This window comes from Catellatospora bangladeshensis, assembly GCF_016862575.1.
GTDB lineage: Bacteria > Actinomycetota > Actinomycetes > Mycobacteriales > Micromonosporaceae > Catellatospora > Catellatospora bangladeshensis.
In genome coordinates, this window is record NZ_BONF01000004.1 from 1 (window position 1) to 57,671 (window position 57,671).

At 72.2% G+C, this 57,671-nt stretch carries 41 protein-coding genes and 3 pseudogenes (1 of these 44 running past the window's edge); 36 read left to right on the plus strand and 8 right to left on the minus strand.

Going from position 1 to position 57,671, the window contains the following annotated elements; all coding sequences use genetic code 11:
* Window positions 1-52 precede the first annotated feature (52 nt).
* From Cba03nite_RS01835 to Cba03nite_RS01845, 3 genes are read right to left on the minus strand one after another with little or no spacing between them, the layout of a single operon-like run.
* A complete protein-coding gene (locus Cba03nite_RS01835) occupies window positions 53-2,512 on the minus strand; it encodes a transglutaminase TgpA family protein (RefSeq protein WP_203740973.1) in 2,460 nt (819 codons plus the stop codon).
* Window positions 2,509-3,810, minus strand: a complete 1,302-nt coding sequence (locus tag Cba03nite_RS01840) for a DUF58 domain-containing protein (RefSeq protein WP_203740975.1) — start codon at window positions 3,808-3,810, stop codon at window positions 2,509-2,511. The genes Cba03nite_RS01835 and Cba03nite_RS01840 overlap by 4 nt, the downstream gene beginning before the upstream one ends.
* Before the next feature lie 3 nt (window positions 3,811-3,813).
* Window positions 3,814-4,824, minus strand: coding sequence for an AAA family ATPase (locus tag Cba03nite_RS01845; protein ID WP_203741360.1), 1,011 nt, complete (start codon window positions 4,822-4,824; stop codon window positions 3,814-3,816).
* A 452-nt stretch (window positions 4,825-5,276) separates the two neighbouring features.
* Here Cba03nite_RS01845 and leuS point away from each other — a divergent pair, with 452 nt between their 5' ends.
* From leuS to Cba03nite_RS01860, 3 genes are all read left to right on the plus strand, one after another.
* Window positions 5,277-8,096: a leucine--tRNA ligase gene (leuS, locus tag Cba03nite_RS01850; RefSeq protein ID WP_203740977.1), complete on the plus strand. Its 2,820-nt coding sequence runs from the start codon at window positions 5,277-5,279 to the stop codon at window positions 8,094-8,096.
* 154 nt (window positions 8,097-8,250) lie between these two features.
* Entirely contained in the window at window positions 8,251-8,457 is a 207-nt protein-coding gene (locus Cba03nite_RS01855) for a hypothetical protein (RefSeq protein WP_203740979.1), read from the plus strand.
* Entirely contained in the window at window positions 8,454-8,867 is a 414-nt protein-coding gene (locus Cba03nite_RS01860; protein ID WP_239125391.1) for a PIN domain nuclease, read from the plus strand. Before Cba03nite_RS01855 ends, Cba03nite_RS01860 begins: the two co-directional genes overlap by 4 nt.
* Here the strand turns inward: Cba03nite_RS01860 and Cba03nite_RS01865 are convergent, their stop codons facing one another.
* Genes Cba03nite_RS01865 through Cba03nite_RS01875 form a run of 3 tightly spaced genes read right to left on the minus strand, consistent with a single transcriptional unit; the run spans window position 8,868 to window position 11,711 of the window.
* Window positions 8,868-9,767 (minus strand): TVP38/TMEM64 family protein, encoded by a 900-nt coding sequence (locus Cba03nite_RS01865; protein WP_239125392.1) that lies wholly within the window; start codon window positions 9,765-9,767, stop codon window positions 8,868-8,870.
* Window positions 9,764-10,471, minus strand: coding sequence for a type 1 glutamine amidotransferase (locus tag Cba03nite_RS01870; protein WP_346110770.1), 708 nt, complete (start codon window positions 10,469-10,471; stop codon window positions 9,764-9,766). The genes Cba03nite_RS01865 and Cba03nite_RS01870 overlap by 4 nt, the downstream gene beginning before the upstream one ends.
* The gene (locus tag Cba03nite_RS01875; protein ID WP_203741364.1) at window positions 10,464-11,711 is read right to left on the minus strand and encodes a Mur ligase family protein; all 1,248 of its coding nucleotides are present in this window, start codon (window positions 11,709-11,711) and stop codon (window positions 10,464-10,466) included. Before Cba03nite_RS01875 ends, Cba03nite_RS01870 begins: the two co-directional genes overlap by 8 nt.
* A 197-nt stretch (window positions 11,712-11,908) precedes the next feature.
* Here Cba03nite_RS01875 and Cba03nite_RS01880 point away from each other — a divergent pair, with 197 nt between their 5' ends.
* The 27 genes and pseudogenes from Cba03nite_RS01880 to dnaE all read left to right on the plus strand — a co-directional run bounded on the left by Cba03nite_RS01880 (window position 11,909) and on the right by dnaE (window position 43,900).
* The gene (locus Cba03nite_RS01880) at window positions 11,909-12,181 is read left to right on the plus strand and encodes a hypothetical protein (protein WP_203740983.1); all 273 of its coding nucleotides are present in this window, start codon (window positions 11,909-11,911) and stop codon (window positions 12,179-12,181) included.
* A gap of 462 nt (window positions 12,182-12,643) precedes the next feature.
* A complete protein-coding gene (gene mraZ, locus Cba03nite_RS01885) occupies window positions 12,644-13,075 on the plus strand; it encodes a division/cell wall cluster transcriptional repressor MraZ (RefSeq protein ID WP_203740985.1) in 432 nt (143 codons plus the stop codon).
* A 202-nt stretch (window positions 13,076-13,277) separates the two neighbouring features.
* The gene (gene rsmH / locus Cba03nite_RS01890) at window positions 13,278-14,264 is read left to right on the plus strand and encodes a 16S rRNA (cytosine(1402)-N(4))-methyltransferase RsmH (RefSeq protein WP_203740987.1); all 987 of its coding nucleotides are present in this window, start codon (window positions 13,278-13,280) and stop codon (window positions 14,262-14,264) included.
* Window positions 14,265-14,302: 38 nt separating this feature from the next.
* Window positions 14,303-14,851, plus strand: a complete 549-nt coding sequence (gene ftsL / locus Cba03nite_RS01895; RefSeq protein WP_203740989.1) for a cell division protein FtsL — start codon at window positions 14,303-14,305, stop codon at window positions 14,849-14,851.
* Window positions 14,852-14,957: 106 nt separating this feature from the next.
* Complete coding sequence (locus Cba03nite_RS01900) at window positions 14,958-17,216, plus strand: peptidoglycan D,D-transpeptidase FtsI family protein (protein ID WP_275411527.1); 2,259 nt, start codon at window positions 14,958-14,960, stop codon at window positions 17,214-17,216.
* 49 nt (window positions 17,217-17,265) lie between these two features.
* A pseudogene (locus tag Cba03nite_RS01905) lies at window positions 17,266-18,834 on the plus strand (UDP-N-acetylmuramoyl-L-alanyl-D-glutamate--2,6-diaminopimelate ligase); the annotation flags it as partial.
* 86 nt (window positions 18,835-18,920) lie between these two features.
* Window positions 18,921-20,348: a UDP-N-acetylmuramoyl-tripeptide--D-alanyl-D-alanine ligase gene (locus tag Cba03nite_RS01910; protein ID WP_203740993.1), complete on the plus strand. Its 1,428-nt coding sequence runs from the start codon at window positions 18,921-18,923 to the stop codon at window positions 20,346-20,348.
* Window positions 20,345-21,454, plus strand: coding sequence for a phospho-N-acetylmuramoyl-pentapeptide-transferase (mraY, locus tag Cba03nite_RS01915; protein WP_203740995.1), 1,110 nt, complete (start codon window positions 20,345-20,347; stop codon window positions 21,452-21,454). Before Cba03nite_RS01910 ends, mraY begins: the two co-directional genes overlap by 4 nt.
* Window positions 21,455-21,459: 5 nt before the next feature.
* Window positions 21,460-22,860 (plus strand): UDP-N-acetylmuramoyl-L-alanine--D-glutamate ligase, encoded by a 1,401-nt coding sequence (gene murD / locus Cba03nite_RS01920; protein ID WP_203740998.1) that lies wholly within the window; start codon window positions 21,460-21,462, stop codon window positions 22,858-22,860.
* Window positions 22,861-22,934: 74 nt separating this feature from the next.
* Entirely contained in the window at window positions 22,935-24,389 is a 1,455-nt protein-coding gene (locus tag Cba03nite_RS01925) for an FtsW/RodA/SpoVE family cell cycle protein (protein ID WP_203741000.1), read from the plus strand.
* Window positions 24,389-25,519, plus strand: coding sequence for an undecaprenyldiphospho-muramoylpentapeptide beta-N-acetylglucosaminyltransferase (gene murG, locus Cba03nite_RS01930; protein ID WP_203741002.1), 1,131 nt, complete (start codon window positions 24,389-24,391; stop codon window positions 25,517-25,519). The genes Cba03nite_RS01925 and murG overlap by 1 nt, the downstream gene beginning before the upstream one ends.
* Window positions 25,520-25,545: 26 nt before the next feature.
* On the plus strand, window positions 25,546-27,015 hold the full coding sequence (gene murC, locus Cba03nite_RS01935; RefSeq protein WP_203741370.1) for a UDP-N-acetylmuramate--L-alanine ligase: 1,470 nt from the start codon (window positions 25,546-25,548) through the stop codon (window positions 27,013-27,015).
* On the plus strand, window positions 27,015-27,845 hold the full coding sequence (locus Cba03nite_RS01940; protein ID WP_203741005.1) for a cell division protein FtsQ/DivIB: 831 nt from the start codon (window positions 27,015-27,017) through the stop codon (window positions 27,843-27,845). Before murC ends, Cba03nite_RS01940 begins: the two co-directional genes overlap by 1 nt.
* A gap of 268 nt (window positions 27,846-28,113) precedes the next feature.
* Window positions 28,114-29,223, plus strand: coding sequence for a cell division protein FtsZ (gene ftsZ, locus Cba03nite_RS01945; protein ID WP_144121468.1), 1,110 nt, complete (start codon window positions 28,114-28,116; stop codon window positions 29,221-29,223).
* 123 nt (window positions 29,224-29,346) lie between these two features.
* Entirely contained in the window at window positions 29,347-30,084 is a 738-nt protein-coding gene (locus tag Cba03nite_RS01950; RefSeq protein WP_203741007.1) for a YggS family pyridoxal phosphate-dependent enzyme, read from the plus strand.
* Window positions 30,085-30,252: 168 nt separating this feature from the next.
* Window positions 30,253-31,011: a cell division protein SepF gene (locus Cba03nite_RS01955; RefSeq protein ID WP_203741009.1), complete on the plus strand. Its 759-nt coding sequence runs from the start codon at window positions 30,253-30,255 to the stop codon at window positions 31,009-31,011.
* 29 nt (window positions 31,012-31,040) lie between these two features.
* Window positions 31,041-31,337: a YggT family protein gene (locus Cba03nite_RS01960; protein ID WP_203741011.1), complete on the plus strand. Its 297-nt coding sequence runs from the start codon at window positions 31,041-31,043 to the stop codon at window positions 31,335-31,337.
* 54 nt (window positions 31,338-31,391) lie between these two features.
* On the plus strand, window positions 31,392-32,171 hold the full coding sequence (locus Cba03nite_RS01965; RefSeq protein WP_203741013.1) for a DivIVA domain-containing protein: 780 nt from the start codon (window positions 31,392-31,394) through the stop codon (window positions 32,169-32,171).
* A 378-nt stretch (window positions 32,172-32,549) separates the two neighbouring features.
* Window positions 32,550-33,212, plus strand: coding sequence for a hypothetical protein (locus tag Cba03nite_RS01970; RefSeq protein WP_203741015.1), 663 nt, complete (start codon window positions 32,550-32,552; stop codon window positions 33,210-33,212).
* A 158-nt stretch (window positions 33,213-33,370) separates the two neighbouring features.
* A complete protein-coding gene (locus tag Cba03nite_RS01975; RefSeq protein ID WP_203741017.1) occupies window positions 33,371-33,691 on the plus strand; it encodes a DUF167 domain-containing protein in 321 nt (106 codons plus the stop codon).
* Window positions 33,688-35,184 carry a potassium/proton antiporter gene (locus Cba03nite_RS01980; RefSeq protein WP_203741019.1) on the plus strand — a complete coding sequence of 499 codons (1,497 nt, stop codon included), beginning with the start codon at window positions 33,688-33,690 and terminating at the stop codon, window positions 35,182-35,184. Before Cba03nite_RS01975 ends, Cba03nite_RS01980 begins: the two co-directional genes overlap by 4 nt.
* A 583-nt stretch (window positions 35,185-35,767) precedes the next feature.
* Window positions 35,768-36,202, plus strand: coding sequence for a TraR/DksA family transcriptional regulator (locus tag Cba03nite_RS01985; protein ID WP_203741372.1), 435 nt, complete (start codon window positions 35,768-35,770; stop codon window positions 36,200-36,202).
* A 146-nt stretch (window positions 36,203-36,348) separates the two neighbouring features.
* Window positions 36,349-36,807 (plus strand): annotated as a pseudogene (locus Cba03nite_RS01990) (signal peptidase II); the annotation flags it as partial.
* 149 nt (window positions 36,808-36,956) lie between these two features.
* A complete protein-coding gene (locus Cba03nite_RS01995; RefSeq protein ID WP_203741023.1) occupies window positions 36,957-37,895 on the plus strand; it encodes an RluA family pseudouridine synthase in 939 nt (312 codons plus the stop codon).
* A gap of 79 nt (window positions 37,896-37,974) precedes the next feature.
* A complete protein-coding gene (locus tag Cba03nite_RS02000; RefSeq protein ID WP_203741025.1) occupies window positions 37,975-39,000 on the plus strand; it encodes a hypothetical protein in 1,026 nt (341 codons plus the stop codon).
* A 271-nt stretch (window positions 39,001-39,271) separates the two neighbouring features.
* Window positions 39,272-40,267, plus strand: a pseudogene (locus tag Cba03nite_RS02005) (MinD/ParA family ATP-binding protein); the annotation flags it as partial.
* 90 nt (window positions 40,268-40,357) lie between these two features.
* Window positions 40,358-43,900 (plus strand): DNA polymerase III subunit alpha, encoded by a 3,543-nt coding sequence (gene dnaE / locus Cba03nite_RS02010; RefSeq protein WP_203741027.1) that lies wholly within the window; start codon window positions 40,358-40,360, stop codon window positions 43,898-43,900.
* Between the two features lie 109 nt (window positions 43,901-44,009).
* Here dnaE and Cba03nite_RS02015 read toward each other — a convergent pair whose 3' ends face one another.
* Both Cba03nite_RS02015 and Cba03nite_RS02020 read right to left on the minus strand, forming a co-directional pair.
* Window positions 44,010-44,396, minus strand: coding sequence for a hypothetical protein (locus Cba03nite_RS02015; protein ID WP_203741029.1), 387 nt, complete (start codon window positions 44,394-44,396; stop codon window positions 44,010-44,012).
* A complete protein-coding gene (locus tag Cba03nite_RS02020) occupies window positions 44,386-44,817 on the minus strand; it encodes a YbaB/EbfC family nucleoid-associated protein (RefSeq protein WP_203741031.1) in 432 nt (143 codons plus the stop codon). The genes Cba03nite_RS02015 and Cba03nite_RS02020 overlap by 11 nt, the downstream gene beginning before the upstream one ends.
* Window positions 44,818-45,014: 197 nt before the next feature.
* On the opposite strand from Cba03nite_RS02020, the gene Cba03nite_RS02025 reads away from it, so the two are divergent.
* The 6 genes from Cba03nite_RS02025 to Cba03nite_RS02050 form a co-directional block, all read left to right on the plus strand.
* On the plus strand, window positions 45,015-54,818 hold the full coding sequence (locus tag Cba03nite_RS02025; protein WP_444542256.1) for a toxin glutamine deamidase domain-containing protein: 9,804 nt from the start codon (window positions 45,015-45,017) through the stop codon (window positions 54,816-54,818).
* Window positions 54,815-55,369, plus strand: coding sequence for a hypothetical protein (locus tag Cba03nite_RS02030; RefSeq protein WP_203741035.1), 555 nt, complete (start codon window positions 54,815-54,817; stop codon window positions 55,367-55,369). Before Cba03nite_RS02025 ends, Cba03nite_RS02030 begins: the two co-directional genes overlap by 4 nt.
* A 6-nt stretch (window positions 55,370-55,375) precedes the next feature.
* Window positions 55,376-55,765: a hypothetical protein gene (locus Cba03nite_RS02035; RefSeq protein WP_203741037.1), complete on the plus strand. Its 390-nt coding sequence runs from the start codon at window positions 55,376-55,378 to the stop codon at window positions 55,763-55,765.
* A complete protein-coding gene (locus Cba03nite_RS02040; protein ID WP_203741039.1) occupies window positions 55,762-56,352 on the plus strand; it encodes a hypothetical protein in 591 nt (196 codons plus the stop codon). The genes Cba03nite_RS02035 and Cba03nite_RS02040 overlap by 4 nt, the downstream gene beginning before the upstream one ends.
* Window positions 56,353-56,365: 13 nt before the next feature.
* Entirely contained in the window at window positions 56,366-56,977 is a 612-nt protein-coding gene (locus Cba03nite_RS02045) for a hypothetical protein (RefSeq protein WP_203741041.1), read from the plus strand.
* A 103-nt stretch (window positions 56,978-57,080) separates the two neighbouring features.
* Window positions 57,081-57,671, plus strand: partial view of an SUKH-3 domain-containing protein gene (locus Cba03nite_RS02050; RefSeq protein WP_203741043.1) — the start only. Its footprint extends 663 nt past the window's final position; only the first 591 of its 1,254 coding nucleotides appear in the window; the start codon lies at window positions 57,081-57,083; the stop codon falls past the right edge of the window.

The following is a 57,671-nucleotide window of genomic DNA, read 5'->3' on the forward strand; positions in this document are numbered from 1 at the left end:
CCGCTCCGAGTGATCTCGGAGCGGCCCGCCTCATGCCGTACGCGGTGGCCGGTCAGCGCAGCAGCCGCCGGGGCCGCAGCGGCCGCAGCACCCGCTTCGCCGTGCCACTGGCCGCCGCCGTCCAGGCCGACAGCGTGGTGAGCGTGGTGTATCCGGCGTTGCGCCAGCGCAGCAGCACCGACGCCGGCATCAGCACGGCGCTGAGCCGGGCGCGCCGCCCGGCCTGGCCGGAGATCGCCCGGCGCACCTCGCGCACCGCGGCGGTCAGCCGGTCCCCGGCCAGCGGCACCGGCGCGTAGCGGGCCCGCTCCTCGGCGGTGCCGAGCAGCCGTGCCTGCTCGGCGGCGGCCGAACCGGGCAGCGTGGTGCTGATCAGCCGCTCCACGGTGGCCCGCGGCGTCTCCGCCGGGTCCACCGCCAGCCGGTAGTCGACCATCGTGTCGATGAGTTCGTCCCACGCGGCGTGGGCCTGCTCCCGGGCACCGGCGGCGTCGCCGGTGACGGTCATGACCGGGCCGGGCGCGGCGGGCCGCACCTGGGCCAGGTCGCCGTCGGTACGGGCCTGCGCGGCGCGGGCCCCGCGGCGGCGGCGCAGCGAGATCCGCCGCAGCGCCGGTGCCACCAGCAGCACCACCAGCACCAGCCCGCCGCCGAGCGCCCACCAGACCCAGACCGGCAGCTGCTCGGTGATGGCCGGCAGGCCGGCGGCGCCGCCGTCCGGGTCGATCGGATCGCGGGTCGGGCCGCCCTCACCGTTCGGGCCGGTGGTGGCGCCGGGGCTCAGCGACGGCTGCGGGCCGCCCGGGGTCTCCTCCGGGGCGTCCACGTTCGGCGCCCACGCGGTGGGCACCGAGCCGAGCACGTACGTCGACGGGGTGGCGTCGAACGGCACCCAGCCGAAACCGGCGAAGTACACCTCGGTCCAGGCGTGCAGGTTGCGGTTGGTCAGCACCCGCCGGCCGTCGACCGGGGCGCCGCCCAGCGTGAAGCCGAACGCCACCCGGGCCGGGATGTCGGCCGTGCGCACCATCCAGGCCAGCGCCGCCGCGTACTGCTCGCAGAAGCCCTTCTTGCCCTGCAGGAAGTCGACGATGGCCTGGCCGCTGGTGCCGGCCGGGGCGCTGACGTCGTAGGCGAAGTCGTTCTTGATGGAGAAGTAGTCGTAGAGCGCACGGACCCGGTCGTAGTCGTTGTCCTTGCCCGCGATCAGCCGGTCCACCAGCGTCTTGACCTCCGACACCGCGGGGACCTCGCTGTAGATGCGGTGCGTGGGGTCGGCGTCGGTGAGCGTGGTGGCCGAGCGCAGCTGGTCCGGGGTGAACTCGGCCCGGACGTAGTCGAACTCGTAGGTGCGCCCGGCCGAGTTGGACCGCTGCGAGAAGACGACCTGCCGGTCCGGGTCGTAGCTCCAGTTCGCGTCGAGGCCGCGCATCGACACCGGCGCGGCGTACACCGGCAGCAGCGGCATGTTGTACGCGTCGGTGATCTCCACCGCCGCCGTCGCCCGGACGTTCTTCACCGCGTCGACGTTGAGCCCGGACGGGCCCGGCAGCTGGTCGCCGACCGGCTGGCCCGTCGGGTGCCCGGCGGTGAAGCCGTTGCCGCCGGCCAGGTCGGCCACGCCGAAACGCATGTAGAACGGGTTCGGGTCGTTGGTGACGACCTTCACCATGTCCTGCGTGTCCGCCTGCTTGAGCTTGCCGCTCAGCTCGGCGAACAGGTCGACCTGGCCGTTGCCGCGGGTGCCCTTGCCGGCCTGGCCGAGGCCCTGGCCGGAGCCGAGCTCGCCCAGGAAGCCCGCGCTCATGGCGGGCACGGCCAGCGGCAGCGCCACCGCGATCAGCACGCCGATCACCGACAGCCGCCGCCCGGCCGCTGCCAGCGGCGACGGCTCCCAGACGTCGACGCCGCGGCCCTCCCCGGTGAACCGGCGGCCGAAGCGGCGTACCCGGTCGACGTTGTCGCTGACCAGCAGCCACAGGAAGCCGACCGCGCCGATCACGAACGGGATCGGCGAGATCGAGTCGATGTAGACCGCGACCGGCACCGAGTAGATGGCGAGCATGGGCAGCCCGGCCAGGGCCGGCCGGCGCAGGCCGACCGCGCAGAAGTCGACCAGGATCGCCACCGAGCCCATGCCCAGCGCGCTGATGAACAGCAGGCCCTCCAGGTCGGACACGGGCACGAAGCTCTTCTGCACCTCCTCGCCGGCCTGCGCGAACAGCTGCCCGAAGTGCGCGAACGTGTCCGGGGTCGGGATCAGCCCGACGATGCCGGTGCCCTCGCCGTAGAGCCAGGTCAGCCCGACGAGCAGCGCGGCGAGCATGGCCAGCAGCTGCGCCCACAGCCGCCCGCGCAGCGAGCGGGCGCCCAGCGCCGCCCCGCATACCAGGGCGATCATCAGCCCGCCCTCGAACAGCCAGGTCCAGCCGGAGAAGATGGCCGAGATCGGCGCGGAGGCCAGCAGCGTGGCACCCGCCGCGACCAGACCCAGATGGCGTCGTGCGTTCACCGGCCGCCTCCCATCGTGACCGTCTCGGCCATCGCCGCGCGCACGGCGAAGCCCTGCTGGCCGCGGGCCGCCTGCGGCCACAGCGACGGGAGCAGGTCGCCGTGCTTGATCTTGACTACGCGCCAGCCGCCGTGCAGCAGCGCCAGCGCCGCCGCCGCGTGCTCCTGCTCGGCCGCGGCACGGGCCGGGGCCGGCAGGTTCAGCCAGGTGCTGGTGTCCATGAAGAACGCGATGCAGGTGGTGCCGCTGCTGCGCAGGGCGGACAGCAGCCGGGCCTCCTCCGGCGTGAGCAGGCCCAGCACCGCGATGACCAGACCGCCGTCGGCGCGGCGGCGTACGTGCTCGACCAGGCTGCCGACGTCGCCGCGCGGGGTGGCCTTCACCTCGGCCAGGTGGTCGAGCAGCATGCCGTCGCCGGTGCCCTCGGTGGCGTCGATGTCGGCGCCCGCGTCGGTGACCAGGCGCAGCCGGTAGCCGGCCTGGCGCAGGTGCACCGCGATGCTGGCGGAGGCGGAGACGGCCCACTCGAAGCTGGCCGTCGGGCCCTCGCCGCGGTGCGCGCCCAGGCGGGTGTCGAGCAGGACCGTGGCCCGGCTCTCCCAGGGCTGCTCCTCGCGGCGCACCATCAGCTCGCCGACCCGGGCCGTCGAGCGCCAGTGCACCCGCCGCAGGTCGTCGCCACGCCGGTACTCCCGGGTGGCGGCGTCGTCCTCGCCGTGCACGGCGACCGAGCGGGCCCGGCTGTCACCGGTGCCGGAGTACTCCCCGGCGAGCCGGACCAGCTGCAGCGCCGCCACGTTCGGGATCACGGTGAGCTTGTCCGAGCTGGGGAACGAGCGGGTCAGCTCGCACAGGCCGAACGGGTCGGTCATGCGCAGCGTCAGCGGGCCCACCTCGTAGCGGCCGCGCAGCTCGGCGCGCACCGTGTACGCCACCGAGCTGGCCTGCTGCGCGCCGAGCTTCTCCAGCACCAGCCGCGGGCGGCTGCCCAGCGCGTACGGCAGCCGGTCCTCCAGCAGCAGCGTGCCGGTGGGCAGGCGGGACATGTTCTGCAGCCGGAGCAGCACCCGCGCGCTGCCCCCGGCCTGCACCCGGTACGGGTCGAGGCTGCGCGAGCAGGCGAGCTTGTAACGCGCCCGGCCGACGTACAGCGCCGCCATCAGCGGCAGCGCGACCAGCAGCACTGCCACCCGCATCAGGTCCGTCTCGCCGAGGGCGAGCGCGCACAGCAGCGCGGCCGCCCCGGCGGCGAGGAAGGAGCGGCCCCGGGTGGTGAGCCCGCGCAGCGCCTCACGCATCGGTCAGCCCCGCCGGTCGTAGAAGGAGTTGGGCGGGGTGGCCGGGCGGGTGTCGTACGGCGAGCGGCTGCGGTCGTGCGGCACGGGCAGGCGGTGCACCAGCTCGGACAGGATCGCGTCGGTGGTGCGCCGGGCCAGCTGGGCGTCGGCGGTGGGGATGACGCGGTGCGCGAGCACCGGCACGGCCAGCGTCTGCAGGTCGTCCGGCACGACGTAGTCGCGGCCGTCGAGCGCGGCGACCGCCTTGGCGGTGCGCAGCAGCTGCAGGGTGGACCGGGGGGACGCGCCCAGGCGCAGCTCGGGGGCCTCGCGGGTGGCGGTGACCAGCTCCACGGCGTAGCGCTTCACCGCGTCGGCGACGTGCACGTTGCGCACGGTGGCGATGAGCCGCCGCACGGTGCCGCCGTCGACGACCGCGTTCAGGTCCTCCAGCGGGTCGTGCGCCTGGTAGCCGTCGAGCATGGCGAACTCGGCCGCCGCGTCGGGGTAGCCCATCGCGATCCGGGCGGTGAACCGGTCGCGCTGCGCCTCGGGCAGCGGGTAGGTGCCCTCCATCTCGATGGGGTTCTGCGTGGCGACCACCATGAAGGGCACCTCCATGGCGTACGTGACGCCGTCGACGGTGACCTGGTGCTCCTCCATGCACTCCAGCAGCGCGGACTGGGTCTTCGGCGAGGCCCGGTTGATCTCGTCGCCGACCACCAGGTTCGCGAACACCGCGCCCGGCTTGAACTCGAAGTCGCGGGTCTCCTGGTTGTAGACGCTCACCCCGGTGACGTCGCTGGGCAGCAGGTCGGGGGTGAACTGGATACGCCGCACGGAGCAGTCGATCGACCGCGCCAGCGCCTTGGCGAGCTTCGTCTTGCCGACGCCGGGGACGTCCTCGATCAGCAGGTGGCCCTCGGCCAGCAGCACCGCCAGGGCCAGCCGCACGGTCGCGGTCTTGCCCTCGATGACCTGCTCGATGTTGGCCACGATGGCGTTGGTCGTGGCCCGGAACTCGTCGACCGTCATGGGGTCGGTGAGCTCGCCCCCACTGCGTTGCGTGGTCACATGTCCTCCTGAGAATCGCAACTGCGGAGCCTGCCCTGGCCCCCGTGGGACGTACTTCTGATCACCCCGCGCCCCGACAGAACGCGGTGTGCCGTCGGCGAGGTTGCCTCGCTGAGCAACTACCTGGTTCCAGCGCCGAAAGGGCACGCCTTGTCCGCAGTGTTCCGCACGTCCGGCGCGTCGGCAACGGGAGGTATGCGAGATGCAGGCCGATGCGGTCCGGGGGTATCATGCGGGCATGGCTTGGGCCCTGGCGCTCCTTAGTGAGCCGTGCTGACGCGACAGAGCGCGCGTGAGCACGGCGACCCCTCCTGCGTGAGGGGCTTTTTTGTGCCCGAGGAGACGCCCGCGGCGCGCGCGGCGCGTCATACCGCCCGATGACTTGATCTTGATTGACCCGTGAGGACTCCGACATGAGCGAGCACGCCGAGACCCCGGCCGACATTCCCCCGTACCGCTACACCGCGGCCATGGCCAACGCCGTCGAGGCGCAGTGGCAGGACTACTGGCAGGAGCACGGCACCTTCCACGCGCCCAACCCGGTCGGCCCGCTGGCCGACCCGTCGCACCCGCGCTCGGGCGCGCCGAAGCAGTTCGTGCTGGACATGTTCCCGTACCCGTCCGGCGCCGGCCTGCACGTCGGGCACCCGCTGGGCTTCATCGGCACCGACGTGTTCGCCCGCTTCCAGCGCATGGCGGGCTTCAACGTGCTGCACACGATGGGCTTCGACTCGTTCGGCCTGCCCGCCGAGCAGTACGCGGTGCAGACCGGCACCCACCCGCGGGTGACCACCGAGCGCAACGTCGAGCGCTACCGCGCCCAGCTGCGCATGCTGGGCCTGGGTCACGACGACCGGCGCTCGGTCGCCACCACCGACGTCGAGTTCTACCGCTGGACCCAGTGGATCTTCCTGCAGGTCTTCAACTCCTGGTTCGACGCCGAGCAGGGCAGGGCCCGCCCGATCGCCGAGCTGGTGGAGAAGCTGGCCGCCGAGGACCCGACCTGGGCGGGCAAGAGCGAGACCGAGCGCCGCGCGATCATCAACGACCACCGCCTGGCGTACGTCTCCGAGGCGCCGGTCAACTGGTGCCCTGGCCTGGGCACCGTGCTGGCCAACGAGGAGGTCACCTCCGACGGGCGCAGCGAGCGCGGCAACTTCCCGGTCTTCAAGCGCAACCTGAAGCAGTGGATGATGCGGATCACCGCGTACGGCGACCGCCTGATCGACGACCTGGACACGCTGGACTGGCCCGAGGCCATCAAGCTGATGCAGAAGAACTGGATCGGCCGCTCCACGGGCGCGCACATCGCGTTCCCGGTGGCCGACCACGCATCCGCGGAGCCGATCCGGGTCTTCACCACCCGGCCGGACACCGTCTACGGCGCGACCTACATGGTCGTCGCGCCCGAGCACGAGCTGGTCGACGGCATCGTGCCGGCCTCCTGGCCCGAGGGCACCCACGCGGTGTGGACCGGCGGGCACGACACCCCGGCGCAGGCCGTGGCGGCGTACCGCGCCCAGGCGGCGGCGAAGACCGACGTCGAGCGGCAGGCCGACGCCAAGGTCAAGACCGGTGTCTTCACCGGCGCGTACGCGGTCAACCCGGTCAACGGCGCGCGCATCCCCGTGTTCATCGCCGACTACGTGCTGGCCGGCTACGGCACCGGCGCGATCATGGCGGTCCCCGGCCAGGATGAGCGCGACTGGGAGTTCGCCGAGGTCTTCGAGCTGCCCATCATCCGCACGGTGCAGCCTTCGGCGGGCTTCGACGGCAAGGCGTACACCGGCGAGGGCCCGGCGATCAACTCCGGCATGCTGGACGGCCTGGGCATCGCCGAGGCCAAGGAGAAGATCATCGCCTGGCTGGAGGCCGAGGGCCACGGCCAGGGCGCCACCACGTACCGGCTGCGCGACTGGCTGTTCAGCCGCCAGCGCTACTGGGGCGAGCCCTTCCCGATCGTGTACGGCACCGACGGCCAGGCCATCGCGCTGCCCGAGAGCATGCTGCCGCTGGAGCTGCCCGAGGTCGCCGACTTCTCGCCGAAGACGTTCGACCCCGACGACGCCTCGTCCTCGCCCGAGACGCCGCTGTCGCGCGCCAAGGAGTGGGTCGAGGTCGAGCTGGACCTGGGCGACGGACCGAAGACCTACATCCGCGAGACCAACACCATGCCGCAGTGGGCCGGCTCCTGCTGGTATCAGCTGCGCTACCTGGACCCGGCCAACGAGCAGGCCTTCGTCGACCCCGCCAACGAGGCGTACTGGGTCGGCCCGCAGGCTCCCGGCGACTCCGGCGGCGTCGACCTGTACGTCGGCGGCGTCGAGCACGCCGTGCTGCACCTGCTGTACGCGCGCTTCTGGCACAAGGTGCTGTTCGACCTGGGCCACGTCAGCAGCTTCGAGCCGTACCACCGCCTGTTCAACCAGGGCTACATCCAGGCGTACGCGTACACCGACGAGCGCGGCGCGTACGTGCCCGCCGAGGAGGTCGCCGAGGAGCAGCCCAGCGTCTTCACCTGGCACGGCGAGAAGGTCAACCGCGAGTACGGCAAGATGGGCAAGTCGCTGAAGAACGTCGTCACGCCCGACGAGATGGTCGAGCGCTACGGAGCCGACACCTTCCGCGTCTACGAGATGTCCATGGGCCCGCTGGAGGTGTCCCGCCCCTGGGACACCCGCGCCGTCGTCGGCTCGTACCGCTTCCTGCAGCGGGTCTGGCGCACCATGATCGACGAGGAGACCGGTGCGGTCACCGTCGTCGACACCGCCGCCTCCGACGACCTGCGGCGCCTGCTGCACCGCACCATCGCCGGGGTCCGCGAGGACATGGCCGCGCTGCGCTTCAACACCGCCGTCGCGAAGCTGATCGAGCTGACCAACGCGGTCACCAAGGCCGGCGCGACCCCGCGCGAGATCGCCGAGCCGCTGGTGCTGATGCTGGCCCCGGTCGCCCCGCACATCGCCGAGGAGCTGTGGCGCAAGCTGGGCCACGACGCCTCGCTGACCTTCGCCGACTTCCCCGTCGCCGACCCCGCCCTGCTGACCGCCGACCTGGTCACGTACCCGGTCCAGGTCAACGGCAAGGTGCGCGGCCGGATCGAGGTCGCCGCCGACGCCGCCGAGGACGAGGTCCGCGCCGCCGCCCTGGCAGCGGTCACCGACTCCCTGTCCGGCAAGGACCCGAAGAAGGTCATCGTCATCCCCGGCCGGCTGGTCTCGGTCGTAGCCTGACCCGCTTGAAAGGAAGGGCACCTTCTTAACGCTCCGCGTATAAGAAGGTGCCCTTCTCAACGTCGGCGGCCGCGCTCCCAGCAGCGGCTATTACGATCTTGCGCTACCTTCATTAAACTTCTTGGTGGAGATTCTTTAAAGATCGGAGCCTGCGGTGACCCAGGTGCTCGTCGACATCGACCAGGAAGAGCTCGCCCAGGCCAAGGACATCCTGGGCACGAGCAAGAACACCGAAGCGGTCCGGCTCGCCATCCGCGAGGTGATCGCCGCAAAGGCCCGGCGCGACGTCATCGAGATGTTCGCCGGTGGAGCCTTCGCCGACCTCGGCGACGACGACGTCCGCGCCGCGGCGTGGTCGTGACCTACCTGATCGACACCAGCGCCCTGCACCGGCTTCGACACCCCGCAGTGCTGGCGGTGCTGGGCCCGCTCATCGAGGCTGGGCGGGTCGCGATGTGCCCCGTCTCCGAGTTGGAGACGCTCTACTCGGCCCGCAACCTCGCCGAGTACGAGGCCGGCGCCCAGCGCTTCCGCCTGGCGTTCACCTGGATCCCGGTGGCGGAACGGGCCTGGGATCGAGCGGCCGAGGTGCAGCACGAACTCGCGCGGCGCGGGCAGCACCGGGCCGCGTCCATCCCCGACCTGCTGCTGGCGGCGACGGCCGAACTGCAGCGGCTCACCGTGCTGCACTACGACCGCGACTTCGACACGATCGCGACCGTCACCGGCCAGCCCACCAAGTGGGTCGTCCCGGCCGGCACCGCCGACTGATCAGGCCGTGGCCGGGCGGGCGGTGGCGGTGCGGGACTGGTGGCGCCAGTGCAGGGCGGCCGCGGCACTGATCAGGATGCCGGTCGCGGCCGGGATGAAGGTCAGCCAGCTCAGCGAGTGCGGCGCGATCGCCGCCGCGCCGATGGTGGCGTAGCTGAACGAGCTGGGCAGCCCGCCCAGCGCGGTGCCCAGGAAGTAGTGCCGGAACCGCACCGTCGAGGTGCCGTATGCGTACCCCACCAGCCCGAACGGCGCGATCGGCTGCAGCCGGACCACGATCACGGCGAGCAGCCCGCGCCGGGTCAGCCAGCGGTCGACCCGGGAGAGCCGGTCCCCGGCGTGCGCCGAGACGAAGTCCCGCCCCGCCCAGCGTCCCGCCGCGTAGGTGAGCACCGCCGCGATCAGGGCCGCCGCGAGCGACCACGCCGCCCCGCCCAGCGCGCCGAACAGCGCGCCACAGCCCAGCGAGACGGCGGTACGCGGCACCAGCGCGCACAGCAGCAGCGCCGCGATCCCCACCGCGACCGCCGGCGCGGCCGGACCGAGCTGGTCCACCCACGCGGGCAGCCGCTCCAGTGGCAGCTGCCACGCGGCGACGGCCGCACCCGCGACCAGCAGCACCAGCGCGACCAGCCGGGGCCAGTGCGTCGCCACGGCACCGGCCGCCTTACCGGCGCGCGACGCGCCCGCCCGCCCTGAGCCCGCGTCCGCCGCACCGGCCTGCGCGACCACCGTGCTCTCCGCGGCCACCGTGCTCTGCGCTGCCACCGTGCTTTCCGCGGCGTCCGCGGACAGGTGATCCGTGTCGGGTATGGCGCCCGAGCCGGGCGCCGAGGTGCCGGTCCCCGTGACCCCGTCCCGCGCGTCCACGCGGGCCGAGGCGTCCGGCAGCCTCGTCACACGAGCCCCGCGGCGCCGAGGCGCTCGCTGCGCAGGCGGGTGTGCCAGGTGTCGTCGGCGGCGGCCAGGTTCTCCTCGCCGGTCGCCCAGCGCAGCAGCAGGTCGGCCAGGGCGGGGTTGCGCGACAGCGCCGGGCCGTGCGAGTACGTCCCGATGACGGTGCCCGCCCAGACGCCCTCGCCGACCCCGTCGTTGCCGATGCCCGCGCGGACCCGGGCCAGCGGCTTGACGCCGGGGCCGAGGTGGGTGCGCCCGCCGTGGTTCTCGAAGCCGGTCAGCATGGGCAGGCCCAGCTCCGGGTCGATGTCGCCGGCCAGCTCGCCGACGGCGCGGGTCTCGCCGCGGTCGGAGTGCAGGTCGACCAGGCCGAGGCCGTCACACTTGGCGCCCTTGGCGAAGAAGCTGTTGCCGAGCAGCTGGTAGCCGGCGCAGACGGCGAACACGACGGCGCGGCGGTCGACGGCGCGGTGCAGGCCGCGGTCGGCGTTGAGCCGCTGCGCGGCCAGCGCCTGGGGGCCGTCCTCGCCGCCGCCGATGAGGTAGATGTCGCCCTCGGGCAGGGCCTGGTCGGAGCGGACCTCGACGGTCTCCACCGGGATGCCGCGCGCCTTGGCGCGGTGCGCCAGGATCAGCATGTTGCCCCGGTCGCCGTACGTGGACAGCAGGTCGGGGTAGACCCAGACGATCTGGAGTGCGCTAGACAACTCGATCCAACTCCGCTCGGATGTCCTGGAACGCGGTGTAGTTCGCGATCACTTCCAGCCGGCCCGGCGGCACCGCCGCGACCGCCTCCTCGAATGTCTTCACGTGGGTGAAGGGCACGTCGTTGACCTGGAGCCGGACGGCGAGGTCGAAGGCCCGGTCGCCGGTGATGAGCACCTGGCGGCCGTGCAGCGGGGCGAAGTCGACGTCGAACAGCCAGCTCGTGTCGAAGCCGTCGGGGTCCCGCGCGTTGATCGACAGCAGCGTGGGCTGCTGCTCGGCCATGTCGAACGCCTCCAGCCAGCTGGCCGGGTTCTTGGCCAGCAGCAGGCGGATGTTGCGCCCGTCCCGGTCGACCTGGGCGTAGCGGCCGGCGACGCTGGCCACCTCGCCGAGCTTGGGCGCGGCGTCGGCGGGGGAGACCCCGAAGTGGTGTGCCACGGCCAGCGCGGTCGCCGCGTTGCCGACGTTGACCTTGCCGGGGAGCTGGAGCTTGACCTCGTGGCGGATGCCGTCGGGGTCGACCACGGCGTTCTCGTCGACGGTCCACTGCGGGGCGGGGCGGGTCAGGTCGCCGTTGGCGCAGCGCCAGGCGTCCTCGTCGGTCTCGTCCCGCTCGATGTGCGCGCCGCAGGCGGGGCAGACGTGGGCGTCCTCGCGCCAGCGCTGGCCGGCCGAGAACCAGGTGACCCCGCCGGTGCCGGCGGTGGCGGCGTGCGCGGCGGCCGCGTACACCACCATCGGGTCGTCGGCGTTGCCCACGACGTGCACGTCCGGGTGGGCGGCGAGGGCGTCGCGCCACAGCTGCGCCATCATCGCCACCTCCTTGGCCCGGTCGAGCTGGTCGCGGGACAGGTTGAGCAGCGCCACCACCAGCGGGTGGGTCGCCTTGAGCACCTGCGCGAGGTAGTGCTCGTCGACCTCCAGCACGGCGTACGGCGTCGCGCCCGCGCGGGCCAGCGCGGAGGTGTGCCCGGTGGGCATGTTCGCGCCGAACGAGTTCGTGGCGACGTCGCCGAGCACGCCGACGGCCGCGGCGGTGAACCGCGTGGTGGTGGTCTTGCCGTTGGTGCCGGAGACCAGCGCTATGCGGCGGCCCTCCGCCAGGTGGGCGAGCAGGTCGGGGTCGATCATCATGCCGATCTTCCCGCCGATGACCGAACCGTCGCCCCGGCCGGTCGCGCGCGACAGGGCCGCGGCGGTCCGTGAGACCGACGCCGCCAGTGAGGCGCGCAGCGGCAGCTTCTTCTCCGTCACGCCGGAGAGGCTACCTGACTCCGGCCGGGCGCCAGGCTTGTGGCGTGAACCACTGGCGCGCTCCGTGTTTTCCCTGCGTATTGCGTAAATCGGGTCTCAAGGGGTAAAACCATCTGGCGGCCTTGCATCGGCTTGGCAGCATGCCGGTGGTACGCACACCGGTGACCCCGGAAGGAAATGCTGTGCTCGAACTCCCTGAGCGGCGGCCCGCCCGGTTGCTCCTGGGCCTGGGCGCGGGTATCGCCGCGATCAGCCTGCTCGGCGCCCCCGCCGCCAAACCCGCTCCCACCTCGGATAAGACCTCGGCCAGCGCGGCCGCCGGCAGCGAAGGCCCGTCTCGCCGCGACCAGCGCCGCCCGTCAGGCGACGACTCGACCACTGACGACATCGCCGAGATCCCCGCCGCCACGACCGACGAGGACGACGCCGAAGCCGGCGACGCCACCGCAGACTGACCCCGGCCAAGCCGCGTCAAGATCGCGATTTCGTGTCGAAACCTGCGCTCTGACCGCACATCTGGACACGAAACCGCGATCATCGATGAGGCGCACTCGCGGGTGTCAATAGGTAGGAAACTGAAAGACAGCTGACAGGCACCCTCTGTCACCGCATTTACCACCTCCGGGTGATTGTGCGGCGACGGAGGGTGCCTTTTGCTGCGCCGGAATCGGGTGTCAAAAAGATGACCTTGGTAACGCGGCGCGCCGCCCTCCACTCGTCGTTTACGGCCATGAGCTGCGCCTATGTGGAGCGCAACGGCACCCGGAAGGCTGAATCCGCATTGACCGTGGAGGGAAGTGGAGTAAAGTGGGGCGCAATGGCGGGCCTGGGGGTCCGCCGGCCCCGGGGGCTACGGTCGTCGGCTCGTCCGCGAAGCGAGCAGACGCCCGTGTCGGTGTTGGAGGGGGTGGGGGCCGATGTTTCTGGGCACCCATACTCCGAAGCTCGACGACAAGGGCCGGCTGATCCTGCCCGCTCGGTTCCGGGACGAGCTGGCAGGAGGTGTCGTGATCACCAAAGGGCAGGAGCGCTGCCTCTACGTCTTTCCGACGCCGGAGTTCCAGCGCATCGCGGGCCAGCTGGCCGAGGCGCCGATGACGCACAAGGCCGCCCGTGCCTACAGCCGGGTGTTCTTCGCCAGTGCCCACGACGAGATCCCCGACAAGCAGGGCCGGGTCACCATCCCGGGCCACCTGCGGGAGTACGCGGGACTCGAGCGGGATCTCGTGGTCATCGGAGCCAGCACCCGGGTCGAGGTCTGGGACAAGACGGCCTGGGACACCTACCTCGAGGCGAACGAGGACGAGTTCGCCGACATCGAGGAGGGGGTGCTGCCCGGCGGTCTGTGAGGACGGGGGTCCGGCACGCGCGCGAACGGCACGCCGGGCTCGGAAGTCGTACCGCGAGATCTCCACCCGCTCCGGCACCTGGCGTCACTTCCCCGACGCCAGGCGCATCGCTCTCACCCTCGGCCGCGACGAGGGCGGGAACGGGGAAGCGGTTGGGGATCTGGCGGTACGACGAGGCACAGCGAAACACAGGGGGGTCGAGATGGTGGAGCCGCGCGGCAAGCACGTGCCGGTTCTGCTCGATCGATGCCTGGAGTTGCTGGCCCCCGCCCTGGACCGGCCCGGCCATCCGCCGACCGGCCGCACGGTGTACGTCGACGGCACGCTCGGGCTCGGCGGTCACGCCGAAGCCGTGCTGACGGCGCACCCGGAGACGATCCTGGTGGGCCTGGACCGCGACACCGAGGCGCTGGCACACTCCGGCCGCCGGCTGGAGCGGTTCGGCGACCGGGTGCACCTGGTGCACGCCGTCTACGACGAGCTGCCGCAGGTGCTGCCGAAGCTGGGCATCGAGAAGGTGGACGGGATCCTGTTCGATCTCGGCGTCTCCTCGCTGCAGCTGGACGAGGCGGACCGCGGGTTCGCGTACGCCCAGGACGCCCCGCTCGACATGCGCATGGACCAGACCTCGGGCACCACGGCCCAGGACATCGTCAACGGTTACTCCGCCCAGGAGCTGTCCCGCGTGCTGCGGGTCTACGGGGAGGAGCGGTTCGCGAACAGGATCGCGGCGGCGATCGTGCGCGAGCGTGCCAAGGCGCCCATCACGTCGTCGGCGCTGCTGGCCGAGCTGGTGCGGGACTCGATCCCGGCGCCCGCCCGGCGTACCGGGGGACATCCGGCCAAAAGGACGTTTCAGGCACTGCGTATCGAGGTAAACGGTGAACTGTCCACGTGGGAACGTGCGCTGCCGGCCGCGATAGACGTGCTGACGCCCGGCGGGCGGGTGGTGGTGCTGTCGTACCACTCCCTCGAGGACAAGATCACCAAGCAGGCCTTCGCGGCCCGCGCCCGCAGCACCGGACCGGTGGACCTGCCGGTCGAGCTGCCGGGCACCGGGCCGACTCTGCGGCTGCTCACTCGGGGTGGGGCAGAGCTTCCGTCAGAGGAGGAGGTCGCCCGCAACCCGCGGGCGGCGTCGGTGCGGCTGCGGGCCGCACAGCTGATCGAACAGAAGCAGGGTCCCTGACCGGGGGACCGCCGAAGCTGCGAGCAAAGGGGGTAGGGATGAACGTGACACCGCTGCGGGCATCGCGCCGCAGCACTACGCCATCGCAGGAGGCGTCGCGACCGGGGGGTCGGGCCGTGACGCAGCAGGCGACGGTGGGCAACGAGAGCCGTTCGGGCCGCTACCGGACGGTGGGCAGCGCCGCGCTCGCGGTGCAGCCGGAGGCCGCGGCGCCGCAGGAGGCACGGCGTCCCCGGCTGCGGCTGGCGCCGCCGATGCCGGTGGCGGCGCCGCGAACGCCGTTCGTTCTGCTCATCGTGCTGGTCGTGGTGGCCGGCGTGCTCGGCATCCTGGTGCTCAACACCAAGATCGCCGAGGGTGGCATGCAGCTGACCGAGATGAAGAAGCAGCAGCAGCAGCTCGACCTGCGCGAGCAGCAGATCAGCCAGGAGATCGCGCAGGCGGAGTCGCCGGGTCACCTGGACGCGGCCGCCAAGCGGCTCGGCCTGGTGCCGGCGGGTGCGCCCGCCTTCATCCGGCTGCCCGACGGCAAGATCATCGGGGTGCCGCAGCCGGCCACCGGCAAGCCGAGCATCACCAGCCAGTGAGCAGCGGGCTCCGGCACGGTCCTCGCGAGGGACCGCGCCGGAGCCCGTTCGCATGAGGAGCGGACACGGCGCCGGTGCGCCGGGGCGGCTGGACCAAGGGGAGACGATGGCGCGACGCGACACTGACGAGCCGGACGAGCGGCGGGGCCGCCGCAGCGGCATAGGTGACGCGCGTGCCTTCACCCCGCGCGGCCGGACCACGCGGGACGGGCTGCCGCCCGAGCACGACGGCCGCCCGCGCGCCCGGACCGGACCGGCCGCGGAGCCGGATCCGCAGGCCGAGGCTGAGCTGCAGCGGCGCCGGGCCGAGCTGCGCATGGTGCGCGGCGGCCGGGCCGAGGAGGGCCGCCCGCCGCAGCGCCTGGGCCGGGTGACGGGTGCGCCGCGCCAGCGCCCCCGCCGCGACGAGGACGACCACGAGGAAGACTTCGCGCCGGAGCCGCCCCCGCGCCGCGCCGGGGCGGGCTCCGCGGGCCGCGGGCGCCCCGGGGTGGGCCGCCCGGCTTTCGGCGAGCGTACGCGGGCGGCCGCGCGTGACCCGCGCCGCGGCGACCGGCTGCCGCCCGCCCGGGGCCGGACGGACCAGCGCCGCGGGCGCCCCAGCTCGCCCCCGGTGGAGCCGCCGAAGATGGGTGAGCCGCGCCGCCGCCTGCGCCTGGCCACCGCCCTGTCGCTGATCCTGTTCGCGGTGATCGGGATCCGGCTGGTGCAGTTCCAGCTGACCGACGCGCCCGCGTTCGCGGCGGCGGGCCTCAAGGAGCGCCTCGACGAGGTGGGCCTGCCCGCGCCGCGCGGCGCGATCTACGACCGCGACGGCGCGGTGCTGGTCAAGAGCGTGGAGGCGCGCTTCGTCGGGGTGGATCCGGAGCTGGTCACCGACGTCCGGGGCACCGCCGTCGCGCTGGCCCCGCTGCTGGGCAAGGCGCCCTCGGAGCTGGAGCCGCTGCTGCAGAAGGGCCGGCAGGAGGTCAGCGGCGCCAAGATCCGCTTCCGCTGGCTGCTGCGCGGCCTCGACGTGCAGACCGCGAACACGGTCAAGGCGCTGAAGCTGAACGGCATCATCGTCGACCGCGACGAGCGCCGCGACCTGCCCGGCCAGGATCTGGCCGCCAACCTGATCGGCTTCACCGGCACCGACATGAACGGCCTGACCGGCATCGAGGCCCGCTTCGACGACGTGCTGCGCGGCCGCAACGGCGAGCTGGTGTACGAGACCGGCAACGGCCAGCTGGCCAAGCCGATCCCGGGCGGCTACCGCAAGGAGACTCCGGCCCAGCCGGGCAGCTCGCTGATGCTCACCATCGACTGGGACGTGCAGTTCCAGACGCAGCGGATCCTGTTCGAGAACATGCAGAAGGTGAAGGCGATCTGGGGCGCGACGGTGGTGCTGGACGCGCGCACCGGCGAGCTGATCGCCCAGGCCAGCTACCCGACGTTCAACGCGGCCGACCCGTTCGACGCCAAGCCGGAGCAGCTGGCCGACAACGCCAGCTCGATGGTGGTCGACCCCGGCTCGGTGCACAAGGCGATCGTGCTGTCGGCGGCGCTGGAGGAGGGCGTGGTCGAGCCGGACTCCACGATCAAGGTGGGCCCGAGCATCAGGAAGGGCACGCAGACCTACTGGGACAGCCACCAGCTGCCCGAGGGCACCAAGATCACGCTGCCGGGCCTGATGGCGTTCTCCTCGAACGTGGCCACCATCAAGATCGCCGACAAGCTGGGCGCGGAGAAGCTGTACGAGTACCAGAAGCTGTTCGGACTCGGCCAGCCCACCGGCATCGGGGTGCCGGGCGAGTCCGCCGGCATGCTGCAGAAGCCGGAGGACTGGAGCGGCACCTCGTACGGCTCCATCCCGATCGGCCACGAGATGGCGGTGACCCCGCTGCAGATGGCCGCGGCGTACGCGGCGATCGCCAACGACGGGGTGTGGATCCAGCCGCACCTGATCCGCAAGACGATCGCGCCGGACGGCAAGGTCACCGAGCCCGCCCCGCCGAAGTCGCACCGTGTCATCAGCCCCGGGAACGCGGCCGCGCTGCGCGAGATCATGGAGGCGGTCACCAGCGCCGACCAGGCCACCGGCCACAGTGCGGCGCTGCCCGGCTACCGGATCGCGGGCAAGACCGGCACCGGCTCGCAGGTGGTCGACGGCAAGTACGTCAAGGGCGAGGTCGGCTCGTTCATCGGCATGGCCCCGGCGGAGGACCCGCGCTACGTCATCGCCGTCTTCGTCAAGACGCCGGGCGTTGGTGCGGGCGGCAAGGTGGCGGGCCCGGCGTTCCGCGACACGATGGCGTTCACGCTGCGGCACTTCAAGGTGCTGCCGAGCACCGTCAAGTCGCCCGACTTCGTGACGCATTACTGATCCATGTCGTTAGAAGTCAGACACAGCGGGCACAGGTGTGCGGCACGTCATGGCCGGGCGGGTAAGGTCTAGCGCCGTGCCCGGGAATCACAGCTCCACCTCCGCGCCGCTGCGGCCCGCCCGCGTGACGCCGGTCGACCTCGCCACGCTCGCCGCCCTCGTGGGGGCGCAGGCGCCGGCCGGGACCGCGATCACCGGGGTCACCCATGCCGGAGACCAGGCGCGGCCCGGCGACCTGTACGCGGCCCTGCCGGGCGCCCGCCGCCACGGCGCCGAGTTCACCGCCCAGGCGCTCGCGGGCGGCGCGGTCGCCGTGCTCACCGACGCGGCCGGAGCCGCCCACCCGGGCGTCGCGCCCGCGCGGGAGGCCGGGGTGCCGGTCGTGGTGGTCGCGGACGCCAGGGAGGCGCTGGGGCCGGTCGCCGACGCGGTCTACGGCTCGCCCACGTCCGCGATGACGGTGATCGGGCTGACCGGCACCGCCGGCAAGACCTCCACGGCGTACCTGGTCGAGTCGGGCCTGCGCGCCGCCGGCCACGTCACCGGGCTCATCGGCACCGTGGAGACACGGCTGGGCGACCTCGTCGTGAACAGCGTGCGCACCACCCCCGAGGCCACCGACCTGCACGCGATGCTCGCGCTGGCCCGCGAGCGCGGCGTCACCGCGGTGGTGATGGAGGTGTCCAGCCACGCGCTGGTCATGGGCCGGGTCGGCGGGGTGCGCTTCGCGGTCGGCGGCTGGACCAACTTCGGCTCCGACCACCTGGACTTCCACACCGACTCCGACGACTACTTCCAGGCCAAGGCGCGGCTGTTCGACGGCCGCTGCGCGGTCGAGGTGCTCAACCTCGACGACCCGGCGCTCAAGCCGCTGCTGCGCCCGGCCACGGTGACCTACTCGGCCGCGGGCGACCCGTCGGCCACCTGGCACGCCGAGGGCGTCGCCGACCAGGACTTCGGACAGCGCTTCACCGCCGTCGGCCCGCCCGGCCGGGTCGCCGCGGGGGTCCGCCTGCCCGGCCTGCACAACGTCGCCAACGCGTTGCTGGCCCTGGCCTGCCTGACCTCAGTCGGGGTGGACGCGGCCGTGGCCGCCGCGGGCGTCGCGGCGTGCCCCGGGGTGCCCGGCCGCCTGGAGCGGGTCAACGCGCCCGGCCCGGTGGTCGGCGTCGTCGACTACGCGCACAAGGTCGGCGCGATCGAGGCGGCCCTGCTCGCGCTGCGGCAGCTCGCCGACGCGCGGGGCGGGCGGCTGATCGCGCTGCTCGGCGCGGGCGGCGACCGCGACACCGGCAAGCGCCCGCACATGGGCGCGGCCGGCGCGCACGGCTCGGATCTGCTCATCGTCACCGACGACAACCCGCGCACCGAGGACCCGGCGCTGGTCCGGCAGGGCGTGCTCGCGGGCACCGCCGGGGCTCCGGCCGAGGTGGTCGAGATCGCGGGCCGTCGCGGGGCCATCGCCGAGGCCGTCGCGCGGGCTGTGCCCGGCGACGTGATCGCGCTGCTCGGCAAGGGCCACGAGACCGGCCAGGAGATCCAGGGCGAGATCCACCCCTTCGACGACCGGATCGAGCTGGCCGCCGCGCTGACCGCGCGATTCGGCACGGCCGAGGGCGCGGGCGCCTCCGCGAACCCCGCCGACGGCACGACGCGCGGTGACGGCCCCGGGCCGGATGCCGCTGTACCGCAGGAGGAGGGCCGATGATCACGCTGACCCTGGCCGAGGTGGCCGAGGCCGTAGCCGGTGAGCTGCACGGCGCCGACCCGCAGGAGCGGGTGACCGGCACCGTCGAGTTCGACTCGCGCAAGGTGGGGCCGGGCGGGCTGTTCGTCGCGTTCGCGGGGGAGAAGGCCGACGGGCACGACTTCGCGCCCGCCGCGCTGGCCGCCGGTGCGGCCGCGGTGCTCGGCACCCGCCCGCTGGACGGCGTGCCCGTGATCGTGGTGGCCGACCCGCTGGCCGCGATGGCCCGGCTGGCCCGCGCCGTGCTGGACCGGCTCGACGTCACCGTCGTCGGGATCACCGGCTCGTCCGGCAAGACCACCACCAAGGACCTGATCGGGCAGCTGCTGGGCGGGCTCGGCCCGACGGTGGCCCCGCCGGGCACCTTCAACAACGAGCTGGGGCTGCCGTACACGGTGCTCCAGGCCGACGCGGACACCCGGTTCCTGGTGCTGGAGATGGGCGCGCGCGGCATCGGCCACATCAAGGACCTGTGCGAGATCGCCCCGCCGTCGGTCGGCGTGGTGGTCAACGTGGGCGTGGCGCACATCGGCGAGTTCGGCTCGGTCGAGGGCATCGCCACGGCCAAGTCGGAGCTGGTGCAGGCGCTGCCGGCGGACGGGCTGGCGGTGCTCAACGCCGACGACCCCCGGGTCGCCGCGATGGCGGCGGTCACCCCCGCCGCCGTGGTGCTGGCGGGCCAGGCCGAGGGCGCGGACCTGCGGGCCGTGGACGTGGTGCTGGACGAGCGCGGGCGTCCCTCGTACACCCTGGTGTCGGGCGGCGAGTCGGCGCGGGTGGAGCTGGGCCTCACGGGAGCCCACCAGGTCGGCAACACGCTGCTGGCGGCGGCCGTGGCACAGCGCTGTGGCATGGCGTGGTCCGAACTGCCCGGGGCGCTGGCCCGGTTGCGTGCGCTCTCGACCCGAAGGATGGATGTTTTCGACCGTGCCGACGGTGTCACGGTCATCGACGACTCGTACAACGCGAATCCGGCCTCGACGGCGGCGGCGCTGCGGGCGCTGCACACCCTCGGCGGTGGTGACGGCCCGGCGGGCCGACGCACCGTGGCGGTGCTCGGCTACCACGCCGAGCTGGGGGCCGCGGAGCACGACGGCCATGCCGAGGTGGGAGCGCTGGCCGCTACGCTCGGCGTCGGCCTGCTGATCGTGGTGGGCGAGTCCGCCGCGCCGATCCTCGACGGCGCGGCCTCGGTGCGGCATTGGGAAGGTGAGTCGGTGCTGGTCAGCGATCAGGCCGCGGCGATCGGCGTGCTGCGGGAGCGGCTGCGGGCCGCGGACGTCGTGCTGGTTAAGGGTTCGCGTTACCGAACCTGGGATGTGGTGGACGCACTGCGCGAGACGCGCGCCGGAGTCGGCGCGAGCAATGGAGACGGCCACCGATGAGATCCATCATCGTCGCGATCCTGGTGGCGTTCGCGATATCCCTCTTCGGCACCCCCATTGCCATCAAGGCCTTCACCCGGCTCAAGGCGGGTCAGCCGATCCGTACCGACGGCCCGCAGGCCCACCTGAGCAAGAAGGGCACGCCCACGATGGGCGGGGTGGTGTTCATCATCGGCACCGTCATCGCGTACGTGGTCGCCCACCTCAGCCTCACCACCCTCCCGGAGAAGCAGATCGCGCAGGTCACCCCGACCATCACCGCGCTGGTGCTGCTCGGCCTGATGGTCTTCTCCGGCGCGGTCGGCTTCATCGACGACTTCCTGAAGGTGCGCCGGCGCAACAGCGGCGGCCTCAACAAGCGCGGCAAGCTGCTGGGCCAGCTGCTGGTCGGCGCGGTGTTCGGCATCATCGCGCTGAGCGAGCCGAGCACGTCCAACTACACGGTCGGCTCCACCAAGGTCTCGTTCATCCGGGACATCAACTGGATGGACGTCGGCAAGGTCGGCGCGGTCATCCTGTTCGTGGTGGTGGTGCTCGGCGCGACCAACGGCGTCAACCTCACCGACGGCCTGGACGGCCTGGCCACCGGCACCTCGGTGATGGTGCTGGGCGCGTACAGCTTCATCGCGGCCTGGCAGTACCAGCACTGGTGCGCCGACACCGACGGCTACGCGAAGAACGTGGCCAACTACTGCTACACGGTGCGCGACCCGCTGGAGATCGCGATGATCGCCGCGGCGGCGGCCGGCGCGCTCGTCGGCTTCCTGTGGTGGAACACCTCGCCCGCCCGGATCTTCATGGGCGACACCGGCTCGATGGCGCTGGGCGGCCTCATCGCCGGCCTGGCCATGTCCACCCGCACGCTGATCCTCCTGCTGATCATCGGCGGCCTGTTCGTGATCATCACGATGTCGGTGGTGATCCAGGTGATCTCCTTCCGGACCACCGGAAAGCGCGTCTTCCGCATGTCGCCGCTCCAGCATCACTTCGAGTTGGCAGGCTGGAGCGAGGTCAACATCGTCGTCCGCTTCTGGATCATCGGAGGCATCGGGGTGGCGATCGGCCTGGGCATCTTCTACAGCGACTTCCTGCGCGTGATGGGGTGACACGGATGTACGAGGGCCGTTCGGTGCTGGTGGCCGGGGCGCGGGTGGCCGGAGCCGCCTGCGCCACCGCCCTGGCGGGCCTCGGCGCCGAGGTGACCGTGGTGGACCGGGCGGCCTCGGCGGAGACCGAGCGCCTGGCCGCCGCGGGCATCAAGGTGATCATCGGCGAGCCCGACCCCGGGCAGCTGCTGTCGGGCGTCGACCACCTGGTGGTCTCGCCCGGCTTCCCCCCGCACCACCCGCTGGCCCGAGCCGCGGCGGCGGCGGGCATCGAGGTGTACAGCGAGCCGGAGCTGGCCTGGCGCCTGCGCGGCCCCGGCGCGCCCCGCTGGCTCGCCGTCACCGGCACCAACGGCAAGACCACCACCGTCACCATGCTGGCGTCGATGCTGGCCGCCGCAGGGCTGCGCACCGCCGCCCTGGGCAACATCGGCATGCCGCTGGTCGACGCGCAGGGCGGCGGCCCCGGCGGGTACGAGGTGCTCGCCGTCGAGCTGTCCAGCTTCCAGCTGCACTGGTCCTCGACGCTCGCCCCCGAGGGCGGCGCCCTGCTCAACCTCGCCGACGACCACCTGGACTGGCACGGCGGCTTCGACCACTACGCGGGCGCCAAGACCGCCGTGTGGCGCTCGGCGCACACCGGGGGCACGGCAGTCGGCAACCTGGACGATCCGCGCGTCAGGGCGCTGCTGGAGGGCCTGCACGCGGCCCGGGTGCCGGGCCGGCTGATCGGCTTCACCCTCGACGTGCCGCCGCCCGGCTGCGTCGGCGTGGTCGAGGACGTGCTCGTCGACCGGACCGGCGACGGCGACGCCCACGAGCTGGCCACCCTCGCCGACATCCGGCCCGTCGGCGCGCACAACGTCGCCAACGCCCTGGCCGCCGCCGCGCTCGCGCTGTCGGCCGGGGTCTCCCACGACGCCATCCGGCGCGGCCTGGCCGGGTACGTCCCCGAGCCGCACCGCAACGCCACCGTGGCCACCGTCGGCGGCGTGCGCTGGGTCGACGACAGCAAGGCCACCAACCCGCACGCGGCCGCGGCTTCGCTGACCTCTTACGAGCGGATCGTGTGGGTGGCCGGGGGCCAGCTCAAGGGCGTCGACATCGACGAGCTGACGGCCCGGATCGCGCCGCGCCTGACCGGCGCCGTGCTGCTCGGCGTCGACCGCGCCGAGGTGGCGCAGGCGCTCGCGCGACACGCGCCCCACCTGCCCGTGGTGGACGTCGCCCGCACCGATGATGGGGCGATGGCGGAGGTCGTGGCCGCGGCCGCCCGGCTGGCCGAGCCGGGCGACACCGTGCTGCTCGCGCCCGCCGCCGCCTCGCTCGACATGTTCCCCAGCTACGCCCGCCGCGGCGACGCCTTCGCCGAGGCGGTGCGCGCCCTGCCCACCCCGGCGGCCTGACCCGCGCCGCACCGGCCCCGCCGGGACAACCGAACAGCACCCCGTCCGCAGCCGCCGAGATCGGAGTCCGCACGATGTCCGGTGACGCCCGTACGGCAGCGCCGCCCGCGGAGGCGGGCACGCCGGCCCCCCGCGCGCTGCGGGCGGACCTGTTCACCTGGGTGGCCGCGCTGCGCGGGCTGCTGTCCCGGCCGCTCGCGTCGTACTACCTGCTCCTGGCCAGCGCCGGCCTGCTGCTGATGATCGGCCTGGCGATGGTGTACTCGGCGACCAGCGTGGCCGCGTACAACGCCAGCGGCAACGCGTTCTCGGTGATCGCGCAGCAGGTGGTGGCCGCGGTGATCGGCCTGGCCGCGTTCTGGGTGTGCCAGCGGCTGCCGCGGCGCACCTTCCGGGCCATGGCGCCGGTGGCGCTGACGGTCTCGATCGTGCTGCTGGTGCTGATGGACGGCATCGCGCTGCTGTACGCCTCCGAGGTGCTGCCCGCGCCGCAGATCGGCTTCATCCACTCCGAGACGCTGTGGCTGTACATCGGGCCGGTGCAGCTGCAGCCGTCGGAGCTGGCGAAGTTCGCGCTGGTGCTGTGGGGCGCGGACGTGCTGACCCGCAAGGGCCGCGCGATCGTGCACCCGAAGGAGCTGCTGACCCCGCTGTTCCCGCTGGTGGGCCTGCTGTTCGTGCTGGTGGGCTACACCGACCTGGGCACCATGCTGTGCCTGCTGATCCTGTTCATCGGCCTGCTGTGGGCGGCGGGCGTGCCGCTGCGCTACTTCGGGATGCTGCTGGGCGCGGGCCTGGCGGGCATCGCGCTGCTGATCGTGGCGCCGGGGCGGTCGGGCTACCGCTCGGACCGGTTCGGCGCGTTCTTCCAGAACGACGCCGAGATCATCAACTGCCCCGGCCGGGACGACTCCTGCTGGCAGGCCAAGCAGGGCCTGCTGGCGATCTCCGACGGCGGCTGGTTCGGGGTCGGGCTGGGCAAGAGCAGCCTGAAGTGGAACTGGCTGCCCAGCGCGCACAACGACTTCATCTTCGCGGTGATCGCCGAGGAGCTGGGCGTGGTGGGCTGCCTGGTGGTGCTGTCGCTGTTCGCCGTGCTCACCTACACCGGCCTGCGGATCGCGCGCCGGGTCAACGACCCGTTCCGCCGGATGGCGGCGTGCGCGGTGACGCTGTGGCTGGTCGCCCAGGCCGTGATCAACATCGGCGGGGTGGTCAAGCTGCTGCCCATCACCGGCCTGCCGCTGCCGTTCATCTCCGACGGCGGCACCGCGCTGATCGTGACCCTGGCCGCGGTCGGCATGCTCGCGTCGTTCGCCCGCGCGGAGCCCGACGCGGCCCGAGCCCTGCATGCCCGTCCGGCCCCGAAGTGGGTGCAGCTAGTGTGGGCGCCGTTGCCACCGTTGCCCGCGCCGGCGCGACCCGCCGACGCGGCGGCGTCCGCGGACACCGGGACGGCGGCGGCGAAGGCGAAGACCGGGCAGGCGAAAGAGCCCGCGGGCGGCGGTTCGGGCGAGAGGAGACGCTGATGGTGCAAGGTGACGGTCGACTGCGGTCGGTGGTGCTGGCCGGCGGAGGCACCGGCGGGCACATCTACCCGCTGCTGGCGTTCGCGGACTGCCTGCGCCGCCACGATCCGGACATCCGGATCACCTGCCTGGGCACGCCGCGCGGCCTGGAGACCGAGCTGATCCCGGCGGCGGGCTACGACCTGCGCCACGTCCCGGCGTTCCAGCTGCCCCGCTCGGTGAACATGAACCTGCTGCGCACCCCGGACCGGATGTACCGGTCCACCAAGGCGGCGCGCGCGATCATGGACGAGGTGCAGGCCGACGCGGTGGTGGGCTTCGGCGGGTACGTCTCCGTGCCCGCGTACCTGGCCGCCTGGCGCCGGCACACGCCGATCGTGATCCACGAGGTGAACGTGCCCGCCGGCATCGCCAACAAGCTGGGCATGAAGTTCACCGACAACGTCGCGGTGGGCTTCCCGCACCAGCCCCGCCAGGACGAGGCGCTGCGCGACGCGACCGTGGTCGGCGTGCCGCTGCGGCAGTCCCTGGCCACCGTCGACCGGGTCGCGCTGCGCGAGCAGGCCCGCGCCCACTTCGGGCTGGACCCGCACCGGCCGACCCTGTTCGTGTTCGGCGCCTCACAGGGCGCCCGCTCGATCAACCTGGCCGTGGCCGCCTCGGCGAAGGCGCTGACCTCGGCCGGAGTGCAGGTGCTGCACGTGATCGGCGCCCGCAACGAGGACTTCGACGTGCCCAGCGGGCTGGACGCGCCGTACGTGCGGGTCAAGTTCATCAACGAGATGCAGCTGGGCTACGCCGCGGCCGACCTGGCGCTGTGCCGGGGCGGCGCGATCACCTGCGCGGAGACCGCCGCGCTGGGGGTGCCCGCGATCTACGTGCCGCTGCCATACGGCAACGGCGAGCAGCGGCGCAACGCCCTCCCGGTCGTTGAGGCTGGTGGGGGACTTATCGTGGACGACGCCGAGCTGACCCCGCAGTGGATCGAGCAGAACGTGCTGCCGCTGGTGACGGACTCGTCCCGGCTCGCCACGATGGGCTACGCGGCGGCCGCGTACGGCCGGCGCGACGGTGACGAGCAGCTGCGCTCGTTCCTGCTGAACGCGCTGGCATCGGCGAAGCGGAACTAGGGAGGCGTGCAGTGGAGACGGCGGAGATGATCCCGGCGGGTGTGCTCACCGCGGAGGACCTGGGCCGGGTGCACATGATCGGGGTCGGCGGCGTGGGCATGAGCGGCCTGGCCCGGCTGCTGCTCACCCGCGGCGTCCCGCTGTCGGGTTCGGAGCTGCGCGAGTGGCCGCACCTGGCCGCGCTGCGGGCGCTCGGCGGCACCATCTACATGAGCCACGACACGTCGAACCTGGACGGGGTGGACACGGTCATCTACTCGACCGCGATCCCGGCCGACCACGTGGAGCTGGCCGAGGCGCGCCGCCGCGGGCTGCGCGTGCTGCACCGCTCGGAGGCGCTGGCCGCGGCGATGACCGGCCGGCGCACCATCGCGGTGGCGGGCACCCACGGCAAGACCACCACCACCTCGATGATCACGCTGATCCTGCAGCACGCCGGGCTGGCCCCGTCGTTCGTGATCGGCGGCGAGATCTCCGAGGTGGGCTCGAACGCCCACCACGGCAGCGGCGAGTACTTCGTGGCCGAGGCCGACGAGAGCGACCGCTCGTTCCTGCTCTACCGGCCGCACGTGTCGATCATCACGAACGTGGAGGAGGACCACCTCAACACGTACGGCACGCTGGCCAACCTGGAGGACGCGTTCGTCGAGTTCGGCACCCTGATCGAGGCCGACGGCTTCGTGGTGACCTGCGCCGACGACCCGGGCGCGCAGCGGGTCACCGCGCGGCTGCGCGACCTGGGCCGCACGGTGTTCACCTACGGCGAGTCGCCCGAGGCGGACCTGCGGGTCACCGAGATCACCACGACCGCCGCGGGCGTGCGCTACCTGGCCGCGCTGGACGGCAAGGAGCTGGGCGAGTTCTCCATGCCGGTGCCGGGGCGGCACCTGGGCCTCAACAGCGCCGCGGCCGTGCTCACCGCGCTCAAGCTGGGCCTGGACCCGGAGGTGGTGGCGGCCGCGCTGGCCGCGCACCCGGGCGTGCGGCGGCGCTTCGAGCTGAAGGGCATCGTCAACGGGGTACGCGTCTACGACGAGTACGCCTACCACCCGACCTCGATGACCGCGGCGCTGCAGACGCTGCGCGAGGTGGCCGGGGACGGCCGCCTGGTGGTGGTCTTCCAGCCGTACCGGATGTACCGCACCCGCGACCTGCAGGCCGAGATCGCGACCGCGCTGTCGCTGGCCGACGAGGCCGTGATCATGGAGGTCTTCGGCCCCGGCGAGGTGCGCGAGCCCGGCGAGGGCGGGGTGGCGCTGACCGCGGCGATCCCGCTGCCCGAGGCGCAGAAGGTGTTCGTGCCGTCCTGGGAGGACGTGCCGGGCGAGGTGGTGCGGCGGGTCCGGGAGGGCGACGTCGTGGTGACCATGGGCGCCCCGCCGATCTCGCTGATGGGCGACGAGCTCATGCCGGCCCTGTCCGCGCGCGGCGACGCCCCCTCGCCGAACGGCTACGTCGCCCGCCACGCCTCGCCGGACGCGCGAGAGCAGGGCTGATGCCGGACGGCCGGGACCCCTCGGCAGGCTCGCGCCGCAGCTGGCGGCTGGTGCGGGCGGGCACCGACGCGATCCCGCCCTGGGTGCGGCGGTTCATGCAGCAGTACGGCGCACGGCGCGCCCGGCTCCCGCTCTCCCGGGCGGGGCGGGTGCGCCGGCGCCGGCAGATCGTGGCCCGGCTCGGCATGGCGCTGGCCGGGCTGCTGGCCGTCGGCACGCTGGGCTGGCTGATCTTCGTCTCGCCCGTGCTCGGCGTACACGACGTCTGGGTCGAGGGTGCTCTCGTCCTGGAGACCGACCAGGTGGTCGCGGCCGCGGCGGTGCCCGACGGCACCCCGCTGGCCCGGGTGGACACCGACGCGGTCCGCGACCGGGTGGCCAAGCTGCCACCGGCCCGCGAGGTCACCGTGTCGCGGCGCTGGCCGTCCACTCTGGTCATCGAGATCGTGGAGCGCTCGCCGGTGGGCGCGGTGCCCAACGGAAAGAAGTACGATCTTTTCGATGATCATGGTGTGATCTACCGTACGGTCACCAGCGTGCCGTCCGGGGTGGCCCGGGTGGAGCTGGCCACGCCGGGTCCGCAGGACACCTCGACCCAGTCGGCGCTCGTGGTGCTGCGGTCGCTCGGCGAGCGCCTGCGCTCCGAACTGGTCACACTGGTGGTCGAGGGTCCGGCCCGGATCCGGCTGGAACTGCGCGGCGACCGCGTCGTGACCTGGGGAGACGCTGAGGAGAGCGAGATGAAGGCGAAGGTGGCGACCGCGTTGCTGACCAAGCCCGACAAGCGCATCGACGTCAGCGGCGTGCCCGAGGTGGTGACCCTCGGCTGATCCGGTCGCGCGGTGTGCACGAGGTCTCCACTATGGAAGACGAGACACGCCGTGATGGTCCTTGGATCACGGCGTGCCGACGCTTACGTTTTCGTACAAGACAATGATTGACATAACCGTAAGGCTCTAGTAGAGGTTTAGGGTTTCCGCCCGAGCCTCTGCCGGAGCGGCGGCGACCGGGGTCCGCCCCCGGACGTCGCGGCACGACAGGCCGGGTGGGGGCGCTGCCCTCGCCCTTGTGGCACAAGAGCCTCGAAGGAAGGGTCCGATGACACCTCCGCACAATTACCTCGCGGTCATCAAGGTCGTCGGCATCGGCGGCGGTGGCGTGAATGCCGTCAACCGCATGATCGAGGTCGGCCTCAAGGGCGTGGAGTTCATCGCCATCAACACCGACGCGCAGGCGCTGCTGATGAGCGACGCCGACGTCAAGCTCGACGTCGGCCGCGAGCTGACCCGCGGCCTGGGCGCCGGGGCCAACCCCGACGTGGGCAAGAACGCCGCCGAGGACCACCGCGACGAGATCGAGGAGGTGCTCAAGGGCGCCGACATGGTCTTCGTGACCTGCGGCGAGGGCGGCGGCACCGGCACCGGCGGCGCGCCCGTGGTGGCCAACATCGCCCGCAAGCTCGGCGCGCTGACCATCGGCGTGGTGACCCGGCCGTTCTCGTTCGAGGGCAAGCGCCGCCAGGTGCAGGCCGAGTCCGGGATCGAGGAGCTGCGCAACCAGTGCGACACGCTCATCGTGATCCCCAACGACCGGCTGCTGGCGCTGGGCGACCGCGGCATCACCATGATGGACGCGTTCCGCCAGGCCGACCAGGTGCTGCTGTCCGGTGTCCAGGGCATCACCGACCTGATCACGACGCCGGGTCTGATCAACCTGGACTTCGCCGACGTCAAGAGCGTCATGAGCGGCGCGGGCAGCGCGCTCATGGGCATCGGCAGCGCCCGCGGCGACAACCGCGCGGTGGAGGCGGCCGAGCGCGCCATCTCCAGCCCGCTGCTGGAGCAGAGCATGGACGGCGCGCGCGGCGTGCTGCTGTCCATCGCGGGCGGCTCCGACCTCGGCCTGTTCGAGATCAACGACGCGGCGCAGCTGGTCACCGACGCGGCCCACCCGGACGCGAACATCATCTTCGGCGCGGTCATCGACGACGCGCTCGGCGACGAGGTGCGGGTGACCGTGATCGCGGCGGGCTTCGACGGCGGCTCGCCGTCGTACAAGCCGGTCGAGATCCCCCGCAAGGTGACCCCGCCGGTGGAGGCGCCCACGCTGCGCCACCCGACACCCACCAGCACCCCGCCGGCCCAGTCGCAGCGCAAGGTGCTGTTCGACGACGTCGACGTCCCGGACTTCTTGAAGAACGGGTCCTAGTTCTTCAAGAAGCAGCCGGCTCAGCTTGAAGAACGGGTCCTAGGGCCCGGCCTGCGTGATCGAGGCTCCCGCCATGCGGTAAGAACAGCATGGCGGGAGCTTCGAGCGCGGGTGGGGTGGATCGTGACGGACGAGCGGCGCGAGCAGATCGCGGCGAACCTGGCGGCGGTACGCGAGCGCATCGCGGCCGCCGCGGCGAAGGCGGGCCGGGACCCGCGCGAGATCACCCTGGTCGCCGTGACCAAGACCTACCCGGCCGCCGACGTGCTGCACCTGGCCGCGCTCGGCGTCACCGACGTGGGCGAGAACCGTGACCAGGAGGCGGCCCCCAAGGCGGCCGAGACCGCGGCGGCAGGGGCGGACCTGCGCTGGCACTTCATCGGGCAGCTGCAGCGCAACAAGGCCCGCTCCGTGGCCTCGTACGCGGCGATGGTGCACTCGGTCGACTCGGTGCGCCTGGCGTCCGCCCTGGACGCCGCCGCGGCGCGCGCGGCCGGCGAGGGCCGCCCCGGCCCGCTGGACGCGCTGGTGCAGCTCAGTGTGGACGGTGACCCGGAGCGCGGCGGCGCGCTGGCCGAGGGCGACGATCCGGATCGCGGGCTGCGGCGGGTGGCGGCGGCGCTGGCCGAGGCCGCCCACCTGCGGCTGCGCGGCGTGATGGCGGTGGCGCCGCTGGACTGGGCGGCCGAGCGGGCGTTCGCGGAGGTGGCCCGGTGCGCCGCGCTGATCCGGGCGGAGCATCCTGATGCGACGGTGGTCTCCGCGGGCATGAGCGACGATCTGGACGAGGCCGTGGCGTGCGGCGCGACACATGTGCGCATCGGCAGCGCATTGCTCGGAATGCGACCACCCCTGCGGTAGCCTGGCGGCGAGGCACCGAAATTACACGAGTGTGGTTAACCCATGTGAGTGAAGATGTAGGTGCGGCAGGCACCGGCCTCGTGGCGGGCTTTATGGAGAGCCGGTGGCTGCGCGAGAGCGGCACAGGCACGGGGGTTTGTGCCGCACGGCGGACGGAGGGGCGCGGCAATGGGCGCACTGCGGAAGGCGGGTGTCTGGCTCGGGCTGGTCGAGGACGATGACGAGCACGAGTACGACGACGCTGCCTACGACAAGGGATACACCTCCGGTTACCGCGACCGCGGGGGCCGCCGCGACCGGGCGGAGGACCGCTACTCGCGTGACGGGGGTCGGTACAACGACGACTTCGAGGACGACGACGACCTGGACGAGGCGCCGTCGGTGCCGCGCACCCGCATGGCGGTCGACCGCAGCGGCTCGGCCCGGCTGGAGGCCGCGCGCGAGTCGGCGCGGGCCGAGGCCACGCGGCTGAACGTGGAGGCGCGCCTGGAGGCGGCGCGGGCCGAGCGGGCCACCGTGCGCCCGATCACCCGTCCGCTGACCGCCGCGCCGGCCGCGTCGGCCACCACCACCGCCACGCGGGACAACCTGGCGCTCGCGCCCCAGGTGCAGCCCCAGCAGCGGGTGGCGCCGCCGGTCGAGGACGACCGCCGGCCGCAGATCACCACGCTGCATCCCACCACGTACAACGAGGCGCGGCAGATCGGGGAGCGGTTCCGGGACGGCACGCCGGTGATCATGAACCTTACGGAGATGGACGAGGCGGACGCCAAGCGTCTGGTTGACTTCGCGGCGGGACTCGCATTCGGGTTGCGGGGTACGATCGAGCGCGTCACCAACCGGGTGTTCCTGCTCTCACCGGCCAATGTCCAGGTCACCGCCGAGGACAAGGCCAAGATCGCCGAGGGTGGGTACCTCAACCAGTAAGCCAGCCCTACCGAGGGACGCCGACTGTCGTGTTTTCGCCTGTCCTGCAGGTCGCCTATCTCGCGATCTACCTGTTCTACCTGGTGCTCCTGGCCAGGTTCGTGATGGGCTACGTGCTCTCCTTCAGCAGGCGCTGGCAGCCGGCCCGTGGGTCGGCTGCCGCGCTCGAAGTGGTGTGGAGCGTCACTGATCCGCCTCTCAAAGCGTTGAGGCGTGTGATCCCACCGTTGCGCATTGGTACCGTGAGCATCGACCTGAGCTCCATCGTCCTGTTGATTATCCTTTTAGTGCTGATGATTATCGTTCGGAGCCTGATCCTCGGGTGACCCCCACCCGTTGATCGGACGCCGACGCGGCCGCGACTGACCCGAGGAGTTTCGATGCCGCTCACCCCGGCCGACGTGCACAACGTCGCCTTTAAAAAGCCTCCGATCGGCAAGCGGGGGTATGACGAGGAGGAGGTCGACGCCTTCCTTGATGAGGTTGAGCGCGAACTCGCCCGTCTGATCGAAGAGAACAGTGAGCTGCGCATGCAGGCCGAGCGCGGTGGCGGTGGCCGCCCGGTCGGTCCCGGCGGGCCCGACCCGCGCCTGGCGGCCGAGCTCAACGAGATGAAGGCGCAGCTCGACCGCATGCAGCGGGACAAGTCGGCCGCCGAGCAGGCCGCCCGCGCCATGCAGAACGAGCTGGAGCAGCTGCGCGGCGGCGGCATGGCGGCCGCGGCGGCCATGTCCGGCCCGGAGGGCGAGCAGCAGGCGCTGCGCGTGCTGATGATGGCCCAGCGCACCGCCGACGACCACGTGTCGGACGCGCGCCGCGAGGCCGACAAGGTGCTGTCCGAGGCCCGCTCCAAGGCGGAGGAGGTCACGCGCGACGCGCGGGCCAAGGCCGACGCGCTGGAGCGCGACGCCCGCCAGCGCCACCAGGAGGCGATCAGCGGCCTGGACGCCAAGCGCACGGCGCTGCAGCAGCACATCGACACGCTCAAGCAGTTCGAGCGGGAGTACCGCACGCGCCTGAAGGCGTACCTGGAGAGCCAGCTGCGCGACCTCGAGGGCCGTGGGCAGAGCCTCGAGGCCGAGATCGGCCGTGGCGAGGACCGCCCGGCGGGCTCGGGCGGCCTGGCCGCCGCGGGCTCGGGCTCCTTCAACGGCCGCTGATCCGGCCAGGTCACCCGCGCCGCGCGACGCGTCCCGGGGCGGTCCGCCCTGACGGCGGGCCGCCGGGACGTGCCGGCGCGGGCCGACCCGAGCACCACAGAGCTTGACCAGCACCACCGGCTTCACCAGCACCACCAGTAACTCACCCCTCCAGCGCCACCGCGGCAGCCTCACCCCTCGACAGCTGCCGTTCGCACGCAGATGGAAGAACGAGCCCGGACAGGGCCGGCCGGCACACGCCGGCACGGTGGCCCGGGTTCGCCGGTGCGGGACCCTCCCGTGTCGGAGTGAGAAGACGGGTTCGCAGCCGCCCGGTCCCCCCGGACGGCCTGCCTGCCCTTCGACACCTGGATCTAGCCGACGCGGCGGGGGTGAGCTGTGATAGTCGCAAGTCTGCTGCTCATCCTCGTTGCCGTTGTGCTGCTCGTGCTGGGACTCACGGACGGGTCGAGCGGTCTGCTCGTCGGTTCGATCGGTACCAGCCTGCTGGCTGCGGTCGCCCTCGTGGTGGGCGCGCGCCAGGCCGCCGCCGCCAGGGCCGCGGCGGGCATCCTCGACGACGAGGACGACGAGCAGTTCGACGGTGACGAGGATGACGAACCGGTCGGCCGCCGTGCCGGCGGCCGGGCCGTGGTGCCGCCCCGGGTCCCGGAGCGGGACGACTGGGACGACGAGCCGGTGCGCCAGCCGGTGCTCGGCCGCACCGAGACCGAACCGATGGCCTCGGGATACCAGCAGACCGAGGTGGTCCTGCCCGCGCAGGGCGCCGGTGGGCGGGCCGACGACTTCGACGACGAGGACCCGCCGGACGAGCCCGTGGCGCAGCGGGTCTCCCCGGCCGACGCCGCCCGGATCGCCCGGATGGGGGCCGAGGTGCTGGTCATCGACGGGCGCCCGCGCTACCACGTGGCGGGCTGCGTGCACCTGCTGGGCCGCCCGTACGAGCCGCTGCCGGTCTCCGAGGCCGTCGACCTCGGATTCAGCCCGTGCGGGCTGTGCGAGCCGGACAGCGCGCTGCTGGCCGACGCGCGCCGGGTCTGACCACCGGCCCGGTCCTCCGGTGTCTCCGCTGATCTCCTCGGGTGGGAGCCGGGAGGGTACGGCGACCGCCCGCGCGGCGCCGCACCGCTCCCGGCTCCCCGGCGGGACACCGGAGGACCTGCCGTCACGTCCGGTGAGCCGGACCGGCACAATGGGCTATGGCACGTGATCGGTCAGCGTCGGTGACAGAACCCGCCGTTGTCGCGGTCCGGGTCAAACCGGGCGCGGGCCGCACCAGGGTGGGCGGCGCCTACCCGGGGCCGCACGGGCCCGCGCTGATCGTCGCCGTGCAGGCCCCCGCCGTGGACGGCCGCGCGACCGAGGCGGCCCGCCGGGCGCTGGCCGAGGCGCTGGAGCTGCCGGCCGCGAGCGTCTCCCTGCGCACCGGCCAGACCAGCCGGGACAAGCTGTTCCTCGTCGCGTCGCCCCCGGCCGATCTCGGCGCCCGCCTGTCCGCGCTGCGCGAGGCGGCACATTGATCCCGCACCTGGACGTGGCCCTGCTGATCGGGGCCGCGGTGCTGCTCGTCGCCGTGGCCGCGGTGCGCTGGTCCACCCGCCTGGGCGTGCCGAGTCTGCTGGTCTACCTCGCGCTCGGCGTGCTGCTGGGCTCGGTCTTCGGCCTCCGGTTCGACGACGCCGAGGTCACCCGGATGCTCGGCACCTGCGCCCTGGTCCTGATCATCGCGGAGGGCGGCCTCACCGCCCGCTGGACCATGCTGCGTCCCGTGCTGGGCCTGGCCTCGGCGCTGGCCACGGTCGGCGTGGTGGTCAGCGTCGCGGTGGTCGCGGTCTCCTGCCACTTCCTGCTCGGCTGGGACTGGCGCACCTCGGCGCTGATCGGCGCGGTGCTGTCCTCCACCGACGCGGCGGCGGTCTTCTCCACGCTGCGCCGGCTGCGGCTGAAGCCGCGGCTGGTGGCCACGCTGGAGGCCGAGTCGGGCATCAACGACGCCCCGGTGGTGCTGCTGGTCATCCTGCTGTCCACGCGGGCCGAGGTGGGGCCGTGGTGGCTGGAGACGCTGGTCATCTCGTACGAGCTGCTGGCCGGTGCCGTGATCGGCCTGCTGGTCGGCGTGGTGGGCCGGGAGCTGCTGCGCCGGGCGGCGCTGCCCGCGGCGGGCCTCTACCCGCTGGCCGCGGTCGGGCTGACCGTGCTGGCGTACGCGGGCGGCGCCGTCGCGCACGCCTCCGGCTTCCTGGCGGTGTACACGGCCGGGGTGGTGCTGGGCAACGCGCGCCTGCCGCACCGGCAGGCGATCCTGGGCTTCGCCGACGGGCTGGCCTGGCTGTCCCAGATCGGGCTGTTCGTCCTGCTGGGCCTGCTGGTGTCGCCGCCCGGCCTGATCGAGATGCTGGTGCCCGCGGTGGTGGTGGGCGTGGTGCTGACGTTCGCGGCCCGGCCGCTGTCGGTGCTGCTGTGCGCGACGCCGTTCGGGGTGGGCTGGCGCGAGCAGGCGTTCCTGTCCTGGGCCGGGTTGCGTGGGGCGGTGCCGATCGTGCTGGCGACCATCCCGATGGCGCAGCGCATGCCGGGGGCCGAGGCGCTGTTCAACATCGTGTTCGTGCTGGTGGTGCTGTTCACCCTGGTGCAGGCAGGCACGCTGCCGGAGGTGGCGCGGCGGCTGCGGGTGACCGCCCCGGCCGAGGCGACCGAGCTGCGCGTGGAGACCGCGCCGCTGGAGCGTATGCATGCCGACCTGCTGCAGCTGGAGGTGCCGGACGGCTCCGGCCTGGCCGGGGTGCACCTGGACGAGCTGCGGCTGCCGGTGGGCGCGTCGGTGACGCTGGTGCTGCGGGGCGGTGTCGGGTTCGTCCCGGATCGCGACACCCGGCTCCGGATGGGCGACAGCCTCCTGATCGTGACCACCGAGGCGGTCCGGGATGAGGCCGAGCGGCGGCTGCGCGCGGTCAGCCGGCGGGGCCGGCTGGCGCACTGGTTCGGGGAGGACGGCCGGGAACACGGTGACTAGGTGATATTGTCCCTTTTGCCAATTTAATGGGAAAGGGAGGGGCCGGGACGGTCGTGTCCGGAGGGCCCATCGGGGCGCATCCGGCCGCGTACGGCGAAAGCGGTCCTGCGCGTTGTCGCGAAATGGTCAGGCAGCGCGTGGCATGTTTGTGGACCGTCCATACGTTCCGTATTCTTGCCAGCCTATTGGAGTGCGCGGCGTGAGCCGCGCGCCCGTTTTGCATCTGGGGGACGCCATGGCCGAGAGGACAGGCGGGAGCAAGACCGGAGCGGCGGCGAAGAAGGCCGTCGCGAAGACCACCGCGGCGCCGAAGCGCTCCGTGAAGACAGTGGCTGCGGGGGCGGCCACGGCAAAGGGGGAATCGGTGACGGCTACCTCAGAGACCTCGCCCGCCAAGCGTGTGAGCGCGAAGGCGCCCGCGACCGAGCGGAAGACGGCGGCCAAGCCCGCCGCGGCTGCGGCCGACGCCAAGAAGTCGGCCCGCGCCACCACGGCCTCCCGGCGGCCCGCCGCCGGAGCGGAAGAGAATCCCCCTGCCCAGGCAACGCCGAGCGCCGCCACGTCCGCGGCCGAGGGAGCGACCATGGTCAAACCTGCCGAGTCCAAGACCGCCAGCCGGACGGCCGCCAAGGCCACCCCGGCGAAGAAGGGTGATCGCAGCGCCGCGGAGACCGAGAAGATCCGGCAGGCGCTCACCGCGCGCCGCGACGAGCTCCAGGAGGAGTACGACCACACGCTCGTGGAGATCGCCGAACTGCAGCGGGACCGCTTGACCGACTCGGCCGGCGACGACCAGGCCGACACCGGCACCAAGACGTTCGAGCGCGAGCAGGAGATCACCCTCGCCAACAACATCCTGGAGCGGATCACCCAGGTCGAGCGCGCATTGGAGCGGCTCGATGAGGGAAGCTACGGGTGGTGCGAGAAGTGCGGCAACCCGATCCCGGTGGAGCGGCTGGCCGCGTTCCCCTCGGCCACGCTGTGTGTGACGTGCAAGCAGCTGGAGGAGCGCCGCTGACCACGTAAGGTGGTCGCGGCGTGAACGGCAGGGCGCAGCAGCGCCCGGGACAGGGGAGTGTGTCGGTGGAACAGGCGGACCAGAGGGAACCGGAACACTCCCCAAGCCGGATCGGCCGCGGCAAGGCGGTCGGGATCTTCGCGGCGATGGCGGTGTTCGCCCTCGGGCTGGACGTGGCCACCAAGGAGTGGGCGACGAAGCTGGACCCGGACGAGCCGATCCGGCTGCTGGGCGGCGCCGTCTACATGTCGCTGACCCGCAACAGCGGCGCGGCGTTCAGCCTCTTCGCCGACCACACCTACATCTTCCCGATCATCGCGGTCGGCGTGCTCTGCTGGATCGGGTGGATGGCCCGCCAGCTGCGCTCGCTGCCCTGGGCGCTGGCGCTGGGCATGGTGCTCGGCGGTGTGGTGGGCAACCTGCTCGACCGCATCTTCCGGGCGCCGGCCCCGTTCCACGGGCACGTGGTGGACTTCATCAGCGTGTTCGATCCGCACGGGCAGGCCTTCCCGATCTTCAACGTGGCGGACATGGCCCTGGTCGGCGGCGTGAGCCTGGCGATCCTGCTGGAACTGCTCGGCCGCCAGCGCGACGGCACCCGGATCACCTCCGGCAAGGACGACGACGCCCAGGCCGCCGACCTGCACGCGCAGCGCCGCGGCCAGGCCCAGCACGAGGTGCGGGCGCTGGGCGACCCGCGCGACCCGGCTTCGGCCAGCGTCCCGACCGACCCGCGCTCCCAGGCGTGGGGCGCATGAGCCTGCGCGGTGAGAGCCGCTCCCTGCCGGTGCCCGACGGGCTCGACGGCATGCGGCTGGACCAGGCGGTGTCCCGGCTGTTCGGGCTGTCCCGCACCGCGGCGGCGACCCTGGTGGAGGCCGGCGACGCGCTCGTCGACGGCGTGCCCCGGGGCAAGTCGGACAAGGTGACCGGCGGCAGCTGGCTGGAGGTGACCCTGCCCGCCCCGCCCACCGCCCCCGAGGTGGTCGCCGAGCGGGTCGAGGGCCTGCGGATCATCCACAGCGACGACGACATCGTCGTGGTCGACAAGCCGGTCGGGGTGGCCGCCCACCCCAGCCCCGGCTGGACCGGCCCCACCGTGATCGGCGGGCTGGCCGCGATGGGCCAGACCGTCGCCACCAGCGGCGCCGCCGAGCGCCAGGGCGTGGTGCACCGCCTCGACGTGGGCACCACCGGCCTGATGGTGGTGGCCAAGAGCGAGTCGGCGTACAGCGCGCTCAAGTGGGCGTTCAAGCACCGGGAGGTGGACAAGCGCTACCACGCGGTGGTGCAGGGCCACCTCGACCCGCTGCGCGGCACGGTCGACGCCCCCATCGACCGGCACCCGACGCACGACTGGAAGTTCGCGGTGATGTCGGGCGGCAAGCCCAGCATCACCCACTACGACACGCTGGAGGCCTTCCCCGCCGCCAGCCTCGTCGACATCAAGCTGGAGACCGGGCGCACCCACCAGATCCGGGTGCACTTCTCCGCACTGCGCCACCCCTGCGTAGGCGATCTGACCTACGGCGCTGATCCGACCCTCGCCGCCCGCCTCGGCCTGCACCGGCAGTGGCTGCACGCGCGCGAGCTCAGTTTCATCCACCCCGGCACCGGACTAGAGGTCCGGTTCGTCAGCGAGTACCCACCGGACCTGGCGCAGGCGCTCACGCTGCTGCGCGAGGCCGGCTGACACGCGCTCGCGCCCCCCGCGCGAGGCCGGACGAGAGGAACGCCGGATGCGCCCGTTGCGGCATCTGGATCAGGTGGTCGTGCCACGACTGGCACGGGGTTTCGCCCGCGTGGCGCGGGGCCGGTTGCGGTTGCGGCTGCTGACCGGCGCCGCGCTGTGCGGCGTCACCGGCGCCCTGCTGGCCGTGGTGTGGACCGCGCACCGCGGCACCACCGCGGAGGCCGAGACCGCCATAGGCGAGACGGTGCAGGTCGGCGTCGTGCAGGGGCAGTCGGTGCCGCTGTACGCCCGGCAGGCGCGCTCGGAGCTGGCGACGCTGCTCAAGCGCCCCGCGGCCAGCCCGGTGGAGACGTACGCCCTGGTCAGCCTCAAGGCATACCTGGCGCCGGAACGGCTCACGCCGGTGCTCGGCGGGGTGTCGGTGGTCGAGGTGTTCGCCCGGGTGCCGCTCAAGGAGGCGGACACCCCGTCGGTGCGCATTCCCGCCTTCAAGATCCCCGATGACGTGGTGACCGGGATGCGGCAGGTGGCGCAGCGGCGTGCGGCCGACGCGGGCGACTTCCGGGATCTGGCGGCCAAACTGCGCACCGCCGACGCGGCCGAGGACCGGCTGCGGGACACCTACCTGGACGACTCCGGGGTGGCCGCGGCCGAGGCGGAGGCCTACCGGGCCGCCTGCACGTGCGTGTACGCGGCCGTGGTGCGGGCGACCCCGGCGGCGCTGGACCAGATCGCCGCGCGGCCCGAGGTGCGCGCCGTCGACCCGGCGCCGGAGGTGCGCCGCCTGGACCGGGCGGTGTTCCTGCCGCCGCTGCCCGAGCAGGTGGGCCAGGCCGGCCCGTCGGCCACCGCCACGCCCTCGGCCCCGGCGGACGGGTCGCCCTCGGCTGAGCCGTCAGGTGGGCCGTCAGGCGGCTCCTCTGCCGGGCCGGGCGCCGCGGACGGCCCCTCACCCGATCCCTCGCCACGCCCGTCCGGCAGTCCGGACGCCGCGCCGGAGCCGTCGCCGTCCGGATCCGCGCCGGGGGCGGGTGAGGCCACCGCCACCCCGGGCGCTGAGGCGGGCCTGCCGAGCCCGAGCCGGTCCCTGCTGGCGGCGGGCTGACGGGTGTCGCCCGATGGAGTCCATACCCGGCATCGAATGGTGTCGTTGAACACAGCGGGCGGTACGCAAGGCATCCTCGCCTTCGGCGGCGGGAATCGGCCGAGAGGGTCTGGAGGAGCGGGTGCCCGAGCACATAGGGTGGTCAAGCCGGTGTCGAGGTGCGTAGCCTGGCACGGCGTTTGATCATCGGATACTCAGGCAGGGGCGGGGAGGGCGGCACACCGTGGAGCGCAACGGCCACCGTGGGGACGACTCCACCGGGTGGGGCCGGCCCGGCGAGCTGACGCCCGCCGAGCAGACCTCCCGCTGGCGGTTGCTGCTCGACCGGGCCCGCGCCGCCCCGCCGCGTGACGAGCCCCGGCCCTACCCGCCCGGCCCGGCCACGGCCACCTCCACCGGCCCGGTGTACGACGCCCCGCCCACCGAGCGGCTGGAGTGGCGGCCCGCCGCCCGCCCCGACGACGTCGAGCGCGCCGTCTCGGTGCTGCGCCGGGAGCTGGGCAAGCCGCGGGTGCTGGCCTTCGCCAACCCCAAGGGCGGGGTGCACAAGACCACCGCCACCGTGCTCGCCGCCGCCACCATCGGCAGCGTGCGCGGCCGGGGCGTGCTGGCCTGGGACGACAACGAGCTGCGGGGCACGCTGGGCCTGCGCGCCGGCAGCGCCCGGCACGCCCGGACCATCCGGCACCTGCTCGCCGACCTGATCGAGATCGAGAACACGGCGGGGCCCGAGCTGAAGGACCGGCTCGACGACTACCTGCGCCACGCCTCCGACGGGTCGTACGACGTGCTCGCCGGCGAGGAGAACCCGCGCTTCGCCCAGCGCCTCGACCAGCACACCGTGCGCCGGGTGCTGGACCTGCTGCTGCGTACGCACGAGGTGGTCTGCGTGGACACCGGCAACAACGTGGAGAGCGCGAACTGGCAGACGGTGATCCGCGCCGCCGACCAGCTCGTGATCACCACGGTGCCGCGCGAGGACGCCGCGTTCACCGCCGACTGGATGATCGACCTGCTGCACGAGATCGGTCTCGGCGAGCTGGCGAACAACGCGGTGACGCTGCTGTCCTGCGCCACCCCGGGTCACCAGCCGCTGCTGGAGGACTTCCGCAGGCACTTCGCCACCCGGACCCGCGCGGTGGTCGTGGTGCCCTTCGACCCGGCCCTGGAGACCGGCTCCTCGATCGAGCACGGCGCGCTGCAGCCGGCCACGAAACGGGCGTGGCTCAACGCGGCGGCGGCGATGGTGGAGCCGTTCGCCCGGTGACCCCGGGCACCCGGGGAGCGGCGGGTGGAACGCGTCGGAGCGCCCGACTAGGCTGAGCGGTACCGTCGACAAGCTGGGGGTGGGTGCGCCGTGGGCGACTCTTTCGTGCATCTTCACGTGCACACTGAGTATTCGATGCTCGACGGCGCGGCCCGGCTCAAGGAGCTGTTCAAGGAGGCCGATCGCCTCCAGATGCCCGCCCTGGCGATGACCGACCACGGCAACATGTTCGGCGCCTACGACTTCTACAAGCAGGCCACGGCCGCGGGCATCAAGCCGATCATCGGTGTCGAGAGCTACGTGACCCCCAACACGCCCCGGCAGGAGCGCACCCGGGTGCGCTGGGCCGACGGCGGCGAGAACGACGTCTCCGGCGGCGGCGCGTACACCCACATGACGATGCTGGCGGCCGACGCCGAGGGGCTGCGCAACCTGTTCCGGATGCAGTCGCAGGCCAGCCTCGACGGCTTCTTCTACAAGCCGCGCGCCGACCGCGAGCTGCTGCACAAGTACGGCAAGGGTGTCATCGCGACGACCGGGTGCCCGTCCGGCGAGATCCAGACCTGGCTGCGCATCGGCGACTTCGACAAGGCCGTGGCGGCGGCGGGCGAGTTCCAGGACATCTTCGGCAAGGAGAACTTCTACCTGGAGCTGATGGACCACGGCATCAGCATCGAGAAGGCCGCCCGCGAGGGGCTGGACCGGCTGCGCAAGCACATGAACCTCAAGCCGGTGGTCACCAACGACCTGCACTACACGTACGCGCACGACGCCGATGCGCACGAGGTGCTGCTGTGCGTGCAGTCCGGCTCGACCATGGCCGACCCTAAGCGGTTCAAGTTCGACGCCCGCGACTTCTACCTGAAGTCCGCCGAGGAGATGCGCCGCCAGTGGGACGAGCTGGTCCCCGGCGCCTGCGACAACACCCTGGAGATCGCCGAGCGGATCGGCGACTACAAGAGCGTGTTCGCGCACCGCAACCTGATGCCGTCGTTCCCGGTGCCGGAGGGCTACACCGAGGAGTCGTGGCTGCGCGCCGAGGTGCACCGCGGCCTGCGCGAGCGCTTCCCCAACGGGGTGCCCGAGGACCGGCTGCGCCAGGCCGACTACGAGCTCGACGTCATCTGCAAGATGGGCTTCCCGGGCTACTTCCTGGTCACCGCCGACCTGTGCGCGTACGCGCGGCAGGAGGGCATCCGGGTGGGTCCGGGCCGTGGCTCGGCGGCCGGTGCGCTGATCGCGTACGCGCTGCGCATCACCGAGCTGGACCCGATGTCGCACGGCCTGCTGTTCGAGCGCTTCCTCAACCCCGACCGCGTCTCCATGCCCGATATCGACATGGACTTCGACGAGCGCCGGCGCGGTGACATGATCCGCTACGCGACCCAGCGCTGGGGCGAGGAGCGGGTCGCGCAGATCATCACGTACGGCACCATCAAGGCCAAGGCCGCGATCAAGGACGCGGCCCGGGTGCTGGGTTACCCGTTCGCGGTCGGCGACAAGATCACCAAGGCGATGCCCCCCGCGGTGATGGGCAAGGACATCCCGCTCACCGGCATCTTCGACCCCAACCACCCGCGCTACCCCGAGGCGGTCGAGTTCCGGTCGCTGTACGAGTCCGACCCGGACGCCAAGAAGGTCGTCGACACCGCCAAGGGCATCGAGGGCCTCAAGCGCCAGTGGGGCGTGCACGCGGCCGGCGTGATCCTTTCCGGCGAGCCGCTGATGGACGTGCTGCCGATCCAGAAGCGCGAGCAGGACGGCGCCATCATCACCCAGTGGGACATGGGCGCCTGCGAGTCCATCGGCCTGCTCAAGATGGACTTCCTCGGCCTGCGCAACCTCACCGTCATGGACGACTGCCTCGAAGGCATCAAGTCCAACCGGGGCATCGACCTGGTCCTGGAGGACCTGCCGCTGGAGGACAAGCCGACCTACGAGCTGCTGGCCCGCGGCGACACCCTGGGCGTGTTCCAGCTCGACGGCGGCCCGATGCGCTCGCTGCTGCGCTCCATGATCCCGGACGGGTTCGAGGACATCTCCGCGGTGCTGGCGCTCTACCGCCCCGGTCCGATGGGCGCCAACGCGCACAACGACTACGCCGACCGCAAGAACGGCCGCAAGCCGGTGGTGCCGATCCACCCGGAGCTGGCCGAGCCGCTGTCGGAGATCCTGGGCGACACGTACGGCCTGATCGTGTACCAGGAGCAGGTCATGGCGATCGCGCAGAAGCTGGCGGGCTACACGCTCGGCCAGGCCGACCTGCTGCGCCGCGCCATGGGCAAGAAGAAGAAGGAGATCCTCGACAAGGAGTACGTGCCCTTCTCCGGCGGCATGAAGGAGAACGGCTACTCCGACGAGGCGATCAAGACGCTGTGGGACATCCTGGTCCCGTTCTCCGACTACGCCTTCAACAAGGCGCACACCGCCGGCTACGGCCTGGTCTCCTTCTGGACGGCGTACCTCAAGGCCAACTACCCGGCCGAGTACATGGCCGCGCTGCTCACCTCCGTCGGCGACGACAAGGACAAGTCCGCGGTCTACCTGGCCGAGTGCCGCCGGATGGGCATCAAGGTGCTGCCGCCGGACGTCAACGCGTCCACCGCCCGCTTCACCCCGGTCGGCGACGACATCCGCTTCGGGCTGGCCGCCGTGCGCAACGTCGGCGTCAACGTCGTCGAGGCGATCGTGCGGGGCCGCAAGGAGCAGGGCAACTTCACCGACTTCTACGACTTCCTGCGCAAGGTCGACGCGGTGGCCTGCAACAAGCGCACCATCGAATCGCTGATCAAGGCGGGCGCCTTCGACTCGATGGACCACCCGCGCAAGGGCCTGCTCTCGGTGCACGCCGACGCCATCGACTCGTTCATGAGCGTCAAGAAGAACGAGGCCATCGGCCAGTTCGACCTGTTCGGGTCGGCGTTCGGCGGCGGCGAGGAGGCCGCGGCGGGCGGTGGCATGATCGTCACTCCGCCCATCCCGGCCGGCGAGTGGGACAAGACCGACCTGCTCGTCTTCGAACGCGAGATGCTGGGTCTCTACGTCTCCGACCACCCGCTGTTCGGCCTGCAGCACGTGCTCAGCAAGGCGGCGGACATGTCCGTCGCGGCGCTGGCCGAGGAGGGCTCGGTCGCCGACGGCGCGATCGTCACGCTGGCCGGCATCCTGTCCGGAGTGCAGCGGCGCATCACCAAGCAGGGCAAGGCGTGGGCCTCGGCGACGCTGGAGGACCTGGACGGCGCGGTCGAGGTGCTGTTCTTCCCGAACACGTACGACCTGGTGGGGCAGTACATCGCCGAGGACGCCATCGTCGTGGTCAAGGGACGGGTGGACCGGCGCGACGACCAGGCCCGGATGATGGCGATGGACATGTCCATCCCGGACACCACGATCACTGACGACGGTGCCCGGCCGGTGGTGCTCGCGCTGCCTGCCAACCGGGTCACCCCGCCGCTGGCCGAGCGCCTGCGCGAGGTGCTGGCCACCCACCCCGGCAAGGCCGAGGTGCACGTGCGCATCGTCAACGGCCAGAAGACCACGACGTACCGGCTGGGCCCGATGCGGGTGGCCCCGGTCCCGGCGCTGATGGCCGACCTCAAGGCGCTGCTCGGACCCGGCGCGCTGGCGGTCTGAGCCCCGCGGCCGACGAGCCATGATCGCGGTCTCGTGTCAGAAAGTGGAGCTGGACCCCACTTTCTGACACGGACTCGTGATCACCGCCGTCAGGCGGGGGACCCCGGCGTCAGATCGGGATGTTGGGGTGGTGGTTGCCGGCCTGCTGGGCGCGCTGGCTGGCGGCGACGTCGGCGGAGGTGGTGTTGTCGGCGGCGCCGCCGATGTTGGTGCCCATCGTCTGCAGCGCGGTGCCGACCTGCTGCCACAGCGTCAGGATGGTCGGCGCGATCTTGCTGTAGCCCTCGTCCAGCGCCTTGCCCACGTCGTCGGTGCCCCACGGCCGCGACTGCCCTGCCGAATCGATGCTCGCCCCGATGCCCGAACGCAGCGAGGACACGTCCTGGCCCGCCGCGAACATGCGGCGGCCCGCGTCGCGCGCCTGGTCCAGGTCCATGTGGGTGCCGTCGCCCGACGGCCAGCTCATGTGCCGGATCGGGATCTCGTCACCGCTCATCGCGCGTCTCCGGCCGGTAGTCCATGATGTCGTCATGCCGCTTGAGCAGGTCGTTCATGTCGTTGGTGCGCAGGAACGACATCGCGCCGGAGTCGGCCGGCATGACCTCGGCCATGATCGCGCTGACGCCCGCACCCGCGGCCTCGCTGGCTTTGGCGGCCACCCGGGTGATCTCCTCGGCCAGTCCCGTGGCGCTGTACGAGCGCAGCGCGGCGGGCTCCAGATCCACCTTCACCAGCCGGCCGCGCGCGTCGACCTGCACCTTGATGAGACCGTCGCGCGACTTCTCGGTGGCGCGGTAGGCGTGCAGCTTCGCCTGCATCTCGCCCATGCCGGAGCGCAGCTTGTTGTACTGGTCGTGCACCTGCGCGAAGCGTTCCCGCAGCGCCCAGTTGGCGTCGCGATCGGAGCGTTGGGCCATGAGGGGCTGCCCTTTCGTCGTGCTGCCAGTGCCTGACCGACTGTAGCCCGGCTCGGCACGTTGTGCCGCAACCGGGTTGGCGCACTCTTGTCCGGATCGAGTAACTTACCCACAGCGTTCGCGCGCCGATCGACGCGGGCCCGCCGGGGAGCGGGAAGCGTGGCACGGGAACCGAACTCTGGGGAGGGTGCGGGGAGATGTCGTGGTTGCCGTCGCCTATTCCGCATCCACTGTCCTATTTCGACGCTCCAGGGTGGATGAAGGAATGTCTCGACTGGGTCATCGGCATGGACTGGCCCGAGGGGGACGAACAGGCCACCTGGGACCTCGCTGACGACTGGTACTCGGTCGCCGCCGACCTCGCCGACCCGCTGGTGGAGTCCGAGCGGGCCGCGCTGGACGCGGTCGCCGCGTTCGGCGGCGTCGAGGGCAAGGTCGCCGCGGCCATCAAGGAGGCCTGGGAGCAGATCGGCTCCGGCTCCGAGAAGTCCGCGCTGCAGGCCGCGGCCCACGTCGCAGGCGCGCTCGGCGAGATGCTCGAAGGCGGCGGCTGCGACATCCAGGGCGCCAAGCTGGAGTACTACATCGAGCTGGGCCTGCTGCTGATCGAGCTGATCGCGCTGGCCGTCGCCGCGTTCTTCACCTTCGGCGCGTCCACCGCCGCGGCCGGCCCGGTCTGCATGGCGACCCGCTTCGCCATCAAGGAGATCCTCAAGCGGCTGATCAAGTCGCTGATCGAGCGCGGCATCAAGCGCGCCATCAAGGACAAGATCAAGGATCTCGGCAAGGACTTCACCAAGAAGCTCGGCAAGTGGGCGATCAAGGCGGGCAAGGAGGGCCTGGACGAGGCCAAGGAGGAGCTGCTCACCCAGGGCGCCATCCAGAGCTATCAGGTCGCCGAGGGCAGACGTGACGGCCTGGACGCCGGTGACCTCCTCATGTCCGGCTGGGCCGGCTTCGCGGGCGGTGCGGCCAGCACGCTGGCGGGCGGCCACAACGGCTCCTTCGTCAGCAAGGTCTCCCACGGGGTACGCGGCGAGGTGCTCGGCGACATCGGCGGCTCGCTGGCCACCGGCCAGATGCCCGACCTGGGCAACCTCGGCATGGCCGCGACCTCGGGCGCGCGGTCCAGCGTCACGAGCCACTTCACCGGCGAGCTCAACAACATGACCTCGGACCTGGTCGGCAACATGGCCGGGGCCAACCTCGACTCGAACACCAGCGCGCCGATCGTCGCCGCGGCCGCGACCACCTCGACCGGCGCCCAGCCGGACGTGCAGCCCCGGCAGGTCACCGACGACTCCGCGAACTGGCCCAGCGCCCCCGGCACCGGCGGCAACTCCGGCAACACGGGCTCGGGCGGCCACAGCCCCACCGGTGGCCTGGCCGGGATCGCCCCGGCCGAAGCGCCCCCGGCTCCGGCTCCGGCGGCGCCCGCCGCCCCGGCCGCACCGAGCGTGCCCACGCAGAACACGGTCGTCGCACCGGTCGCCGCCGCACCCGCCGCGCAGGCCATGGCCGCCCCGGCTGCTCCGGCCGCGGCCGCACCGTCGTCCACGCTGGCCGGGGCGCCACCCGCCACCACGTCCGCTCCGACCCCGTCCACCACCGGCACCTCCGGCGGTGGCCTGGCCGGCACCTCGACGAGCACCTCCGGCGGCAGCTCGACCGGCGGCGCGCCGTCGTCCGCTGGAGCGTCGACCAGCAGCGCACCGTCGTCCACGAGCACCTCGGCCACGTCCGGCACCACCGGTGGCGGTTCAACGGCCACGTCCGGCAGCGGCGCCCAGAGCTCCGGTGCGAGCGGGTCCTCCTCGTCCGGCACGAACCCGGCTACCGGCGCGCGCCCCACGGGCGGCGTGTCGGCCTCGGTGCCGTCGGTCCAGGCGAACCTGACCGCGCAGGCGGGCGGCACCACCACCAGCCCGTCGGTGCAGGCGGGCACCGGCGTCCAGACCGGCCCGAACACGCAGACCGGCCCCAACGTGCAGGCCACCGCGAACCCGTCGGTGCAGACCGGCTCCACGAACCCGGCACCGTCGAGCAACCCGGCGACCTCGCCGAACCCGGCGACCCAGGTCAGCGCCACGACGTCGGCCAACCCGACGGCGCAGACCACCGCCGGGGTGCAGGCGAATCCGGCGACCACCAACCCGGCGACCACGAACCCGGCCACGCAGACCAACCCCACGACACAGGCGAACCCCGCGACGCAGACCAACCCCGCGACGCAGGGCAACCCCGCGACGCAGACCAACCCGGCGACGCAGACGAATCCGGCCGCGCAGGCGAACCCCGCCACGCAGGCGAACCCCGCCACGCAGGCGAACCCCGCCACGCAGCAGAACCCGACCCCGCACGCGACGACCGGCCAGCAGAATCCGGCCAGCACCCAGCAGAACCCGACCACGCAGGCACCGACCGCGCAGAACCCGGCGACGCAGCAGCCCACCGCCGACCAGCCGAGCCGTCAGCAGACGGACGCCGCCACGGCGGCGGCGGTCGGCGTGGTGCCCGCGACCGACCCGAACCGGTCCGGCGCCGACACCACGCCCCGTCCCGCCGGGGACGGCCGGCGCGACGGCGAGCGGTCCCGGGCCGAGGCACGGCGCTGGAGCGACGCGTACCACGGCGGTCTGCGCGCGCAGCGGCGCGCGATCCTGGCGTCGATGGGCCGGCCGGGCGCGCTGGCCGCGGCCGCCTGGGACGCCCTCAACCGGCACGACGGGGCCGACTTCACCCGGGGCGGGGTCACCACCGACGACGTGTCCGCGCTGACCGGCACGGACCAGCCGCCGTCGGTGGACGCGACCCGCCGCTACGACCAGCCCGGCGGTTACCGCCCGGTGCTCACCCAGCACCAGCTCGACCTGGAGAACGCGGTCCCGCGCGACGCGGACGGCCGCCCGCTGCAGTTCCCGCCGCTGCGCTCGGGCTGGCTGCGCTACGCCAACGACGGCGGCCCGAACGCCGACCCGACCCGTGCCGTGAACTGCGTGGACGTGCTGCTCTCGGTGGCCGACACGTGGCTGCACGGGCGGCCCCGCTGCGCGGCGGCGCGCACCTTCGACGGCTTCGCGTCCGGCAACCCGGACCAGCCGTCCGGCCCGGAGCCGCGCGGCCCGCACCGCATCGAGGACTTCTTCAACGGCCGCCTGCAGCAGCTGTGCCCCGACACCCGGGGCCTGGACCAGGCCGGCGCCCGGCAGACCGTGGACGCGGCGTACTCGCGCCTGGCCGACCAGCTGCGCCAGGCGGGTCCGGGCGCGATGGCGGTGGTCATCCACCACTCCAGCGACGGCACCGCGCACACCTGGCCGGTCTTCAACGACGGCGGCGTCATCATGTACGCCGACCCGCAGTCCCCGCCCGGCACGCCCAGCACCACGCCGCCGTTCACCGACGGCATCATCCAGATGGACGCGATGGTGATCGGGCCCGACGGCGAGCAGTCGCTGATCGACGGTGCGCCCACCGGAGCCTGGTCGCAGTACCAGGGCCAGCCCGACCCGGCCGCCGCGCCCGCCGGAATGCCTGGACGGCCGCCGCTCGACGCGGACATGCAGCGGCCGCTCACCGACGCCGAGCTGGACGAGCTGGGCGTCGGCCAGGCCACGCTCACCGACCTCGGCTACCCGGATCCGTCGGTGCTCGACGACGCCGACCGGGCCCGGCTGGAGGCGATGCTGCCGCAGACCGCGCTGGTCTCGCCGCAGGACATCCGGTTCACCCAGCGTTCGGTCAGCCCGAACAGCGGCGACATGTCCATGCAGGAGTTCGCCGACCGGATGGCCGAGACCGGCTGGCGCGGCGGGCCCGCGCACGTCGTCGCCTGGGGTGACGGCTCGATGTCCAGCATGGACAACCGCCGGATGCGCGCCGCCCGGCTGGCGGGCCTGCCCACGGTGCCGGTCTGCGTGCACCGCCCGGACGATCCGCTGACCAGCCTGCCCGAGGGCGAGGACCCGGACCGGACGAAGTACCGCCGGCCGCTCGCGGTCGACATCCGCATGGTCGACGGCCGCCTGGTCGTCGGCGGTGACCAGGGCACCATCGTGCACGCGGCGGGCACGGAGCCGACCACGTTCGGCGAGGCGGCCCTGTTCCGCGCCGCCGAGCAGCGCAGCCTGCTGCCCGGCCGCCTGTACGGCGCCGAGACGACCCCGGTGACGATCGGCAAGCCGCCCGGCCCGGACCGTCCCACGGCGAACCTCCGCCCGGACGAGCAGACGATGCTGGCCGGGCTGCACACGTCCGCCGAGAGCCGGGCGGCGGCGGCGCTGCCGGTGCTGCGCGGCATCGCGATCGATCTCAACCGCGCGCAGGGCGTGCAGACCGACCGCGTGCTCGACGTGGAGATCGACGGCGACGAGAACAACCCGCCGTCGCAGGAGCCGGAGCCGCCGGTGCGGCTGCGCGGCACCGCGGCGATGGTGAAGTCGCCGACCTCGCTGGAGCGCAAGTACCTGACCGAGGGCCGGCGTGACGCGCCAGGTGAGTTCGCGCAGGGCGTCAACGACACGACGCGCTTCAGCCTGCAGCTACCCGGTGGGGATGCCTACCTCGGCAGTCTGCAGAGCGCGATCGGCCAGCTGGAGGCGGCTGGCTACGAACTCACCGACCTGAAGAACTTCTTCCGTCCCGGCAACCGCTTCCACGGCATGAACGCCACCTTCCGGGCCCCGGACGGCGGGCTGATGGAGGTGCAGTTCCCCACCGCCGACTCGTTCCGGGCGTGGACCCTCACGCACGACGCCTACGAGGTGCTGCGCCAGAGCAACGAGCTGGATCCGCGCAAGGTTCACGCGCTGCTGAGCATGTTCGCGGTGAACCAGGAGCTCGGGCTCAACGAGAACGTGCCTTCCGGCCTGGAGGACTTCGTCCGCGAGCGCTTCCCCGATGCGAGCCCCTCCGTCGACACCAGCTTCGCCAAGTGGGTCGCCAAGAACCCGGAAACCTGGCAGCGGTATCGCGAGTGGTTGGATGAGCAGGGCGCGTCGTTCGACGGCGTCGGCGCGGTGCTCGACGAGTTCGGCCTGACCGAGGCCGATCTGCCGCTGACGCCGGATCTCGCCGCGAGGCTGGAGGCAATTGATGATCAACTACTATCAGACCTACGTGCGCGACGAGAGGGACGGCCTGCCGAGGGGGATCTTCGTAGTCCGGTCGAACGATCCGGCGTACGCGATGTACTGGGACAAGGTCCAGAAGGCGTGGATCTTCGACCCGGTGTCGATCGAGAGGTTCCGGTTCAAGGCGGAGAACATCGACCGGTACGACCGGATCACCAGGGCCGAGGCGGAAGCCCTGATGCTGGTGAACACGGAGGGGACCGAGGCGCTCCCCGACGAGGAGACGATTCTCTGGATCTTCCAGTGGAAGGGCGAACCGCCCCAGGACGACGACTAGACCCGTCGGCCGAGGGCGAGGAGTCTCCCGAACTCGCCGCGCGTCCCGACACGGAGCCGCAGCCGCACCTCCCGGCTCAGCAAGTCGGCGGCACCGACCCCGGCACTCCCGGCGGGCCGAACCCGTCCGGCACTCCGCCGAATCCGGCAGGCCGCTTCTTCGCGCCCCCGCCGGAGCCCTCGGGGCAGCCGGCACCGAGCCGCCCGGACGGCTACGAGGACGCCATGCTCGACGACGTCTACGAGCGGGCGCTGGCGGCCTCGGATCGCGTCATGGCGGACCTGGCGGGCTTCACCGCCGCGGCCGAGCGGGCGTTGGGCCTGCCGGAGGGTTCGCTGCCGCTGCGCGACCCCGACCACCGGTTCAAGAGCCGCGAGTCCCTGGAGCGCAAGTACCTGTCCGAAGGCCGGGTAGGTGGGCCGGAGCAGTTCGCGGCCACGGTCAACGACTCGGTGCGCTTCTCGATCCAGCTGCCCGACGGGGCGGACTACAGGCCCGCGCTGGACGCGGTCATGGACCAGCTGGCAGCCGCCGGCTACCAGCTCCAAGGGAAGATCAACAACTTCTGGCGGGCCGGTAACCGGTTCTACGGAATGAACACCACGTTCCGGGCGCCGGACGGCACGCTGTTCGAGGTGCAGTTCCCGACGCAGCGGTCGTACGACATCTGGCACGCGACGCACGGTGACTACGAGATCCTGCGTGACGACGACGCCGAGCCCGAGGCGCGTATCCGGGCGATGCTGAGCATGCTGAGGCTCAACAGGCAGGCCGGTATGCTCGACGCGATCCCGCCCGGCCTGGACGACTTCGAGCCCAAGGACGCGAGCTTCGCGAAGTGGATCTCGGTACACGATGCCCTCTGGGCCACCTTCTCGCAGCAGCTCGAGGCGGAGGGGCGTACCCTCGACGATCTGATCGCCGAGTACGGCCTGACCCCCGCAGACTTCCCGGTCACCCCAAAGGTGGCGGCACGCCTGGAGGAAATGGATGTTGTTCTACACGGCGATCTACCGGCAGGACATCGAGGACTTCCCGGATCAGGAACCCGTGGGACTGATCATCCTGGGCAAGGGCTACCGGGAGCGGATGATCTGGGATCACCGGGCCCAGAGCTGGCGGTACGACCCGGAGACGGCGGGCTACATCCTGGGCAGGGAGGACTACGACTTCCGGCGCAGGCCGGTGAAGCGGGACGAGGCCGAGCGGATCGCGATGCTGATCACGAAGGGGACCGACCCGCTGCCGAGCGAGGAGGAGATCCTCGAGGCGTTCGCGGAGTCCCACCGGCGCAGAGCAGCGGGGACGCTGGACTAGACACCCCGGCGGCGCCCCCGGAGCCGATGGGCGCGTACTTCGACCCCGAGCCCACCGTCGACGGGCTCACGGCCGAAGAGTTCGCGATGCTCGACGAGGTCTACGAGCACTCGCGGCAGCGGTCGGCCGAGATCATGGCCGACATCGAGCGGGCCATGGCCGAGGTCAACGGCTCGCCCGCGCTGCGCGACGCCGCCGATCTGCACCTACTGCCCGACACCGACGACACCCGGTACAAGAGCCGCGGCTCGCTGCAGCGCAAGTACCTGCTGGAGGGCCAGGCCCACGGGCCCCGGCACTTCTCGGACACCATCAACGACGCGGTGCGCTTCTCCGTGGTCATGCCCGACGGGGCGGACTACCGGCAGGCGATGGACGCGCTGGTGGCGGAGATGCGCGAGCTCGGCTACGAGCTGGACGGCCCGCCGAAGGACTTCTGGCGGCCGGGCAACCGGTTCTACGGCACCAACGCGACGTTCCGCGCGGACGACGGCACCCTGTTCGAGGTGCAGTTCCCGACGCAGCTGTCGTTCGAGCTGTGGCAGCAGACGCACCACGACTACGAGGTGCTGCGCGACGACAGCCAGCCCGCCGAGCAGCGCGTCCGCGCCCTGCTGTCGATGATCGAGGCCAACCGCCGCGCCGGTATCATGGACGCGATCCCGGACGGCATGGGCGGCGACGCGGCCAAGGACAACGGCCTGGCCAAGTTCCTCTCCGAGCAGCCGGAGGTCATGGCCGAACTGCGCCGGCAGCTGGCGCAGGAGGGGCGTACGCCCGCGGGCCTGATCGCCGAGTTCGACCTCACCCCGGACGACTTCGCGGTCACCCCCAAGGTGGCCCCCAACCTGAGGGAAGAGGATGCTGAGCTACTTCGCGCTCTACGTGAAGGACGTGGAGTACCACCCGGACCAGGAACCGACGGGCCTGATCGTGAAGGGACCCGGCAGCCGGGAGTCGCTGATGTACGACCACCGAGCGGGGGGCTGGCGGTACCGCCCGGACGCGGTGTCGCAGATCATGAACAGCCAGAGCTGGGACGACCGGCGCCGTCGGATCGACCGGGCGCGGGCCGAGCAGATCTCGATGCTGATCTCGCAGGGGACGCACCCGCTGCCCAGCGAAGCGGAGATCGAGGCGATCTTCGCGGAGTCGCACCGGCGCCGCGAGCAGGGGACGCTGCCCTAACCGGCGACACCGACCCGGCCGGTCCCGCCGACCCGCAGGGCACCCTGCCGGAGCCCGGCAGCACCCCGATGCAGCCCGTGCCGCCGTCGGACCCGCACCACCCGCAGTGGCCGTACCGGCACAACTTCATGACCCGCCGCAGCAACTTCGAGCTGCAGCGGCGCCACCAGGAGTCGCAGGCGCTGGCCGCGCAGTCGGCGCAGCACCTGTCGGAGATGCACCGCTACCGGGCCTGGGCGCAGCACTACCGCACCCAGAACCCGGACCTGGCCCAGGCGACGCTGTGCGACCAGTGGGCCGAGTACCACCGCAACTGGTCGGTGGAGCTGGGCAACCGCTCCAAGGCCGCCTACAACGGCTGGTACACGGCCAACCAGAGCACGGAGATCACCGATCCGGCGGCCTGGGCCGCGGTCAACACCGACCAGGGCCAGCCGCAGCACGACGTCCCGCCGACGGACGGGCGGCCCTACGGCCAGCGGGGCGGCCTGCGGGTGCCGCTGCGCCAGCACCAGGACGACCTGGTCGCCGCCATGCCACGCAACCCGGACGGGACGCTGCAGGCCACCCCCGACCCGCGGATCGGCCGCTGGTTCGGGCTGGCCAACGACGGCGGGCCGTCGTTCGACCCGACGCGCGGGGTCAACTGCGTCGACTGCATGATCTCCGCCTGGCGCACCTGGCGGGGACGGCCGCAGGTGGCCGCGCCGCGCACGCTCGACGCGTACGCGGGCACGGACGTCAACGCGGCCGCCAACGGCGAGACCGGCGGTATGCAGCGGGTCGCGGCGCAGGTCGGCGGGGAGTGGCAGACCGTCTTCCCGAACATGGCCAACCAGCCCGCGGCCACCCAGCAGCAGTGGTCCGACTGGGGCTTCGCGACCATCACGCAGCAGTTGCAGCAGGCCGGGCACGGGTCGGCCATGATGATCGTGACAGAGTGGCAGGGCGGCAACTCGCATGCCTGGCTCGCGGTCAACCAGGGTGGCACGATCCTGTTCCTGGACCCGCAGACCGGCGCGATCAGCGAGAACGTGACGCTGTACGGGCACGACGGCAACCCGGCCAACGGGTCGAACGTGGTCGGCATGCACGCGCTGATGCTGGACGCTAACGGCCAGGCGCAGGACATCGCCCCGCTCGCCCAGACCCCGTGGGGTCAGGCCGCCCAGCAGGCGAAGCTCGCCCAACAGCAGGCTCAGCAGCAGGCACTTGCCCAGCAACAGGCGTTGGCTCAGCAGCAGGCACTTGCCCAGCAACAGGCTCAACTCGCACAGCAGCAGCCATGGGCGCAGCAACAACCGAACCAGTCGTATCAGCCTCAACCGACACAGCAAGCCCAGCCCACTGCGGGTGAGCAGGATGCTCCCCGGCAAACGACAGGACGGGCAGCCGGAGGCGCCAGCTACCAGCCCGGCCGGGCCGCCTCAGGCGAGCAGGCCGCATCTGAGCAGCATGGGCTACCAGAGCCGGGTTCCGCACCTGGTGGTGCCTCTGCGGACGAGGGGCCGAAGCACGCCGGAGTTTCAGACGAGGACGCTCTCGAGAAGTATGCGACCGTACGGGCGTGGCCCGACGCTGCGGAGCGCATCGCAGCTCGCACCGGCCATCCGGTGGAGGTCATCGAGCGCGCGTGGCGAAACATGTTCGTCGAGCGCCACGACGTCGCCGTGGGGCCGGGCCAGACCGAGTACGACGTCTACTTCACCGCCTACGACTGCAATGTCGATCCCTGGCTCGACGCATACAGGGGGCGGCTCAGGCATCCGATCGACCAGAGGTGGTTCGCGCAGATGCTGGCGCACGAGTACGTCGAGTCGCGTCTGATGGAGGAGGGGTTCCCCTTCAACTCGGCAGACCCGAGGTGCTGGGAACCGGACCCGAACAGGCCCGGCCATTGGACCGAGAATGCCGGGGACGGCGTTTTCGCCGCACACTTTCTGGCGCCTGTGAACCATCGCGACAGACTCTGGACCCCCTACGAAAGAATGGGCCTGGAACCGCCCGACGTGGAGGTGCCACTCGATCTGGAGAATCTTGAAGCAGTGGTTGACGCGATCCTGGAGAGAGTGAGGAACCAGGGGTGAGGGTCGAGACGAATACGGCCGAGCTGGTTCAGCGGCTGAATGCGGTGGAGTGGTCCGAGCGGATTGACCGCGTCGGCTCGCGTACGCGGCTGGCACAGGAATACCTGCGCCGGTCCGCCCTGTGGGCGCGTGCGCTGGGCTGCACGAACAGGTGGCCGTATTTCGACATCGCGGCACATGTCCGGCCCCCGGCGGCTCTCGACGAGGAGTACGTCGAATCGGTGCTGGACGCCTTGGCAGACCGTGGGGCGAACTACCTCGACCGTTCGATCGCCAGATACATGCTCAACTTCACCGCGCTCCAGACCTGGCCTGAAGGATTGCCTCACCCGTTTGAGCCGCTTGTCAGGCTGTTCGAGAGGGGTGGAGGATTCGCCAGGGAGGCCGGCTCGACCAGGATCGGTGCCGTCGTCGGTATTCCAGAGGCTTCCTGGGAGCGGCACATCGACCGGAGCCCGCTGGAGGACATGAGCGACGCGGCGCTGGACCGCTTGGACGACGAGTGGGCCGAAGCACATCCAAGAAGGTCCGGCTCCACTCCCACCACATGACTGATCATGAAGTCGGATACCCAGGTGCTCGCCGATCGGCTGCTTGCAGTCCCATGGATTGAGGACATCGAGTACGCGCCGTCGAGTGCGGCGCTCCTGTCGGGACTCCCGCGGCGGGATGCCCTCCGGGCGCAGGCCGCGAATGCCGATGATCTGCCGGATCCCTTTGAATCGCTGGTCCAGGTATCCGAGCGAGGCGGTGTGTTCGGCATGGAGACTGGGACGATCAACTTCGTGCACGGCCTCATCGTGTCGAGTCGCTCGATCGACGATTATATGAAGCCCGACCTGAAATACGACCTCAGCGACGAGGCGCTTGCCAGTATCGACGCCATATGGCAAGCCGAGGTCGCGGCCCGTATCGAGAGGGCAAGGCACCAGGGCGGTTTGCGATGAGCGGGCAGGGCAAGGCGCCGACCCTCGATACGCTGCGAGTGGTGACAAGGCTCGAGACCATTGACTGGGACGGCGACTACACGCGGAGCGGCTCGCGCATCCAGTTGATGCAGGAGTACCTGCGGCGGGCGGCGCTGTGGGCGCAGGCGCTGGACTGCCCGAACCGCTGGCCATTCTTCGACATCGCGGCCTACGTGGATCCGTCGGCGCATGTCGACGAGGGTTATTTCAGCCAACTCAGAAGCCGACTCGGCGGCGCAGGGGCGATCCACCCGACGCTGAACCTCATCAGGTACATGCTGAACTTCACCGTGTTGGAGTTCCGGCCCCCTGGGCTGCCGGATCCTTTCGAACCGCTACTGCGTGTGTTGGAGCGCGGCGGCAACGTCAATCGCACTCATGGCATCGAGCTTGGCCTGGTCGCCATGCATCCGCGCTGGGAAACCTATGCCGGACGCGCCGAGCCGTTCCGTATCGACGAGCCTCACCTCGACATGCTCGATGCCGACTGGGAAGCCAGGCGCGCCGAGGACGCGCGCTGGGTCGCCGAGAGCCGCGCCATGCGGACAGAGGACGACGCCCGATGACCACTGACGCCATATGACACCTCACCACATCGCCGCCCGTATCGCGCGGATCACGAACTGGTGGCCGGACGAGCTGCGGGCGCCGTCGCGAGCGGCGCTGGTTTCGGAGTACCTGCGCCGTGCGGCGCTGTGGGCGCGCGCTCTGGACTGCGCGCAACTGTGGGCCTGGTTCGACGTGGCCGCCGAGATCGATCCTGCGGCGCGCGCGGACGCCGCGCTGGTGGAGCAGGTCAACGAGGGCATCAGCAAGGGCGGCGGCTCGCCGTTCGAGAAGCGGATGGCCGAGTACGCGCTCCACTTCGCCGCCCTGCCGGACGTGCCGCACGACCTGCCGGACCCGTACGAGCCGCTGATCGCCGCCTGGGAGCGCGGCGGGTCGCTGCGCCGGGAGAACGGCCTGGTCTACGTGGGCGGGACCATGGGCGTCCCGGTCCGCACGCTGGCGGACAACTATTCGCCGGTCCCGGTCGCCTCGGCGGAGCCGCTCGCCATGGCCACGGCCGACGAGCTGTGGGCGGCGCACCCGGGCAGCCTTGGCCGCTGGCCGGAGAGCGCAAGGAATCTCCTGACCGCCGCCGGCTGGTTCGGCCCCCCGCGCCGGCCGCGCACCGGGCGGATCCAGTGACACTCCTGATTGGACAGATTTCCCTCACCCGTGCTGGTCATGGGAGGGTGGTAACGGGCTCGCGGGGGACCGGGCCTGGATCGGGCACACGAAAGGAATGGCGATGACCGTCACTGCCATGGACGCGCAGCGGGTGGCCGAGCAGCTGGCCCGGGAGGCGGGCGGCTCGCACCGGCCTTACGTCGCCGAGTTCCCCGAGTGCTTCATCGTGTGGACGCTGCCCGACTCGGCCGGGCCACCCGAGCCCGGTGCGGGCGCGCGCCTGGTCATCGACCGCGCCGACGCCCGCATCATGACGTACCCGTCCGTGCCGCTGGAGCATGTGCGCCGGATGCACCAGCAGTACCGGTCCGAGGAGGAGCAGCCCGCCCCGGTGACCGCGGACCCGCTCGCGGCCCTGCGCCGCCTGGGCGGCGGCGCCGCGCCGGGCGTGGCGGTGCGCCTGGTGCCCGCCGACGGCGTGCCGCGCGAGTCGACCGGAGCCAAGGGCGACCAGACCGTCAACCACCACCCGCTGGTGGCGGCCTGGCTGTCGGAGCAGCCCGCCAATTCGCTGGTACGCGGCGCGCGGCGGCACGCCGAGCTGGTGGTGCTCTCGGACTGGCTGCACGAGCACGACCACGCGGCGGCCCGGCGCGGCGAGCCCCGGATCGACCTGGCCGGGGTGCGCGCCGCCGCGCAGAACATCCAGGAG

What these genes read in the sequence shown, in the direction of transcription:
- rsmH (WP_203740987.1), top strand. Translation starts at nt 13,278, where the DNA reads ATGGTGGAGCCGCGCGGCAAGCACGTGCCGGTTCTGCTCGATCGATGC.
- Cba03nite_RS02020 (WP_203741031.1), bottom strand. Translation starts at nt 44,817, where the DNA reads ATGGCCCAACGCTCCGATCGCGACGCCAACTGGGCGCTGCGGGAACGC.
- Cba03nite_RS01965 (WP_203741013.1), top strand. Translation starts at nt 31,392, where the DNA reads ATGCCGCTCACCCCGGCCGACGTGCACAACGTCGCCTTTAAAAAGCCT.
- Cba03nite_RS01975 (WP_203741017.1), top strand. Translation starts at nt 33,371, where the DNA reads ATGGCACGTGATCGGTCAGCGTCGGTGACAGAACCCGCCGTTGTCGCG.
- ftsZ (WP_144121468.1), top strand. Translation starts at nt 28,114, where the DNA reads ATGACACCTCCGCACAATTACCTCGCGGTCATCAAGGTCGTCGGCATC.
- Cba03nite_RS02035 (WP_203741037.1), top strand. Translation starts at nt 55,376, where the DNA reads ATGAAGTCGGATACCCAGGTGCTCGCCGATCGGCTGCTTGCAGTCCCA.
- Cba03nite_RS01845 (WP_203741360.1), bottom strand. Translation starts at nt 4,824, where the DNA reads ATGACGGTCGACGAGTTCCGGGCCACGACCAACGCCATCGTGGCCAAC.
- murG (WP_203741002.1), top strand. Translation starts at nt 24,389, where the DNA reads ATGGTGCAAGGTGACGGTCGACTGCGGTCGGTGGTGCTGGCCGGCGGA.
- Cba03nite_RS01985 (WP_203741372.1), top strand. Translation starts at nt 35,768, where the DNA reads ATGGTCAAACCTGCCGAGTCCAAGACCGCCAGCCGGACGGCCGCCAAG.
- Cba03nite_RS01955 (WP_203741009.1), top strand. Translation starts at nt 30,253, where the DNA reads ATGGGCGCACTGCGGAAGGCGGGTGTCTGGCTCGGGCTGGTCGAGGAC.
- Cba03nite_RS01940 (WP_203741005.1), top strand. Translation starts at nt 27,015, where the DNA reads ATGCCGGACGGCCGGGACCCCTCGGCAGGCTCGCGCCGCAGCTGGCGG.
- leuS (WP_203740977.1), top strand. Translation starts at nt 5,277, where the DNA reads ATGAGCGAGCACGCCGAGACCCCGGCCGACATTCCCCCGTACCGCTAC.
- mraY (WP_203740995.1), top strand. Translation starts at nt 20,345, where the DNA reads ATGAGATCCATCATCGTCGCGATCCTGGTGGCGTTCGCGATATCCCTC.
- Cba03nite_RS01995 (WP_203741023.1), top strand. Translation starts at nt 36,957, where the DNA reads ATGAGCCTGCGCGGTGAGAGCCGCTCCCTGCCGGTGCCCGACGGGCTC.
- Cba03nite_RS02040 (WP_203741039.1), top strand. Translation starts at nt 55,762, where the DNA reads ATGAGCGGGCAGGGCAAGGCGCCGACCCTCGATACGCTGCGAGTGGTG.
- Cba03nite_RS02045 (WP_203741041.1), top strand. Translation starts at nt 56,366, where the DNA reads ATGACACCTCACCACATCGCCGCCCGTATCGCGCGGATCACGAACTGG.
- murD (WP_203740998.1), top strand. Translation starts at nt 21,460, where the DNA reads ATGTACGAGGGCCGTTCGGTGCTGGTGGCCGGGGCGCGGGTGGCCGGA.
- Cba03nite_RS01900 (WP_275411527.1), top strand. Translation starts at nt 14,958, where the DNA reads ATGGCGCGACGCGACACTGACGAGCCGGACGAGCGGCGGGGCCGCCGC.
- murC (WP_203741370.1), top strand. Translation starts at nt 25,546, where the DNA reads ATGATCCCGGCGGGTGTGCTCACCGCGGAGGACCTGGGCCGGGTGCAC.
- ftsL (WP_203740989.1), top strand. Translation starts at nt 14,303, where the DNA reads ATGAACGTGACACCGCTGCGGGCATCGCGCCGCAGCACTACGCCATCG.
- Cba03nite_RS02025 (WP_444542256.1), top strand. Translation starts at nt 45,015, where the DNA reads ATGTCGTGGTTGCCGTCGCCTATTCCGCATCCACTGTCCTATTTCGAC.
- Cba03nite_RS01925 (WP_203741000.1), top strand. Translation starts at nt 22,935, where the DNA reads ATGTCCGGTGACGCCCGTACGGCAGCGCCGCCCGCGGAGGCGGGCACG.
- Cba03nite_RS01910 (WP_203740993.1), top strand. Translation starts at nt 18,921, where the DNA reads ATGATCACGCTGACCCTGGCCGAGGTGGCCGAGGCCGTAGCCGGTGAG.
- Cba03nite_RS01840 (WP_203740975.1), bottom strand. Translation starts at nt 3,810, where the DNA reads ATGCGTGAGGCGCTGCGCGGGCTCACCACCCGGGGCCGCTCCTTCCTC.
- Cba03nite_RS02015 (WP_203741029.1), bottom strand. Translation starts at nt 44,396, where the DNA reads ATGAGCGGTGACGAGATCCCGATCCGGCACATGAGCTGGCCGTCGGGC.
- mraZ (WP_203740985.1), top strand. Translation starts at nt 12,644, where the DNA reads ATGTTTCTGGGCACCCATACTCCGAAGCTCGACGACAAGGGCCGGCTG.